The sequence below is a fragment of the Pseudomonas sp. 34 E 7 genome (assembly GCF_900005715.1).
GTDB classification, from domain to species: Bacteria; Pseudomonadota; Gammaproteobacteria; order Pseudomonadales; family Pseudomonadaceae; genus Aquipseudomonas; species Aquipseudomonas orientalis_A.
The window spans coordinates 1-57,671 of sequence record NZ_CVTX01000099.1 but is presented as its reverse complement, the minus strand read 5'-3'; the positions used below and the strand labels follow the sequence as shown (position 1 = coordinate 57,671).

Genomic DNA, 57,671 nt, shown 5'->3' with positions numbered 1-57,671 from the left:
GCTCTTTTAATGGTGCGACTGAACAGATGCATGCCCGCGTATGGGCGCTTGTTGCGTGAGGAGCGTAGCGGGTGTCTTGACTCATCACTCCACCGTGCAGATCCAGCGGTGATTGTGCCGATAGGGCGCGCGGGTGAAGTGCACGTCGGACACCAGATTCAGGCCACGCTCTTTCAGGGCTTGGGTCAGTTGTACGAGTGTTTCTGCCTGGATAGTCATTTCGCTTACCTCGTCAGATTGACTGCGTTCATAATTCTTGACCGAGAGGGCAACTCGCTAATTCAAATTTTCTACAGCGGCGATTGATGCACTCTGAAAGCCATCGTCGCAACGCTCTGTAGTCCATTGCTTATCTGAACCCGTGGGGCTGCACTTTTTTCCATTCTCCTGATCTACCTCTGTCCCAGCCACCCGATTCCTGCGGGTGGCCAACAGCCATAGACCCGGTGCCGATGGATCGAACGTCAATTGCTTTTATCACCCGCTGGCCGCTGTTGCTGGCTGCGCTGTTAGCGTTGTGTACCACTGGCTGCAGCCAGCAACAGGGGCGTGACATCGCCAGGCAGTTCAGCGACGGCAAGCCTGATGAGTTTTTTCAAACCAGCGTGGATCGCATGGCCACCCTGGGCATGCGCGACAATCTGCAAAGCCTTTATCTGCTGATGAGCAAGCTGTACCTGCGCAACCCCAGCCAGTGGCGCCAGTCCGGTTATCCGGATGCGGTGACCGCTGCGCGGACTATTCGTCAGGCGATCGAGAACCGTCAGCCGTTGCCAGCGCTGGGGGAGCGTCGTGACCTGGCGGCCCTGAGTTATTCCTTGAGCCCGGAGTTTCGCGGGGATCGGGTGGGGGCGTTTATCTACGCGATCGGCAGCATGCTGGTGACCGCCCACGGTGGGCGCACGCAGTTTTACGTGACCGACTCCATCAACCCGCAGTTCGTCAGCAATGCCGCACGTAATATCGAGAAAGCCACCTGGCTGCTCGGCCAGCGCCAGGACGCCAATGGCGTGTTGCTGCTGTTTTCCAACGAGATATCAGAGGAGGGCAGCAACCTCAGTTTCGCCGTCGAGTTCGGCAAGATTGTCGCGCGCCTCGACCTGCTGACCCAGATACTCGATGAGCGCTACCGACGCATTGGCCTCAACTACGCGCAAAGTCTGCTGCTGATGAATTTCTTGCCTGTGCAGTGACACGCCGGCGCCAACGAACGATTAATCGGTACGGTGCGTCCCTTTCCTCTGTAGGAAGTTGCCTATCCTGCCCTCGACCGCTTGAAACCTGCCCCCGGTCGGCCCTAGCCTCGGACTTTTCTTAAACATGAGGGCCTACCTTGGGTAAGCGAAAAACGGTTTGGCCTACTGATCGCGAAATCCGCCTGCGATTTATCCTGTTTGCCGTCATCGACGCCGCGAGTGCCCAGGGGGTCGCTTCGGAGGTGCTGATACCCGCGCACAAACTGCTGCGCGACGCGCCGACGGAGGCGCAGCTATGCGACACGCTGGCCGACATATTGGCCACCGATCAGATGTACGGTTTCAGGTTTCCCGTCGGCTCAGACGCTGACGATCTGATGCAGACGCTGGAGTGGTCGGGCAAGCAGGGCAGCGATTGATCACTGGGTTTTCATTTAAATAATCCTGGTCCGATACGGTTGTGGGAAAAATCCGTGACTTGAATCGCGCGTGACTTGGCGGGTGTGGGAGCCTTCCCATGACTGCTCGCGTGCCGGCATTGCCGTGCACGCTCCCGTATTTCAAGGACCTGCCCATGCTGTTGCGCCAACCACCGCTGCTGTTCGCCGCCCTGACCCTCAGTTCCCTGGTACAGGCCGAAGACCTGCAGTTGGCGCCGGTCGAAGTCACCGCGTCCGAAGCCAGCGCCGGCGAGATCGCCCAGGCACAGCTCAACAGCGTGCCCGGCGGTACTAACTTCATCGACATGGACAGCGTGCAGCAGGGGCGGGTGAGCACCAACGAGGATGTCTTCAAGTATCAGGCCGGGGTGTACGCCAAGGCGGCGAATAACGAAGGGGTCAAGTTGTCCATTCGCGGTTCGGGTTTGAACCGTAGCCCGGGTTCCCATGCCTCCGGGCTGTATGAAATGTTCGACGGCCTGCCGCTGACCGGCCCCGGCGGCACCCCCTATGAACTCAAGGACCCGTTATGGCAGAGCCGGGTGCAGGTGCTGCGCGGCGCCAACGGTTTCGATCAGGGCGCGTTGGCCCTGGGCGGCGCCGTCAACTATGTGACCCGCACCGGTTATGAGGCGCCCAAACTGCAAGTGCGCTATGAGGCGGGCAGCCGGGGTTACGCCCAGCGCGAAATCAGTTCCGGCCAGGTGCTCGGTGATGCCGATTACTACATCAGCCTCACCGATTCGCAGTCCGACGGTTACCAGCAGCAAAGTGCCGGGACGGGCAAGGGCATCGCGGCCAACTTCGGCTATCGCTTCAACCCCAACCTGGAAACGCGCTTCTATCTGCGCTACCGCGAAACCACCAATGACACGCCGGGCAAGCTCACCCGCGAGCAGATCAGCCATGACCCGCGCGCCGCCAACAGCCTCAACGCCGCCCGCGATTCCAAACGCTTGCAACCGGGTTCCACCTGGCTTGCCAACAAGACCACGTTGCAGCTGGATGATACGTCCCGCGTCGAGGTCGGGCTGGCCTATCACGACTACCCGATGGACCTGCGCGAAGGCACCAATCGCCTGAAAGTCGCTTACACCGACATCAGTGGCACGCTCAATTACATCCGCCAGGACAGCCTGTTCGGCCATGACAGCACCACCACCCTCGGCCTGCGCACCACCCAGGCGATGCCCAACAATGGCGCCTCGGAGTACGTGCGCGTCCCGGCCGGTAACACGGTGGGCTACGCGCCCGGCACCAAGACCCGTGACTACACCTACCTGGGCTCCGACACGGTGTTGCATATCGGCAACGAGCTGGAGCTGGTCCCCGACCTGTGGCTGACCACTGGCGTGGCCGCGATTTATACGCGCCGCGAAACCCAGGTCACCTATCCGGACGGCCAGGCACCGACGCGTCAGCACGATTGGGACTACGCGCCACGCATCGGCCTGCGCTATGACTTTACCCCGCAATTGCAGGTGTATGGCAACCTGAGCCGTTCGGTCGAGCCGCCGCACGCCTGGTCGATGATCTGGGGTTCCAATAAATATTTCGCTAAAGAAAGCGGTGCGGCCAACGGCTTGCAGCGCGAAGGCGTGAAGTTGCGCAATCAGACCGCCACCACCCTGGAGATCGGCGGGCGCGGCGAGGCCTGGCTTGGCCAATGGGACCTGGCGCTCTACCGCTCCGAAGTGCGCCACGAACTGTTGACCGTGGAAACCCAGGCCCAGACCTCGACCGCCAGTGCCATTGTCGCCGAAGCCAATGCCAGTCCCACCGTGCATCAAGGCGTGGAACTGAGCCTGCTCAGCCCGCTGTGGGACGGCGGCCGCAATGGCCAGCTTGCGCTGCGCCAGGCCTATACCTTCAATGACTTCCACTACCGCGATGATGATCGTTTCGGCGACAACACCTTGCCCGGCATCCCCAGGCACTATTACCAGGCGCAACTGCGCTACAGCCACCCGAGCGGTTTCTACACCAGCCTCAACACCGAGCATGCCTCGCGGGTGGCGGTGGACTACGCCAACTCCTATTACGCTGCGGCCTACACCACCCTTGGCGCCACGTTCGGCTACGACGCGCCCAGGCAGGACTGGCAAGCCTGGGTCGATCTGCGCAACCTGACCAACCGGCGTTATGCCAACACCGTGACGCCGGGTTACGACGACAAAGGCATGGACGTAGCCCGTTCCACACCCGCCGATGGGCGTGGTGTTTACACCGGCGTGTCGTGGCGTTGGCGCTGAATCAACCTTCGTGCTGGCGCAGGCGCTTATAGAGGGTATTTCGGCTCACGCCCAGCTCCCGCGCCAGGTGGGAAATGTTGCCGCCAGCGGCGGCCAGGCGTTGGTTGAGGTCAAGGTTGTCATCCAGGCGTTCGCGGCTGGACAGCGGCGCCGCCTGTTTCAAGTCGGAAAAAAAGTCATCGGGCAGGTGCTCCGGGCGGATCGGCTGTTCTTCGGCCATCGCCAACGCCACCTGCAACACACTGCTCACCTGACGCAAATTGCCCGGCCACGGGTGCTGGTCGAACAGCTTGAGCACCTCGGCACTCAGCCCGGCCCACTGGGTGGGCTCGCGGTGTTGCTGCCACAGTTGCTGGAACAGCGCCTGCTTGTCGCTGCGCTCGCGCAACGGCGGCAGCTCCAGGGTCAGGCCGCCGATGCGGTAATACAAATCCTCACGAAAGCGCCCGGCTTGTACCAGCTCCCGTAGAGCGCGGTTGGTCGCCGAGATGATGCGCAAGTCCACCGCGAACACCTCGCTGCTGCCCACCGGTTGCACGCACCGCTCCTGCAGCACACGCAGCAGGCGGGCCTGGGTGGGTAACGGCATATCGCCGATTTCATCGAGAAACAGGGTGCCCTTGTCGGCCTTGCGGATCAGGCCGATGCTGCCTTTTTGATTGGCGCCGGTGAACGCGCCTTTTTCATAGCCAAACAGTTCCGATTCCACCAGCTCAGCCGGAATCGCCGCACAGTTCACGGCGATCAATGCCTGGCGGCTGCGGGAGCTGGCCTGATGCAGGGCTTTGACGAACACCTCTTTGCCCACGCCGGTTTCGCCGTGGATCAACAACGGAATGTCTTTTTCCAGCAGACGCTCGGCCTGGCGCACGGCTTTCTCCACGCGCGCATCGCCAAAGTGCAGGGTGTTGAGGCTGACGGCGGTGGGCTTCGACGGCGCAGGCTGATTGAACACCCGCGCCTGTACCGGCGTCTGCCTGGGCCGCTTGAGCAGGCACTGGAAACGATTGCGTCCCGGCGCCTGCAGGGAAAACGGCAGCCCCTGCGGCTGATTCAACAACTCCAGCAGCGATACCTTGAACAAGCTGTCGATCATCACCCGCGACAAACTGATGCCCAGCAGGTTGTCTGCGCGGCGGTTGGCCGACAGCACCTGGCCGCTTTCATCGAAGATCAGCAGGCCCGCCCACTGGCTGTCGAGGTTGCTCAGCCCGGTGTTGAACGTCAGCTGGAAATGCTCGCCGCGAAACAGGTTGAGGATCAGCCGGTTCTCCACGGTCTGGCTCATCATCTTGACCATGCCCAGGGTGTGGGAGGGCGGCAGGTAGCTGTCGCTGGACACATCCAGCACCGCAATGATCTCGCGTTGGGCGTCGAAAATCGGCGCCGCCGAACCGGTCATGAAGCGGTTGGCCTTGAGGAAGTGTTCGTCGTGTTCGATATGCACCGCCTGGGCGCAGGCCAGGGCGGTGCCGATGGCATTGGTGCCGCTGGCGCGCTCCATCCAGCTGGCGCCTGCGCTGAAACCACGGGCCAGCCCGGGTTCGATAAACCGCTGGGTGCCCCACGACGTCAGGACCTGGCCCTGGTTGTCGGCGAGCATGATCAGGCAGTTGGAATTGCTCAGGATGTTTTCGTAGTAGGGCAGCACCTCCTGGTGGGTGGTCTGCACCAGTGAATGCTGGCTCTCCAGCAACTGCCGAATGCCCTCGGCGGGCAACTGATCGAAGCTGGGGACGCTTTGGTGATCCAGTCCGAACGCGCGGCAACGGCGCCAGGAGTCCTGGATGATGGTGTCGTGAGCCAGTGGTTCGGCCATGGGTGACCTTCTTTTTATTGTTATAGGGCTTACACAATTCAACTATTGGAATGGTTTCAAGTGTGGGAGGGGGCTTGCCCCCGATAGCGGTGGGTCAGTCAGCACTTCCGTTACTGATGTACCGCCATCGGGGGCAAGCCCCCTCCCACATTTAATCTTCATCGCCCATAAAGTGTTGTTCACAACTGTTCATTGTCAACTGCAAATCTGTTCAATTGTTCAGCCTAAACTGTTCATTTTATTCACGCTTGAACATGCCTCTGAGCCCATTCCCTTGTGAATCAATCACCTGCCATCCTTGGCACGAAACTCGCTCTGACAACTGGCCAGATTCATTCCAATAATAAAAAGGTCGTGTCATGTCATTGACCCTGGAACATGTCTCCCGCGTTGTTGAAGGTCAAACCTGGATCGACGACGCCACCCTGCGTTTCGAACCCGGTTCCTTCAACGTATTGCTCGGTCGCACGCTGTCCGGCAAGACCAGTCTGATGCGCCTGATGGCCGGGCTGGACAAGCCCGACAGCGGCCGCATCCTGATGAACGGTGTGGATGTCACGCAAAAGCCGGTACGCCTGCGCAACGTGTCGATGGTCTATCAGCAGTTCATCAACTACCCGACCATGACCGTGTTCGAGAACATCGCCTCGCCCTTGCGCCAGGCCGGTGTGTCCAATGAGCTGATCCAGAGCAAGGTGCTGGAAACGGCGCGGATGCTGCGCATCGAGAAATTCCTGCAACGCCATCCGCTGGAACTGTCCGGCGGCCAGCAGCAGCGTACGGCCATGGCCCGGGCCCTGGTCAAGGACGCCGAGTTGATCCTGTTCGATGAGCCGTTGGTCAACCTGGACTACAAGTTGCGCGAAGAACTGCGCCAGGAAATGCGCGAACTGTTCAAGGCGCGCCACACCATCGCCATTTACGCCACCACCGAACCCAACGAAGCCCTGGCGCTGGGCGGTACCACCACCATTCTTCACGAGGGCCGGGTGATCCAGAGCGGCAAGGCCGCCGAGGTCTATCACCAGCCGCAGACCGTACTGGCGGCCGAGCTGTTTTCCGAGCCGCCGATCAACCTGATGCCGGGGCGCATCAGTGGCAATGAAGTGAGCTTCGCCAACTTCGTGCACTTTCCGCTGAATGTCGACCTGCGTCCCATCGGCGAAGGCGAATTCCGTTTCGGCGTGCGCCCCAGCCATATCAGCCTGGTACCCAGCAACGACGATGACCTGGAACTGGCGGTGACCGTGGAAGTCGCCGAAATCAGCGGTTCGGAAACCTTCCTGCACGTGCGCAGCGAACATTTCCTGCTGGTGCTGCACTTGCCTGGGGTGCATGAGTACGACGTCGACGCGCCGATCCGCGTGTATATCCCCACCCATAAACTGTTTGTGTTCGATGGTCAGGGTCGTTTGGTCCAGGCCCCCGGGCGCCGTATTGCGAGGGTTGCCTGATGGCCGAGATCCATTTGCGCAACCTGGCGCACAGCTACAGTCCGACGCCGAATGGGCCGGAAGACTACGCCATTCGGGAAATGAATCACGTGTGGGAGCAGGGCGGTGCCTACGCCTTGCTCGGGCCGTCGGGCTGCGGCAAGTCGACCCTGCTCAATATCATCTCCGGCTTGCTCAGCCCGTCCGAGGGTCAGGTGTTGTTCGACACCCAGGTGGTCAACGACCTCACCCCGGAGAAGCGCAACATCGCCCAGGTGTTCCAGTTCCCGGTGGTGTACGACACCATGACGGTGTTCGACAACCTGGCGTTTCCGCTGCGCAACCAAGGCATGGCCGAGGCGAAAATTCACAGCAAGGTGCAGGAAATCGCCGAGGTCCTCGACCTGCAGAACCTGCTGAGCAAAAAAGCCCGCAACCTGACCGCTGACGAAAAACAGAAAGTCTCCATGGGCCGTGGCCTGGTGCGCGACGACGTCTCGGCAATCCTGTTCGATGAGCCGCTGACGGTGATCGACCCGCACCTGAAGTGGAAACTGCGGCGCAAGCTCAAGCAGATCCACGAGCAGTTCAATATCACCATGGTCTACGTCACCCACGACCAGTTGGAAGCCTCCACCTTCGCCGACAAGATCGCGGTGATGTACGGCGGGCAGATCGTGCAGTTCGGCACCCCGCGCGAATTGTTCGAGCGCCCCAGCCACACCTTTGTCGGCTATTTCATCGGCAGCCCCGGGATGAATCTGATCGAGGTGCAGGCCGAGGCGGGCGGAGTGCGCTTTGCCGGCACCCACCTGCCATTGTCCGAAGCCTTGCAGCGACGTCTCGAGGCCACCGATTACAAAAAGCTGCAGGTGGGTATTCGTCCGGAGTTCATCCACGTGTGGGACGAGCCCAACCCTGACGCGCTGCAGGCCGACGTCACCCACGTGGAAGACCTGGGCACCTACAAGATCATGACCCTCAACCTCGACGGCGCCACGCTCAAAGTGCGCCTGGCCGAAGACAAACCAGTGCCCGAAGGCCGCGCCTGCATCAGCTTCCCCGCGCAATGGCTGATGCTCTACGCCGATGATTACCTGCTGGAGGTGCTGCCATGAACAAGGTGCAGAACAACAAGGCCTGGTGGCTGGTGCTGCCGGTGTTCCTGCTGGTGGCGTTCAGTGCCGTGATCCCGATGATGACGGTGGTCAACTACTCGGTGCAGGATATTTTTGACCAGTCCAGCCGCTACTTCGTCGGCGCCGACTGGTACAAACAGGTGCTGCTCGACCCACGCCTGCATGACTCGCTGCTGCGCCAGTTCATCTACTCGGCCTGTGTGCTGCTGATCGAAATTCCCTTGGGTATCGCCATCGCCCTGACCATGCCGACCAAGGGGCGCTGGTCGTCGCTGGTGCTGATCGTGCTGGCGATCCCCTTGCTGATCCCGTGGAACGTGGTCGGCACCATCTGGCAGATCTTCGGGCGCGCCGATATCGGCCTGCTCGGTTACAGCCTCAATGCCCTGGGCATCAGCTACAACTACGCGGCCAACACGGCGGACGCCTGGGTCACCGTGCTGGTGATGGATGTGTGGCACTGGACATCCCTGGTGGCGCTGCTGTGCTACTCGGGGCTGCGCGCAATTCCGGACGTGTACTACCAGGCGGCGCGCATCGATCGCGCATCGGCCTGGGCGGTGTTCCGACATATCCAGCTGCCGAAGATGAAAAGCGTGCTGTTGATTGCGGTGATGCTGCGCTTCATGGACAGCTTCATGATCTACACCGAGCCGTTCGTACTCACCGGTGGCGGGCCGGGTAATGCCACCACGTTCCTGAGTCAGACCTTGACCCAGATGGCCGTGGGCCAATTCGATCTCGGCCCGGCGGCGGCGTTTTCCCTGGTGTACTTCCTGATCATCCTGTTGGTGTCCTGGCTGTTCTACACCGCCATGACCCACTCCGACGCCAACCGCTGAGGCCGCCAACATGAGCAAGCGCAAACTTATTCCGCTACTGGTTTACATCCTGTTCCTGCTGGTGCCGATCTACTGGCTGCTGAACATGTCCTTCAAGAGCAACACCGAAATCCTCGGCGGGCTGACCCTGTTTCCGCAGGATTTCACCCTGGCCAACTACAAGGTGATCTTCACCGACCCCAGCTGGTACACCGGCTACCTCAACTCGCTGTACTACGTGAGCCTGAACACGGTGATCTCCCTGAGCGTGGCGTTGCCGGCAGCCTACGCGTTTTCGCGCTACCGTTTCCTCGGCGACAAGCACCTGTTCTTCTGGCTGTTGACCAACCGCATGGCGCCGCCGGCGGTATTTTTGCTGCCGTTTTTCCAGCTGTATTCGTCCATCGGCCTGTTCGATACCCATATCGCAGTGGCGCTGGCGCATTGTTTGTTCAACGTGCCGCTGGCGGTGTGGATTCTTGAGGGTTTCATGTCCGGCGTGCCCAAGGAAATCGACGAAACCGCCTACATCGATGGCTACTCGTTTCCCAAGTTCTTCGTGAAGATTTTCATCCCGCTGATCGGCTCCGGCATCGGTGTGACGGCGTTTTTCTGCTTCATGTTTTCCTGGGTCGAACTGTTGCTGGCGCGCACGCTGACCTCGGTCAATGCCAAGCCCATCGCGGCGGTGATGACCCGCACGGTGTCGGCCTCGGGTATCGATTGGGGCGTGCTGGCGGCGGCGGGGGTGTTGACCATCCTGCCGGGCATGCTGGTGATTTGGTTTGTTCGTAACCACGTGGCCAAGGGCTTCGCCCTGGGCCGGGTCTAGAGGAATCAATGATGGAATGGATGGCCTGGACCACCCCCACAGCTCTGTTCTTTGGCGGCATCGCGCTGATTCTGGCAGGCATGACCACCTGGGAGTTGCGCTCGCCGAGTATCCCTCGGCGCGGTTTTCTGCCGATCAGCACCACCCGTGGTGATCGCTTGTTTATCGGTCTTCTCGGCAGCGCCTACCTGCATTTGCTGGTCATCGGCGTTACCGACTGGAGCATCTGGGTGGCGTCCGCGCTCTCCCTGGTATGGCTGTTGAGTGTGATGCGTTGGGGCTAGGTAGGCACCACCCTGTAGGAGCGAGCTTGCTCGCGAAAATCGTCAACGATAACGCAGTGCTCCTGGTAGCCCGCGGTGTTTGTGAGTTTTTCGCGAGCAAGCTCGCTCCTGCAAGAGAGGGGTGTCTGCGAGTCCCGTGTGAAATTAACCTGGAGGTCTCTATGTTGAATAAAAACAATAAGCTGCGACATAGCATTTCATTGGCCGCCGTACTGGCCCTCAGTGGTTTGAGCGCTTCGGCCTGGGCGGATGCGTATGAAGATGCGGCGAAAAAATGGATCGGCAGCGAGTTCAAACCGTCCACGCTCACCGAAGCCCAGCAGCTTGAGGAATTGAAGTGGTTTATCAAGGCCGCCGAACCCTTCCGTGGGATGAAGATCAACGTGGTGTCGGAAACCCTCACCACCCACGAATATGAATCCAAGGTGCTGGCCAAGGCCTTCAGCGAAATCACCGGGATCAAGCTGACCCACGACCTGCTGCAGGAAGGCGACGTGGTGGAGAAGCTGCAAACCCAGATGCAATCGGACAAGAATATCTATGACGGCTGGGTCAACGACTCGGACCTGATCGGCACGCACTTTCGCTACGGCAAGACCGAATCCATCACCGACCTGATGGCCAACGAAGGCAAGGACTTTACCTCGCCAACCCTGGACCTCAAGGACTTCATTGGCCTGTCTTTCACCACTGCGCCGGACGGCAAGATCTACCAGCTGCCCGACCAGCAGTTCGCCAATCTTTACTGGTTTCGCGCCGACTGGTTCGAACGCCCGGAGCTGAAAGCCAAGTTCAAGGAAAAATACGGCTACGAGCTCGGCGTGCCGGTGAATTGGTCCGCCTATGAAGACATCGCCAAATTCTTCAGCGAAGACGTCAAGGAGATCGACGGCAAGCGCGTCTATGGGCACATGGACTACGGCAAGAAAGACCCGTCCCTGGGCTGGCGTTTCACCGATGCCTGGTTCTCCATGGCCGGTGGCGGCGACAAGGGTTTGCCTAACGGCCTGCCGGTCGACGAGTGGGGCATTCGCGTGGAGGACTGCCACCCGGTGGGTTCCAGCGTGACTCGCGGGGGCGACACCAACGGCCCGGCGGCGGTGTTCGCCACGCAGAAATATGTGGACTGGATGAAGGCCTATGCGCCACCGGAAGCGGCGGGCATGACCTTCTCCGAATCCGGCCCGGTGCCGTCCCAGGGCAACATCGCCCAGCAGATCTTCTGGTACACCGCGTTTACTGCCGACATGGTCAAGCCGGGCCTGCCGGTGGTGAACGCCGACGGTACGCCGAAATGGCGCATGGCGCCGTCGCCGGTCGGGCCGTACTGGGAGAAGGGCATGAAGAAGGGCTATCAGGACGTGGGTTCCTGGACCTTCCTCAAGTCCACGCCGGAGAAACAGAAACTCGCGGCCTGGCTCTACGCGCAGTTCGTCACCTCCAAAACCGTGTCCTTGAAGAAAACCATCGTCGGCCTCACGCCGATTCGTGAGTCCGATATCAACTCCCAGGCCATGACCGACATGGCCCCCAAACTCGGCGGGCTGGTGGAGTTCTACCGCAGCCCGGCGCGCACCGAGTGGTCGCCGACCGGCACCAACGTGCCGGACTATCCACGTCTGGCGCAACTGTGGTGGAGCAACATCGCCGCCGCCGCCAGCGGCGAGAAAACCCCGCAACAGGCGCTGGACAACCTGGCCAAGGAGCAGGACGCGATCATGACGCGCCTGGAACGCTCCAAGGTGCAACCGGTGTGCGGCCCGAAAATGAACCCCGAGCGTGACGCGCAATACTGGTTCGACCAGCCGGGCGCGCCAAAACCGAAACTGGCCAACGAGAAGCCCAAAGGCGAGACCGTGAACTACAACGACCTGCTCAAACAGTGGGAGGCGGCGCGTAAATAACAACGCAGCAACCCAGGATGTAAAAAATGTGGGAGGGGGCTTGCCCCCTCCCTCATTTTCACCGCTCGGATAAGCTGGCCTGCATTTCATCTGGTGGTCCGAGACAGCATGCCGGGTTGCGACTAGACTGCTGAGCATTCATACAGGAGGTCATCTGATGGGTGTTCCACTTTCCCCAATTGTTTCGGAGTTTGAAACCGAAGAACAGGCGAGTAGCCATGATCGCTGGTTTCGTAAAAAGGTCGAAAAAAGCCTGAGCAGTCCCGGCCCTGGTGTCGCGCATGATGAGGTCATGGCGAGGGTTGAAGCGATCATTCAGGAAGCGGAGCGTAAACAGAGGGCGAATGCCTGATGCTGTCCGTTGTTTGGCTTGATGAAGCCATCAGCGACCTGATTGATATCGTGACCTTTATCGCAGCACACAACCCTGGCGCCGCCCGACGCCTCAAAACCCGCCTTGAAGGTGCGCCGTTACCGCTGACGGAACATCCGTACTTGTATCCGAACGGTCGAGTTCCAGGGACTCGCGAGATCGTCGTTCACCCTAATTACGTGCTGGTTTACCGAGTCACCGCAGAGCGCATTGAGATCGTCAGCGTATTGCACGCCCGGGAAGAGTATCCCTGATTTTCTGCGCCTCAAATCTTATCGGTAGGAAAAGCCACTAACCCAGGCATCACGACCGCTTATCCCCCCTTCAACAACCTCATTTGAATTTTCCGCACCTCCCAAGGCTCTGCATTTTATAGGCGCGTGGTTCAAGCGCTTTTGCGGGGCCGCCTTGCAGGCTGGCCCGTTGTAACGGACTTTGCGGAAACTGCCACCATGACACTCCTCACAGCGCTGTCGGGCCAACCGGCCTCTGTCACGGACTCGGCCCAGGGCCGCCATCAACGGGTCTACCAACAGCTGTATGGTGAATCTGCGGATGCCACGCAAGTGGCGCGTGACTACCTGCAGGATCAATTGGCGCAGGTGGAAGCGACCGTCAGCGACCTGCCGGAGGTGCCCGAGCAGTTGCCGGCCTGGGTGGAACAGCGCTGCGCCGCCGTGGCCCAGGCCTACGCCGAGTACCTGGAGCAACGCCAGCAAGGCCGGCCGCGCCGCTACTTCCACAGCAAGGCGCACGCGCTGTATGTGCTGCAACGCGTGGCCCCGACCAAACAGGTCGACGGTGCGTGGCTCTACGGCCTGCTGCGCTATTGGCAGGATCAGCGCTTCGACGGCCTGCTGACCACTTACCTTGAAGAGTTGGGCGACGGCGAAGCCGCACAGAACCATGTGGTGATCTATCGCAAGCTGCTCAGCGAGCATGATGCCGACAGCGAGGCGGGGCTCGAGGACGGCCACTATCTGCAAGGCGCGTTACAACTGGCCCTGGGCCTGTGCGCCGAAGAGTTCCTGCCGGAAATCATCGGCTACAACCTGGGCTATGAGCAGTTGCCGCTGCACCTGCTGATCACTGCCTACGAACTGAGCGAGCTGGGCATCGATCCCTATTACTTCACCCTTCACGTGACCATCGACAACGCCAGCAGCGGCCACGCCAGCAAAGCCGCGCAGTCGGTACTCAGCCTGCTGCCGCTGGGTGAGGGCAGGGAAGACTTCTACCGTCGTGTCGCCGCCGGCTATCGCCTCAATGACCTTGGCCCAGGCACTACTGTGGTCATCGAGGGTTTTGATCTGCAGGATGAAGTGATGGCCATGCTCGAACGCAAGCGCAGCTTTGGCCAGCATATGCATTCGGACTACTGCCGCTTCGAAGGCAAGACCGTCAATCAGTGGCTGGCCAAGCCCGGGCAGATGGGGGAATTCCTCAGGGCGATGGAGGAAAAGGGTTGGATCAAACGCAACCAGGACCCCGCCGAAAGCCGTTTCTGGCAGTTGATCGAAGGCGCGGGCGCGGCGATGTTCGGGGTGTTCAGCGGCTATGAAAAACAGGTGCTGCATGACTGGATCGCCGGTGACTGGATCGGCACCCAGCGTGTGGCCCCGGTACGACCGGGGCGCGGCAGCCGTTTCAGCCGCGAACAGCACCGCCCGGCTGATCCGGATACCCAGGCCCTCGTCGAATCACTGTGGAGCCTGCCCGATGAGCAGCAACTGGGCGCGCTGATCCCGTGGATGTCGGCGAGGCGCCACTGCAGCCCTGCCGGGTTGTATGCCACCCGCCGTTTTATCCAACTGCGCGCGCGTCTGCGCTAAGGAAATCTGTCCATGTCTGCACAACAACTGGCTGATCGTGCCCTGCTCAACCTTGGCCGAGGCTTGAAGGAGAGCGGTTACCGTTTTATCACCCCGACACCACTGACCCACGAGCGCGTGTTCCGGCGCTTGTCGACCCCGCTGGCGATGAACCTGCGCGATGTGTTCGGCTGGTCCATGCCGTTCGACAACGACCTGCTGCCCGAGGCCTTTCGTGAAGAGCTGCAGCAGGCCGGAGTGATTGAAAAACACGACGCGCTGTGGCGCAGCAGCGTGCGCTGGTCGAGCCTGGGTGACCTGTTGTTTGCCCATTCGCCTTATCCCACGGTCGCGGCGGACGCAGTGTTTTTCGGCCCTGACAGCTATCGATTCGCCCAGGTAATCGAAGCCCATTTGCAGCAGCGCTTCGAGCCGCTCAAGCGCGCGGTGGACATTGGCTGCGGGGCGGGGGTCGGTGCGCTGGTCGTCGCCCATGCGCGGCACGACGCCGAGGTGCTCGCGGTGGACATCAACCCGCGCGCCCTGCGCCTGACTGCGGTGAATGCCGAGCTGGCCGGCCTCGCGAATGTAAGTGTCTACCAGAGTGACGTGCTGACCAGCGTCGAAGGCGAATTCGACCTGATCGTCGCCAACCCGCCGTACATGAATGACGACCGCCAGCGCGCCTATCGCCATGGCGGTGGTGCGTTGGGCGAGCAGTTGTCGGTGCGCATCGCCGGCGAATCCCTCGGGCGCCTGGCCGTTGGCGGTAGCCTGCTGCTGTATACCGGCGTGGCGATGGTGGCCGGCGGCGATCCGTTCCTGGACGCGGTCAAGCCGTTGCTGGCCAGCGATGCCTATGGTTGGACCTACCGTGAGCTGGACCCGGACGTCTTCGGCGAAGAACTCGACAAGCCAGGGTATGAGCGCGTCGAGCGGATCGCCGTGGTGGCGCTCACGGTCACGCGCCTGCGCTGAACGACCATTTATCGCTTACCGCCACACGGTGATGGAACACCCGGCGCGGGGCGTGCCCTTAACTAGTAAGTCCCTATCACAGGAGTGCAGCCCATGCGCGCGATGACCTACCAAGGCGCCCATAAAGTCCAGGTCGATACCGTCCCTGACCCGATCATTGAGCAACCCGACGACATCATCTTGCGCGTCACCGCCACCGCGATCTGCGGCTCGGACCTGCACCTGTACCGGGGCAAGATCCCCACGGTGGAGCATGGCGATATCTTCGGGCATGAGTTCATGGGCATCGTCGAGGAAACCGGCCCGGCGGTTACGGCGGTGCAGCGCGGTGACCGCGTGGTGATCCCCTTCGTGATCGCCTGTGGCGACTGTTTTTTCTGTCAGTTGCAGCAGTACGCCGCCTGCGAAACCACCAACGACGGGCGTGGCGCAATCCTGAATAAAAAGGCGATCCCATCGGGTGCCGCGTTGTTCGGCTACAGCCGCCTGTACGGCGGCATCCCCGGTGGCCAAGCGGAGCTGGTGCGGGTGCCCAAGGCCAATGCCGGGCCGTTCAAGGTGCCTGGGTTGCTGGCGGATGAAAAGGTGTTGTTTCTCTCCGACATCCTGCCCACGGCCTGGCAGGCGGTGACCAATGCCGGTATCGGCAAAGGCGCAAGCGTGGCGATCTATGGCGCCGGCCCCGTGGGTCTGCTCAGCGCGGCGTGCGCGCAGATGCTCGGTGCAGAGCAAATTTTCATGGTCGACGATCATCCCTATCGCCTGGCCTACGCACAAAAGATGTATGGCGTGATCCCGATCAACTTTGAAGAGGACGACGACCCGGCCGACACCATCATCCGCCAGACCGCCGGCATGCGCGGCGTCGACGGCGTGGTGGATGCGGTGGGTTTTGAAGCCAAGGGCAGCACCACCGAAACCATCCTCACCACCTTGAAGATCGAAGGCAGCAGCGGCAAGGCCCTGCGCCAGTGCATCGCGGCCGTGCGCCGTGGCGGGGTGGTCAGCGTGGCCGGGGTGTATGCCGGCTTTATCCATGGCTTCATGTTTGGCGATGCGTTCGACAAGGGCCTGACCTTCAAGATGGGCCAGACCCACGTGCAGCGCTACTTGCCGGAATTACTTGAGCACATTGAACTCGGGCATTTGAATCCCGAGGCAATCGTTACCCATCGACTGTCTCTGGAACAGGCCGCGCGGGGCTATGAACTGTTTGATAAAGCCGAGGAGGAATGCCGCAAGGTGATTCTGCTGCCGGGGATGAGCGAACGGCCGCTGACCGAGCCGCTGGAAGAACTGTCTCCCGAGCTCCGCATGCAAGGCGTCCCCGGCTTTTAATCTGCTAATACAAAACCAATGTGGGAGGGGGCTTGCCCCCGATAGCAGTGTGTCAGGCAAGCAATGCTTAGCTGGCCCACCGCCATCGGGGGCAAGCCCCCTCCCACATTTGAAGTGCGTTCAATTCGATGCTTGTGGCTGAATGTGCAATTGGCCGTCCACATCCTTGACCAACCCACTGGCCAACAGCAGTGGCGCCACGCGCTTGTGCAACTGCGGCTCGACAAACTCCTTTACCGTCTCCAGCGCCAACACACCACTGAGCGGCAGCTCGGCCTTGGTGTACGACAACCAGGCCTTTTTCAGCACCATCAGCACATCACTGCCCGCTGTCGAAGCAAAGCGACGGTGCATCGGCTTGCCGTCGAAGTTGAACGTGTGCTGGAAGCCGTAGCCGGTTTCATCGCCACCGCTGGCGGTGCAGCGTATGCAGGTGCAGGGGCCGTCGCCAAACGCGTCGCGCAGGTAGGCGTTGAAGTCCACCACGGGTTTGAGTGACAGGCGCTTATCGACCTCGAACAGGTCCCCGGTCATTTTTTCGTCAGTGTTCAACGTCCATTCCTCGCAAGTCGGTAGCGGTGTTCCAAAGCGCGGCACAATACCAGCCGAGCGCGCGTTTGGGGATTTTTTGCAGTGGGCGGGCCAATCCTCAACGGAAAAACTCCCCCGGCGTGGCGTCGAATTGCTGGCGAAACGCGTTGATGAACGCCGACGTCGATTCATAACCACAGCCCAGCGCCACGTCCGTTACCCGCTCGCCTTGCTCCAGGGCGGGCAGGGCGCTCAGCAGGCGCAGGCGCTGGCGCCACGCGCGGAAGGTCAGCCCGGTGTCACTCAGAAACAAGCGGCTGAGGGTTTTTTCGCTGATCCCCAGCTTGCGGCTCCAATCCCCCAGGGTGGTCTGCTGCTCCGGATGCAGGTGCAGGCTGCGGTAGATCTGCCGCAAGCGGGCGTCATGGGGCAGGGGTAGCATCAAGTCCACCTGGGGCGCGGCGGCGAGTTGGTCGAGTATCACCTGGGCCAGGCGGCCATCGGGGCCATCTTCGGCATAGTCCGCCGGCCGTTCGCTGAAGCTGCGGATCAACTCGCGCAACAGGCTGCTCACCTCCAGCACGTGACAGTGCCCGGCCGCCCACGCCGTGACGCTGCAATCCAGGTACAGGCTGCGCATCTCGGTGTGGGGCGCGCTGTAGACGCGGTGCGGCATGCCCGCCGGAATCCACACCGCACGCTGGGGCGGTGCGACGAAGCGGCCGGCACTGGTCTGGATCTCCAGCACCCCGGAAATGGCGTAGGACAACTGCACCCACGGATGGCTGTGCCGCCGCGTCAGCGCACGATCAGGCAACGATTCGGTGCGCCCATACACCGCTCGCGGCAGGCTGGACAGCCCGGGAATCGTGCGTCGGACGGTTTTGTGCTGTCCTTTAGGCGGCATTTACTGGCTCATTGGCGTTAGTCGGTAATAGGACGTTACGTTAGAGTCGCCCCATGCGCTTGGCAACCCCTGGAAGATTTGCTTATGACCCGTCCGCGTTTCCTGCCCGATAACTTCACCCTGGCCCTGATCGCCACGGTGATCCTCGCCTCCCTGCTGCCGGCCAGCGGCCAGACCGCCGTGGCCTTCGGCTGGGTCACCAACCTTGCTATCGCGCTGCTGTTTTTCCTGCACGGCGCCAAACTGTCGCGCCAGGCCATCGTCGCCGGGGCGGGGCACTGGCGTTTGCATCTGCTGGTGTTCAGCCTGACTTTCGTGCTGTTCCCGCTGCTGGGCCTGGCGCTCAAGCCGCTGCTGTCGCCGCTGATCGGCAACGACCTGTATATGGGCATGCTCTACCTCTGCGCGCTGCCGGCCACCGTGCAATCGGCGATTGCCTTCACCTCCCTGGCGCGCGGCAATATTCCGGCGGCCATCTGCAGCGCGGCGGCCTCGAGCCTGTTCGGCATCTTTCTCACGCCCTTGCTGGTGACCCTGCTGCTCAATGTGCACGGTGATGGCGGCTCCACCGTCGACGCGATCCTGAAGATCAGCGTGCAGTTACTGCTGCCGTTCGTCGCCGGCCAGATCGCCCGGCGCTGGATCGGTGACTGGGTTGGCCGCAACAAGTCCTGGCTCAAGTTCGTCGACCAGGGCTCGATCCTGCTGGTGGTCTACGGCGCTTTCAGTGAGGCGGTCAACGAAGGCATCTGGCACCAGATTCCGCTGTGGGAGCTGGGCGGCCTGGTGCTGGCGTGCTGCGTGTTGCTGGCGCTGGTGCTGGTGGCCTCCGCGCTGCTGGGCAAGGCGTTCGGCTTCAGCCAGGAAGACCGCATCACCATCCTGTTCTGCGGCTCGAAGAAAAGCCTGGCCACCGGCGTGCCGATGGCCCAGGTGTTGTTCGCCGGGGCGAGCATGGGTGTGCTGATCCTGCCGCTGATGCTGTTTCATCAGATCCAGTTGATGGTGTGCGCGGCCTTGGCCCAGCGCTATGCCAGGCGCCCGGAAAGCATTCCCGAGTTGATGACGCAGGTGGATCCGTGAGCCGGGGCTGATCAGGCCGATTCAACCCGGCGTTCAGGCAGCCGCGCTGACCCGTCATGCGATAACCGGGCAGGATCAGGGCCAACAGCGCCGCGAGAAACCTATAGAATGCTCAACGGCCCCGCGTGTCCTGCGCGGCCGTTTGATCACTGCCAGAGTACCTCGCCCCGCAATGAGCCTTTCAGCCGCAACCCCCCAAGCCAATTGGCAACCGGTCATCGCCCTGGCGTTGGCCGCCTTCGTGTTCAATACCACCGAATTCGTGCCGGTCGGCCTGCTCAGCGCCATCGGCGCCAGCTTTGACATGCCCGTGGCCAGCGTCGGCCTGATGCTTACTATCTATGCGTGGATCGTGTCGCTGACGTCGCTGCCGGTGATGCTGCTCACGCGTAACGTCGAACGGCGCAAATTGCTTATCGTGCTGTTCGGCCTGTTTATCGTCAGTCATATCCTGTCCAGCGTGGCCACCAGTTTCGGCCTGTTGATGGTCAGCCGGATCGGCATCGCCCTGGCCCATGCGCTGTTCTGGTCGATCACCGCCTCCCTGGCGGTGCGCCTGGCACCCCAGGGCAAGCAAGTGCAGGCCCTGGGCCTGCTCGCCACCGGTACGTCCCTGGCGATGGTGCTCGGTATTCCCCTGGGCCGCCTGCTGGGCGAGGCCATGGGCTGGCGCACCACCTTCCTGGTGATTGCCGCGTTCGCCGCCGCGCTGGTGTTCTGGCTGTGGCGCACCTTGCCGCCGTTGCCGAGCCAGAACTCCGGCTCCCTGCGCAGCCTGCCGCTGCTGTTCAAGCGCCCGGCACTGGTGGCGCTCTACGTGCTCACCGCGATGACCGTCACCGCCCAGTTCACCGCCTACAGCTACATCGAACCCTTCGTCGAAGGCGTTGCCGGCCTGGGTGGCAGTGCGGTCACCCTGATCCTGCTGGTGTTCGGCGGTGCCGGCATCATCGGCTCGCTGCTGTTCAGCCTGGTGCATCGCTTCAACCCGCACGTCTTCGTGGTCAGCAGCGTGTTCCTGCTTGCGGCCTGCCTGGCACTGATGTTGCCGTTGAGCGGCGCCGAGTCCTATCTGGTGGGCCTGAGTGTGTTCTGGGGCATGGCGATCATGGGCTTCGGCCTGGCGATGCAGTCCAAAGTGCTGGTGCTGGCACCCGACGCCACCGACGTGGCCATGGCGATGTTTTCCGGCATCTACAACATCGGCATCGGCGGCGGTGCGTTGATGGGCAGTTGGGTCGGCAGCCACTTCGGCTTCGCCTGGATCGGCGCGGCGGGCGGGTTGCTGGCGGGGCTGGCACTGGTGGGGTATTGCCTGGCGATTCGGCGGTTTGGGACGGGGGTGGTGCAGGGCTGAATCGACGGTTATCCATCTGATACACCTGGGTCCAAATGTGGGAGGGGGCTTGTCCTGATGCCGATCAGTTGGCGAAGATCCCTTGTGGGAGGGGGGCTTGCCCCCGATGGCGGCCTCTGGGCCGACCAGGATGTTGGATTGGACCGAGTACATATCCGTTTCTGCGGTGATGGCTGCTTAGGGTTCCGCTTTTACAGCGGCTCACTTTTGAAAAGCGCAAAAGTAAGCAAAACGCTCTTGCCCCACCACTCGGCACCTCGCCTGGGCTCGCTGTGCCAGCGTGGTTTAACGGGGCGCCCAGATCAAAAGCAAAAGCGCGGCGGCCTTAGAGCCGACCGGTATTTTGTGTCGACCCCGATCCAAATGTGGGAGGGGGCTTGCCCCCGATGGCGGTGTGTCAGTCACTGATGCACTTGCTGACTCTCCCTAGTCGGGCAAGCCCCTCCCACACAAAACCAACAGCGTATCCACCGGTGCTACAGATTTGGATAGTTTGCCCAGACACCGGACATCGCTGATCCGGCGCCTGACTAAAACCGGACAATTCCTACAGGAGCCATCAATGCCCATTGCTACCGTCTCGCGGGACCGCCCACCTCCCGTGGTGACGGCATGAACAGCAATGGAGTCGATTGTGCAAAAGCGTTTGATCGCCGAGTTTATCGGTACTTTCTGGCTGACGTTCGGCGGCTGTGGCAGCGCCATTCTGGCGGCGGCCTTTCCTGGGTTGGGCATTGGTTTCGTGGGTGTTGCGCTGGCGTTTGGTCTCACTGTACTGACCATGGCCTACGCGGTCGGGGGTGTCTCCGGTGGGCACTTCAACCCGGCGGTGACTATTGGCCTATGGGCAGGGCGGCGGATCGCTGCCGGTGATGTGCTGCCGTACATCTCGGCGCAGGTTGCTGGGGCGATTGCTGCCGCGGCGGCGCTGTACCTGATTGCCAACGGGCAGCCTGGTTTCACTGTGGGTGGTTTTGCCGCCAACGGTTACGGCCCCCTGAGCCCAGGCCTCTTTGACCTGAAGGCCGCACTGTTGGCTGAACTGATCGCCACGTTCTTCTTCGTATTCATCATTATGCGTGTGACTGCACCGGGGGCTGCTCCGGGCTTTGCGCCAATTGCCGTTGGCCTGGCGCTGACCTTGATTCACTTGGTGCTGATCCCGGTGACCAATACGTCGGTCAACCCGGCACGCAGCACCGGGCCAGCATTATTTGCCGCAGGTGAGTACCTTTCGCAGCTCTGGGTGTTCTGGCTGGCGCCGATTGTTGGCGGGGTTTTGGGGGCGTTGGCAGCTCGCACATTGGGCGAGCAAAAGCCGGCTTGATGCCTTATACGGTGGCGAGTGGGTTGCTCTCCACTGTAGGAGCGAGCTTGCTCGCGAAGAACTCACAGACACCGCGTTCATCCAGGATGCACGTGTTATCGTTGACGTTTTTCGCGAGCAAGCTCGCTCCTACAGTGCAAGGCAAGCTCCCTCGCCACAGGCCCGTGCAACGCCGAAGTTGTATCGGTAACGGTGGCGAGTGGGGGCATCACAGCGCAGCCAGTGCAGTCATCGATGCATTCAGACAGGCGACACAGGCCAACTGTGGGAGGGGGCTTGCCCCCGATGACGGTGGGTCAGATACGGATTAATTGGCTGGCCCACCGCATCGGGGGCAAGCCCCCTCCCACATGGGTTATGGGTTGCTGGCTGGGCCGGTTTGCAGGCAATCCAGTGCGCGGTCGGCGAGGGTGCGGGCCATGTCGATCAAGTGCGCGGTCGAACAGGCCATGTCGCGCCGGGTGCCTTTGAGGCCTTCGGCGGTTTCGGTGGCCGTGGTGGCGGCGCAGCGTAGCAGCGAGGAAATGTTGGCGATGGCGTCTTCGAAGCTCAGGTCTTCGTGGGCAACAAAAACAGGATAGGGTGGATCGGGGACGATTTTGCTCATGGATATAGCTCCTACTCGGTTGGGGCGCCATCCGGTGCCGTTTCCACACGGCAGATTGGGTGGCAGCCATACGCGGGGTGGAAACCGGGGAGTAGGACCCAGTCAGACCGAAGTCTGCCCGCGTACAGCCGCCATTGAGCGTTTGCATACGATCATGACGCCTACTCATTCCCGGGTTTCCACACCCGATCGCTGATATGCAGCGACGAAGCGAAGGCTAGCCAGTGAATTGAGCAGGCGCAAGGCCGAAGGATTGTCTAGGAAACGTCCTGCAAATTAAAGGGATATGGCTTGCTGGCCTTTAACAATGCATGTCGAGCAGGCGATGCAGGTGTGGGAAACGACGATCAAAAGTGGCTCTCACACCACCGGATCAGTATTGGCCCTCAACCAACCCGGAACCATTCCCCATTTCCCTTGTCCCCGCTTCCCATGTCACCCCCCGCCCCGCAAATCCCTTAATTTTCCAAGCCTGCCGGAAGCCTCTCCAGGCCCCCGGCTGCGCCCGTTGTTTTTTCAGGGCGCAGAGCAGCCGATTCAAGCGGCACAACGGAATACGGACATTCTTTTCAACCGTGACTTATCAGGCGGGTTTCCCCATGCAGTTCAGCGAATTACTGGCAGCGATTTCCACCCATGCGATCCGTCTGCAGACGGAAGAGGGCGACCTGATCGTCCTGGGCGATGACGACGCGCTGGATGACGCGCTGTGGGACCAACTGATCGCGCATAAACCCCAACTGCTTGAGTGGGTCGCGGCGCATGGCGGCGACTGGTCGAGCCCGGCTTATGGCATCACCCCGGACATGCTGCCCCTGGTCACGCTCGACCAGCCGGCCATCGACCGCATCGTCGCGGCGATCCCCGGCGGGGCGGCGAATGTGCAGGATATCTACCCCCTGGCGCCGCTTCAGGAAGGCATGCTCTACCACCATCTTCGTGCACAGCAGGGCGACCCCTACGTGCTGCACGCGCAGTTCGTGTTCGACAGCCGCGCGCGTCTGCACAGCTTCGCCCAGGCGTTGCAATGGGTGATTGATCGCCACGATATCCTGCGCACGTCGATGGCCTGGGAGCGCCTCGACGAGCCGTTGCAGGTGGTGTGGCGCAAGGCAACCCTGGCCTGTGAAGAGGCGCATCTGGACGGCGCCGACCGCCTGGCCCAACTGCTCGCACGCTACGATGCGCGCACCTATCGCATGGACCTGGGCCAGGCGCCGTTGCTGCGCCTGGTGTTCGCCGACGACCCGGCCAACGAACGCGTGGTGGCGATGCTGCTGTTTCATCACACCATCCTCGATCACACCGCCCTCGATGGGGTGCGCGAGGAAATCCAGTTGTACCTCGCCGGCAAGCAGGCGCAGGCCGCGCCGCCGGTAGCGTTTCGCAGCTATATCGCCCAGGTGCGCCAGGGTGTGAGCGAGCAGGCCCACGAAGCCTTCTTCCGCGACATGCTCGCCGACATCGACGAGCCGACGTTGCCCTTCGGCCTGCGGGACGTGCAGGGCGATGGCCTTGGCATCGACGAAGCGCGCCTGCCGGTTGAGCATGCCCTCAGCCTGCGCCTGCGCAGCCTGGCACGTCCGTTGGGCGTGGGTGTGGCAAGCCTGATGCACCTGGCGCTGGCCCGGGTGCTGGGGGTGGTCTCCGGCCGGGAGTCGGTGGTGTTCGGCACCGTGATGCTCGGCCGCATGGGCGCGGGCGAGGGCGGTGAGCGCGCGTTGGGCATGTTCATCAATACCTTGCCGCTGCGCGTGGATGTCGGCGAGCAAGGCGTGCGCGCCGCGATCAAAGCCACCCACGAGCGCCTCACCACCTTGCTTGAGCACGAGCACGCCTCCCTGGCGCTGGCCCAGCGTTGCAGCGGCGTAGCGGCGCCTGCACCGCTGTTCAGTGCGATGCTCAATTACCGTCACAGCGCCGCCAGCGACATGCACGCGGTGATCGACGTGGCCGAAGGCATCCAGGTGCTCGGCGCCGAAGAGCGCACCAACTACCCGCTGACGGTCAACGTCGATGACCTGGGTGAAGACTTTGCGCTGACGGTGATGGTCGATGCGTCCATCAGCGCGCAACGCGTGGCCGGCTACCTGCACACGGCGCTGGAAAGTCTGGCCGATGCGCTTGAACAGCGACCGGATATGCCGCTCAGCGGCCTGAACATCCTGCCTGACTCCGAACGCCATACCCTGCTGCACCGCCTCAACCAAAGCTCCGTAAACCAAAGCCCCGCGCACTACGCCGACACCGTCCTGATCCACCAGCAAGTCGAAGCCCACGCCGCCACCCGCCCCGACGCGATTGCCGTGCGTTTCGAACAACGCTGCCTGACCTACCGTGAACTCAACGAACGCGCCAACCAGGTCGCCCATGCGCTGCTGGCCCAGGGCGTGCGCCCCGACGCGCGCGTGGCGATCTGCGTGGAGCGCGGCCCGCAGATGATCATCGGCCTGCTCGGCATCCTCAAGGCCGGTGCCGGTTATGTGCCCATCGACCCGGAGTACCCGCAGGAACGCATCGCCTACACCCTGGGCGACAGCGCGCCGGTGGCGGTGCTGGTGCAAGCCGGCACCCGGCACTTGGTGGGCAACCTGGCGCAGATCGACCTCGACGCCCTGCACCAGCAGGCCACGGTCAATCCGTGCCTGCACCTGAGCCCGGCCAACCTGGCCTATGTCATCTACACCTCCGGTTCCACCGGCCAGCCCAAGGGCGTGATGATCGAACACCGCCAGGTGGCGCGCCTGTTCAGCGCCACCCAGCACTGGTTCGGCTTCAACCAGCACGACGTGTGGGCGCTGTTCCATTCCTTCGCGTTCGACTTTTCCGTGTGGGAAATCTGGGGTGCGCTGATGCACGGCGGCCAGTTGCTGATCGTGCCGCAACTGGTCAGCCGTTCACCGGATGAGTGCTACGCGCTGCTCTGCGAAGCCTCGGTCAGCATCCTCAACCAGACGCCGAGTGCGTTCCGCCAGTTGATCGCGGCCCAGGGCAACAGCGACCAGGCGCATTCGTTGCGCCAGGTGATTTTCGGCGGCGAGGCGCTGGAACCGGGCATGCTCAAGCCCTGGTATGCACGGGCGGTGAATGCCGGTACGCAACTGGTGAACATGTACGGCATCACCGAAACCACCGTGCACGTGACCTACCGCGCGCTGGAAGCGGCCGATGCGCAGTTGGTCGGCGTAAGCCCGATTGGCGTGCGCATTCCGGACTTGCAGTTGTACATCCTTGACGCACAGCGCGAGCCGCTGCCGTTCGGTGTGGTCGGTGAGCTGTATGTGGGCGGCGCCGGGGTGGCGCGCGGTTATCTGAACCGTGACGTGCTCAACGCCGAACGCTTCCTGCACGACCCGGCCACCGGCCTGCGCATGTACAAGACCGGCGACCTTGGCCGCTTGTCGGCCGACGGCAGCGTCGAGTACCTGGGGCGCAACGACGACCAAGTGAAGATCCGCGGTTTCCGTATCGAACTGGGTGAAATCCAGGCCCACCTGGCCACCGCCAACGGCGTGCGCGACGCCGTGGTGATTGCCCGGGAGGACACCCCCGGCGACAAACGCCTGGTGGCCTACGTAATTGCCGACGGCGCGCCCACTGCGGCCGCCTTGCGCGACCATTTGCTGCAGAGCCTGGCCGATTACATGGTGCCCGCTGCCTTTGTGCTGCTGGAGCGGTTCCCGCTGACCACCAACGGCAAACTCGACCGCAAGGCCTTGCCCGCACCTGATACCGACGCGTTGGCCCGGCGCGGTTATGCACCGCCCCAGGGCGTGGTGGAAACCACCATCGCCACGCTCTGGCAGGACTTGCTCAAGGTCGACCGCGTGGGGCGCGAGGATAATTTCTTCGAGCTCGGCGGCCACTCGCTGTTGGCGGTCAAGCTGATCGAGCGCATGCGCCAGGTAGACTTGAGCGCCGATGTGCGCGTGCTGTTCGGCCAGCCGACCTTGGCGGCACTGGCGGCGGCGGTCGGCGGGCACCACGAAGTGCAGGTGCCGGCCAATCTCATTGAAGAACACAGCGCGGCCATCACCCCGGACATGCTGCCCCTGGTCGACCTCGACCAGGCCGCCATCGACCACATCATCCAGGCGATACCCGGCGGCATCGCCAATGTGCAGGACATCTATGGCCTGGCGCCGTTGCAGGCCGGGATTCTCTACCATCACCTGGCAACCGCAGAGGGCGACCCCTACGTGTTGCAGGTGCAGTTCAGTTTCGCTGACCAGACGGCGGTGGACGGGTTTGTCCAGGCGCTGCACAGCGTGATCGAGCGCAACGACATCCTGCGCACCGCGATCCTCTGGGAAGGCCTGGATGAACCGGTGCAGGTGGTGCTGCGCCAGGCACCCCTGGCGGTCGAGCGGGTCGAGGCCACGGGCGACGATGCCCTGGCGTCTCTGCAACAGCGCTTCGACCCTCGTCACTATCGCCTGGACCTGTCACGCGCGTCGCTGATGCGCCTGGCGTACAGCGAGGAAGCGGGGCGCCTGGTCGGCATCCTGCTGTTGCACCATATCCTGCTCGACCACACCGCCCTGCACGTGCTGGTGCAAGAGATGAGTGCCAGCCTGTGCGGCCGCAGCGCGCAGTTGCCCGACGCGGTGCAGTACCGCAACTACGTGGCCCAGGCGCGCCTGGGTGTGAGTCAGGCGCAGCACGAAGCTTTCTTCAGCGAGATGCTCGGCGATATCGACGAGCCGACCCTGGCCTTCGGCTTGCAGGATGTGAATGGCGACGGCAGCGGCATCGTCGAAGCCCATCTGCCGCTGGAGTCGGGGCTGAGCCTGGCCCTGCGCGAACAGGCGCGGCAGTTGGGCGTGAGTGCCGCGAGCCTGGTGCACCTGGCCTGGGCGCAGGTGCTGAGCCAGGTGTCCGGCCAGCGCGACGTGGTGTTCGGCACCGTGTTGCTGGGGCGCATGCAGGGCGGCGAGGGCGCCGATCGGGCGCTGGGGATGTTCATCAACACCTTGCCGCTGCGGGTCAGCCTCGGCGCCACGGGCGTGCAGGCCGGTGTGCGCGCCACCCACGCACGCCTGGCGCAATTGCTCGGGCACGAACATGCCTCGTTGTCGCTGGCCCAGCGCTGCAGTGGCGTGCCGGCGTCGTTGCCGCTGTTCAGTACCTTGCTCAACTATCGCCACAGCGCACCGGATGAAGCGCCGGGTGACAGCCCGTTCGCCGCGTCCGGCATCCAGATACTCAGCTCCGAAGAGCGCAGCAACTACCCGCTGGTGCTCAACGTCGATGATCTGGGCGCAGGCTTTGCCCTCACCGTGCAAGGCATCGCCACGCTGGACGTGCAGCGCGTGGCGGACTACATGCTGACCGCGCTGCGCCACCTGGTGACGGCCCTGCAACAGGCGCCGACCACCGCGCTGCAAACGCTGTCGATCATACCGCCGGCTGAGCGCCGCCAATTGCTGGTGGAGTTCAACGCCAGTCGCCGCGATTACCCTGCGCATCTGAGCGTTGCACAGCTGTTCGAAGCCCAGGCGCTGGCACGGCCTGAAGCGGTGGCGGTGGTGCAGGGCAAGCTGTCCCTGAGTTACCGCGACCTCAATCGCCGCGCCAATCGCCTGGCCCACTACCTGATCGGCCAGGGCGTGCAACCTGGCGAGCCGGTGGCCCTGGCGCTGCCGCGCGGCATCGACCTGGTGGTCAGCCAAGTCGCCGTGCTCAAGTGCGCGGCGGTGTACGTGCCGCTGGACGTCAATGCGCCGGCCGAACGCCAGGCCTTCATGGTGCAGGACAGCGGCGCCCGCCTGGTGCTGGACGACCTGGCCGGGCTGAACCTCGACGGGCTGTCGGCCGACAATCCCGAGCGGGAACAGTCCGCCGACAGCGTGGCCTACATCATGTACACCTCCGGTTCCACCGGCACGCCCAAAGGCGTACTGGTACCCCAGCGCGGCATTACCCGGCTGGTGATCAATAACGGCTACGCCGACTTCAATGCCCAGGACCGCGTGGCCTTTGCGTCGAACCCGGCGTTCGATGCGAGCACCATGGACGTGTGGGGCGCGCTGCTCAACGGTGGGCAGGTGCAGGTAATCGACCACGCTACCTTGCTCGACCCGCAGGCATTCGGCGCCGAGCTGGCGGGTGCCACGGTGCTGTTCGTCACCACCGCGCTGTTCAACCAGTATGTGCAACTGATCCCCGAGGCACTGGCCGGCTTGCGCATTTTGCTGTGCGGCGGCGAGCGCGCCGACCCGGCCGCCTTCCGCAGCCTGCTGGCCCAGGCACCGGCACTGCGCCTGGTGCATTGCTATGGCCCGACCGAAACCACCACCTACGCCACTACCTACGAAGTGCGCGCACTTGCCGATGACGTGGAGAGCGTGCCGGTGGGGCGGCCCATTGCCAATACGCAGATCTATGTGCTGGACGCGCAGTTGCAGCCGGTGCCCCTGGGCATCACTGGCGAAATCTGTATTGGCGGCGATGGCGTGGCCAAGGGCTATTTGAACCGCCCGGACCTGAGCGCCGAAAAGTTCGTGCACGACCCGTTTTCCGAACAGCCCCACGCCTTGATGTACCGCACGGGTGATCTTGGGCGTTGGTCGGTGGACGGCTTGCTCGAATGCCTTGGGCGTAACGACGACCAAGTGAAAATCCGTGGTTTCCGTATCGAGCTGGGCGAGATCGAGGCGCGTCTGGCGAGCTGCGCGGGCATCCGCGACGTCGCCGTGCTGGCCCGTGAGGACGTGCCGGGGGACAAGCGCCTGGTGGCCTATTTCACTTGGGCCGACGCCGCGCTGGGCATCGATGAGGTACACGCCCACCTGCAAGGCCTGCTTCCCGACTACATGTTGCCCTCGGCCTATATGCCGCTGGCCCATTTACCCTTGACCAACAACGGCAAGCTCGACCGCAAGGCCTTGCCCGCGCCAGACCCGCAGGCCCTGCTCAGCCGTGCCTACGAGGCCCCCCAGGGCGAGGTGGAAACCCTGCTGGCGCAGATCTGGCAGGACGTGCTCAAGCTCGAGCGCGTCGGTCGGCATGATCATTTCTTTGAACTGGGCGGGCATTCGTTGCTGGCCGTCAGCCTGATCGAGCGCATGCGCCGCGTCGGCCTGAGCGCCGATGTGCGGGTGCTGTTCAGCCAGCCTAGCCTCGCGGCATTGGCGGCGGCGGTGGGCAGCGGGCGCGAAATCGTGGTGCCGGCCAATGGCATCCCGGCAGGCTGCACGCACATCACCCCGTCGATGCTCAGCCTGGTGCAACTCGACGCGGCCGCCATCGAACGCATCGTGGCCAACGTGCCGGGCGGTGCGGCGAACGTGCAGGATATCTACCCGCTGGCGCCGTTGCAGGAAGGCATCCTCTATCACCATATCAGCGCTGAACAGGGCGACCCGTACCTGCTGCAATCGCGCATGGCGTTCGACAGCCTTGAGCGCTTGCACGCTTTCATGGGCGCGCTGCAACAGGTGGTGGCGCGCCACGACATCCTGCGCACCGGGGTGGTCTGGGAAGGCCTGGACAGCCCGGTGCAAGTGGTGTGGCGCCAGGCGCAGCTGGTGGTGCAGGCCGTCAGCCTGGACCCGGCCGACGGCGGCATCATCGAACAACTGCATGCGCGCTTCGATGCGCGGCACTACCGGCTGGACATCACCCAGGCGCCGCTGCTGCGCATGGTCTACGCCCAGGACCCGGCCAATCAGCGTGTCGCGGCGATCCTGCTGTTCCACCACCTGGCCCTGGACCATACCGCCATGGAAGTGGTGGGCCAGGAGATGCGTGCCTTCATGCTGGATCAGGCCGATGACTTGCCCGAAGCCGCGCCGTTTCGCAACTATGTGGCCCAGGCGCGCCTGGGGGTCAGCGTGGCCGAGCATGAGCAGTTCTTCCGCGGCATGCTCGCCGATGTCGACGAGCCGACGCTGCCGTTCGGCTTGCACGATGTGCAGGGCGACGGCCGCACCATCGAAGAAGCCGAACGGCAGCTGCCGGCCGAGCTGGCGCAGCGGGTGCGCGAGCAGGCACGCCACCTGGGTGTCAGCGCCGCGAGCCTGATGCACCTGGCCTGGGCGCAGGTGCTGGGGCTGGTGTCCGGGCGCGACGACGTGGTGTTCGGCACCGTCCTGATGGGGCGCATGCAGGCCGGCGATGGTGCGGATCGTGCGCTGGGCATGTTCATCAACACCTTGCCGCTGCGGGTCGATGTGGCGGCCGCTGCCGCCGACGCGGTCAAGGCCACCCATGCACGCTTGAGCGCCTTGCTCGGGCATGAACATGCCTCCCTGGCCCTGGCCCAGCGTTGCAGTGGGGTGGCGACGGCCACGCCGCTGTTCAGCGCCTTGCTCAATTACCGCCACAGCAGCCCCGGCGAAATGGCCCGCGACGGTCAGGGGATCTGGGAGGGCGTACAACTGCTCGGCGGCGAAGAGCGCAGCAACTATCCGCTGACCCTGAGTGTAGATGACCTGGGCGAAGGCTTTGCCCTGGCCGTGCTGGCGTTGCCGCAGATCGGCGCCCAGCGCCTGTGCGACTACATGCACAACGCCGTGGCGCAGCTGGTCGACGCCCTGGAAAACGCACCGGACACCCGCTTGCACCACCTGCCGATTCTGCCGACGGCGGAACGCGACACGCTGCTGCGCGAATTCAACGCCACCGCCCATGACTTCCCGCGCGGGCACACCCTGCACGGCGCCTTTGAAGTCCAGGCCGAGCGTCAGCCCGAGGCTGTTGCGGTGATGCAGGACGGTGTGGCGCTGACCTATCAGCAGCTCAATCAACGCGCCAACCAACTGGCCCATCACCTGCTCGGGCTTGGCGTGCAGCCGGATGACCGCGTGGCGATCTGCTGTCGTCGCGGCCCGCAGATGCTGGTGGGCCTGCTCGGCATTCTCAAGGCCGGCGCGGGCTATGTGCCGATCGACCCGGCGTACCCGGCCGAGCGGATCGCCTACCTGTTGCAGGACAGCGCACCGGTGGCGGTGCTCTCGCAAGCCTGCACCCGCGACCTGCTCGGCGGCGTCGCCAGTGTCGACCTGCACGGCCTCGGCTTGCAGCAATACCCTGTGAGCAATCCGCAACTGGGCGCACTGACCCCGGCGCACCTGGCCTACGTCATCTACACCTCCGGTTCCACCGGCCAGCCCAAGGGCGTGATGGTGGAGCATCACCACGTGGAAAACCTCGTGCATTGGCACTGCGAGGCCTTCGGCCTGCGGGCTGCCAGCCATACCAGCAGCGTCGCCGGTTTCGGTTTCGATGCGCTGGCCTGGGAAGTCTGGCCGGCGCTGTGCGTGGGCGCGACCCTGCACCTGCCGCCCGCCGAGGTGGGCAATGAAAACATCGACGAACTGTTGGCCTGGTGGCTGGCGCAGCCGCTGGACGTGAGCTTTCTGCCCACCCCGGTGGCCGAGTACGCCTTCAGCCTGAACCTGCAACACCCGACCTTGCGCATGCTGCTGATCGGTGGCGACCGCCTGCGCCAGTTCAGCCAGGAACGACGGTTTGCCCTGATCAATAACTACGGCCCCACCGAAGCCACGGTGGTCGCCACTTCCGGGCGTGTGCGTGCCGGGCAGCCTTTGCATATCGGCCGGCCTGTGGCCAATGCCACCAGCTACGTGCTGGATGCGCACCTGCGTCCGGTGCCGGTGGGCGTAGCCGGTGAGCTGTATGTGGGGGGCCGCGGCGTGGCGCGCGGTTACCTGAATCGCCCGGACCTGACCGCCGAGCGCTTCCTGCAAGACCCGTTCAACCCCGGGCGCATGTACCGCACCGGCGACCTGGTGCGCTGGCTGCCCGATGGCAACCTGGAATACCTGGGGCGCAACGATGACCAGGTCAAACTACGCGGCGTGCGGGTTGAACTGGGCGAAATCGAAAGCCGCCTGGCCGCGCTCGACGGCGTCGCGGAAGCGGTAGTGCTGGTGCGCGAAGGCCGCTTGATCGCCTGGTTCACCGAACGCCAGGCGCTGTCGATCGACACGCTGCGCGCGCAACTGCAGGCGCAACTGCCCGAGGCCCTGGTGCCGGTGGCCTACGTGAAACTTGCGGCCTTACCCCTGACCGCCAACGGCAAGCTGGACCGCAAGGCTTTGCCGGCCCCCGATCAAGCCGCGCTGCTGACCCGTGACTACGAAGCGCCCCAGGGCGAAGTGGAAACCCGCCTGGCGCGGATCTGGGCCGACGTGCTGCAGGTGGAGCAGGTGGGGCGCCATGACCACTTCTTCGAACTGGGCGGGCATTCATTGCTGGCCGTCAGCCTGATCGAGCGCATGCGCCAGGTCGGCCTGAGCGCCGATGTGCGCGTGCTGTTCAGCCAGCCGACCCTGGCCGCGCTGGCCGCCGCCGTGGGCAGTGGTCGCGAAGTGCAGGTGCCGGCCAACCGTATTCCCGACGGCTGCCAACGCATCACGGCGGACATGCTGTCGCTGGTGACGCTGGAGCAATCGACGCTGGATCAGGTGATCGACCAAGTGCCCGGCGGCGCCGCCAATGTGCAGGATATCTATCCGCTGGCGCCGTTGCAGGAAGGCATTTTCTACCATCACATCAGCGCCGAGCGGGGCGACCCGTACCTGCTGCAATCGCACCTGGCGTTTGACAGCCTTGAGCGCCTGGACGCCTTTGCCCAGGCGCTGCAGCAGGTGATCGATCGCCACGATATCCTGCGCACCGCAGTGGTCTGGGAGGGCCTGGTGCAACCGCTGCAAGTGGTGTGGCGCAAGGCTGAACTGGCCGTGCAATGCGTATCGCTGCAAGGCAACGTCATCGAGCAGTTGCACCAGCGTTTCGACCCGCGCCATTACCGGCTGCCGATGTCCCAGGCCCCGCTGATCCGCCTGGTGTATGCCGAGGACCCCGGTCAGCAGCGGGTCGTTGCGATTTTGCTGTTCCACCATATTGCCCTTGATCACACGGCACTCGACAGCGTACGTCAGGAGATGCAAGCCAGTTTGCTCGGGCAGCCCCGGATCGCTGAAGCAGCCATTCCTTACCGCAACTATGTGGCTCAGGCGCGTCTGGGCGTCGAAGAGCACGAACATGAAGCGTTCTTTGGCCAGATGCTGGGAGACATCGACGAGCCGACGCTCCCGTTCGGCTTGCAGGACGTCCAAGGTGACGGCAGTGCAATCGAAGAGGTGCAGCAGAGCCTGGCCCCGGCCTTCAGCCAGCGTCTGAGGGCGCAGGCCCGCCTCTTGGGTGTCAGCGCCGCCAGTCTGTTTCATCTGGCGTGGGCCCGGGTGCTGGCCAGCACCAGCAGCCAGCACCGCGTGGTCTTCGGCACGGTACTGCTCGGCCGTATGCAGGGGGGCAAAGGTAGCGACCGTGCACTGGGGATGTTCATCAACACCTTGCCATTGCGCGTGGATATTGATGAGACCGGTGTACGCGCGGCCGTCAAGCGCACCCATGAGCGCCTGACGGCACTGCTCGGCCATGAACATGCCTCCCTGGCTCTGGCCCAGCGTTGCAGTGGCGTCGCCGCGCCGTTGCCGTTGTTCAGTGCAGTGCTCAATTACCGCCACAGCGCCAGCCAGGAGGCGACGGTGTCGCAGGCATGGCAAGGGATTCACACCCTGGCCAGTGAAGAACGCACCAATTACCCCTTGACCTTGAACGTCGATGACCAGCGCGATGGTTTCCGCCTGACCGTCATGACCCCCGCGCACATTGGAGCGCAACGCGTCTGCGGTTATATGCAGACGGCGTTGCTTGGGCTGGTCGAGGCGCTGGAACAGGCGCCGCACCTGCCGATCAGCCGCGTGTCGATCCTGGGGCAGCAGGAGCGCGAGACACTGTTGCACGGCTTCAACGCGACCGCAGTCGATTACAACCTTGACCAGACCTTGCACGGCTTGTTCGAGGCGCAGGTCTTACGCACGCCGGATGCCGAGGCCGTGAAAGCGGGGGATCAACGCCTGAGCTATCGGCAACTCAACGAGCGGGCCAACCGTCTGGCTCATCACCTGCGTGAACTGGGCGTACGGCCCGAGTCGCGGGTTGGGGTGTGCCTGGAGCGTGGCCTGGACATGGTCATCGGCTTGTTCGCCATCCTCAAGGCCGGCGGCGGTTATGTTCCGCTCGACCCGGCCTATCCCCACGAGCGCCTCGCCTACATGCTGCACGACAGCGCACCGGTGGTGGTGCTGGCCCACGGCGCAACCCGCGCCTTGCTCGGTGATATACCCACCCTTGATCTGGACTGCGACACCTGGCAGCACCAGCCGAGCACCAATCCCAGCGTGCCGGAGCTTACCGCCCGGCATCAGGCTTATGTGATCTACACCTCCGGCTCCACCGGCCAACCCAAGGGGGTCATTAATGAACATGCCGGGGTGGTCAACCGCCTGCTGTGGATGCAGAACGCGTATGGCCTCAACGCGCAGGATGCGGTGTTGCAAAAAACGCCCTTCAGCTTCGACGTGTCGGTGTGGGAGTTCTTCTGGCCGCTGATGACCGGCGCCCGCCTGGTCATGGCACGTCCGGGCGGCCACAAGGACCCGGCGTATCTGTGTGAAGTGATTGAGGCGCAGCGCATCACCACGCTGCACTTTGTGCCGTCGATGCTCGACGTATTCCTGGCCCACGGCGATGTCAGCCAGGCCGCCGGGCTGGTGCGCGTGATCTGCAGCGGTGAAGCGCTGCCGGGCAGCCTGGTGCGACGCTTCAAGCAGCAACTGCCGGGCATCGGGTTGTACAACCTGTATGGCCCGACCGAAGCCGCAGTGGATGTGACCGCATGGAACTGCGCACGCAGCGACGTGCCGGACAACACGCCGATCGGCAAGCCGATTGCCAACACACGCATGTACGTGCTGGACGCCCAATTGCAGCCGGTGCCGCTGGGGGTGGTCGGTGAGCTGTTCATCGGTGGCGTGCAGGTGGCGCGGGGGTATCTCAACCGTGCGCAACTGACCGCCGAACGCTTCCTTGAGGACCCGTTCAGCGCGGGTCGGATGTACCGCACGGGCGACCTTGGCCGCTACCTGCCGGACGGCAATCTCGAGTACCTGGGCCGCAACGATGACCAGGTGAAAATTCGCGGCCTGCGCATCGAATTGGGGGAAATCCAGGCGCGACTGATCGAGCATCCAGCGGTGAAAGATGCCGTGGTCGTGGCCTGCGAAGATCGCCTGGTCGCCTACTACACCGGCGCGGCCACCGCCATCGACGCCCTGCGCAGCCAGCTCTTGCAGCACCTGCCGGACTTCATGGTGCCCGCGTTGTTCATGCACCTCGACGCGCTGCCCCTGAGCCCCAATGGCAAGCTCGACCGCAAGGCGCTGCCGGCCCCGGGCACGGCGTCGTTGAGTGTGCGTGAGTACGAAGCGCCCGAAGGCGACTGCGAAATACTGCTGGCCCGACTCTGGGCCGAGCTGCTGAAGGTGGAGCGAGTAGGGCGCCATGACAATTTCTTTGAACTGGGCGGGCATTCGCTGCTCGCCGTGAGCTTGATCGGGCGCTTGCGCCAGGAAGGCATGGAAGCCGATGTGCGAGGGCTGTTCGAGCAACCGACCCTGGCCGGCTACGCCGCAATGACCGAACGAATGGAGATCGTCCTGTGAACATCCAACAACTGCTGGCAACCCTGAAAACGAAGGATGTGCAACTGGCGCTCAAAGGCGAGCAACTGTCCGTACAAGGCAACAAGCAAGCCTTGAGCGACCCGGCGATCCTCGCTGCGTTGCGCGAACACAAGCCGGCCCTGATCGAACGGATCAAGGCGGGTGAATACTCGGCCGGCAAAGCCGGTGAGGTGCAAGTACCGGCCAACGGCATCGCCCCGGGCGCCGAGCGCATCACCCCGGCCATGTTGACGCTGTCCACCCTGAGCCAGGACGAGATCGAGCGGATCGTCGCCACCGTCGAGGGCGGCGTGGCGAATATCCAGGACATCTACCCGCTGGCGCCGTTGCAGGAAGGCATTCTCTACCACCACGCGAGCACGGAGCAGGGTGACCCGTACATCATGCAGTCGCAGTTCGCCTTCGACAGCCTGGCGCGCTTCGAGCAGTTTGCCAACGCCTTGCAGAGCGTCGTGGATCGGCACGATATCCTGCGTACCGGGGTGGTTTGGGAAAGCCTCGAACAGCCCTCGCAAGTGGTCTGGCGCCAGGCCCGGCTACCGGTGCAAGCCCTTGAGCTGGATCCGGCTGAGGGCGATATCGCAGAGCAGTTGCGCCAGCTGTTCGATGTTCGCCATTACCGCCTGGACGTGACCCAGGCGCCTCTGCTGCGCCTGGTGCGCACCTGGGACGAACCCGGCCAGCGCGTGGTGGCAATGCTGCTGTTTCATCATATGGCCCTGGACCACAGCGCGCTGGACGTGGTGCGCCATGAACTGCAGGCGCTGTTGCAAGGCCGTGGCGAACAATTGGGCCAGCCCATCCCGTTTCGCAATTACGTGGCGCAGGCGCGACTGGGCGTCAGCGAGCAGGAGCACGAGGCGTTTTTCCGTCAGATGCTCAGCGATATCTGCGAGCCGACCTTGCCTTTCGGTCTGCAGGATGTGCAGGGCGACGGCCGCGATATCGTCGAAGCGGACCTGCCGCTGTCGGCAGCGCTCAATCAACGTGTACGCGAGCAGGCACGCCATCTGGGCGTAAGCGCGGCGAGCGTGTTCCATATGGCCTGGGCCCAAGTGCTGAGTGTGTTGGCAGGCAAGCAAAGCGTGGTGTTCGGTACGGTGTTGATGGGGCGCATGCAGGGCGGTCAGCAGACCGACAGAGCGCTGGGGATTTTCATCAATACGTTGCCGTTTCGTGTGGACGTCGGTCATGCGGATGTGCGCACCGGCATCAGGGACACCCATGCACGGCTGACGACGTTGCTGCGCCATGAGCATGCCCCTTTGGCCTTGGCGCAGCGCTGCAGTGGAGTGACTGCGCCCACGCCACTGTTCAGTGCGTTGCTCAATTACCGGCACAGTGGTTCCGGCAATCAGGCCGAGGCGGTGGCGGCATGGAACGGCATCGAAATGTTGAGCTCGCAGGAGCGTACCAACTACCCGCTGACGCTGAGCGTGGATGACCTGGGCGATAGCTTCATCTTGCGGTTGCTCGCCTGCACCCAGGTCGACCCGCACCGCGTCTGCGCCTACCTGCAAACCGCACTGGAAAACCTGGTAAGCGCCCTGGAGCAGGCGCCGCACACCGCGCTCAACCAGTTGCCGGTGGTGCCGCTGGCCGAGCAGCGCCTGTTGCTCGAGCAGTTCAACGCAACCCAGGCGGTGTTCCCCCAGGGCAGCACCTTGCACGCGCGCATCGAAGCCCAGGCCGCGCTGACCCCGGATGCCATCGCGGCGGTGTGCCTGCACCGCACGCTGAGCTACGCCGAACTCAATCAGCAAGCCAACCTGCTGGCCCATCATCTGCTGGCGCTGGGGGTCAAGCCCGATGACCGCGTGGCCATCGTCGCACGCCGTGGCCTGGACACCCTGGCCGGGTTGCTGGCGATTCTCAAGGCCGGCGCCTGCTACGTGCCGGTGGACCCATCCCACCCGGCCGAGCGCCTGAACTACCTGCTCAGCGACAGCGCCCCGGTGGCCGTGCTGACCCAGCACGCGTTGCTCGAGCGCCTGCCGGAGCTGGAGGTGCCGGTGATCAACCTGGACCGCTACACCTGGCACCACCACGCGGCGAGCAATCCCGAGGTGGCCATGACAGCGTCGAACCTGGCCTATGTGATCTACACCTCCGGCTCCACCGGCCTGCCCAAAGGGGTGATGGTGGAGCATCACACCGTGGCCAACCTGGTGGACTGGCATTGCAGCGCCTTCGACCTGCGCGCCGGGCGGCATACCGCCAGCGTGGCCGGTTTCGGCTTTGATGCGATGGCCTGGGAAGTGTGGCCGGCGCTGTGCGCGGGCGCCACCCTGCACCTGCCGCCGGCCCACGACGGCGCTGAAGACATCGACGCGCTGCTCGCCTGGTGGTGCGCGCAACCGCTGGACGTGTGCTTCCTGCCGACACCGGTGGCCGAGTACGCCTTCAGCCAGAACATCGAACACCCGACCCTGCGCACACTGCTGATCGGCGGCGATCGCCTGCGCCATTTCGGGCGTGCGCAGCGCTTCGAGCTGATCAACAACTATGGCCCCACCGAAGCCACGGTGGTCGCCACCGCCGGCAAGATCGAGGCGGGCCAGCCGTTGCATATCGGCAAGCCTATCGCCAATGCCAGGGTCTATCTGCTGGACGAACAGCTGCGCCCGGTGCCGTTGGGCGTGGCGGGTGAACTGTACGTGGGCGGCAAGGGCGTGGCGCGCGGCTACCTCAATCGCCCGGAGCTGACCGCTGAGCGCTTCCTGCGCGACCCGTTCAGCAGCGGGCGCATGTACCGCACCGGCGACCTGGCGCGCTGGCTGCCCGACGGTAACCTGGAGTATTTGGGGCGCAACGATGACCAGGTGAAAATCCGTGGCATGCGCATCGAACTGGGCGAAATCGAAACCCGGCTCAACCAACTGCCGGGCATCCTGGAGGCGGTGGTGCTGGTGCGTGAAGAGCGGCTGGTGGCGTATTTCACCGAAAGCCCGCAACTGGATGCGCTGGCCGTCGCTGATATCCGCGCGCACCTGGTGGCCCATCTGCCGGACTACATGGTGCCGGTGGCGTTCATGAAGCTCGACACGCTGCCCCTGACCGCCAACGGCAAGCTCGACCGCCAGGCGCTGCCGGCGCCGGATATGGCTGCGGTGTTCAGCCGTGAATACGAGGCGCCGCTGGGCGAGATCGAAAGCGTGCTCGCGCAGATCTGGGCCGACGTGTTGCAAGTGGAGCGGGTTGGGCGGCGCGATCACTTCTTCGAGCTGGGCGGGCATTCGCTGCTGGCCATGCGCATGGTGTCCCAGGTGCGCCAGCGCCTGGGGGTGGAGCTGGTGCTGGGCGACTTGTTCGCCAACGCCGAACTGGCGGCCGTTGCTCACGTGCTGGCCCAGGCGGGTCGCAGCACCTTGCCGGATATTCTGCCGGCCAATCGTGGCGAGGATGTGCCGCTGTCGTTCGCCCAGCAGCGCCTGTGGTTTCTGGCCAACATGGACGGCGGCAACAGTGCCTACAACATCCCCATAGGCCTGGCCCTGCGTGGGCAATTGCACGTGCAGGCGCTGCAAGAGGCGTTGGCCTGCATCGTCAGGCGCCATCACACCCTGCGCAGCCGTTTTGTCCAGGTGGGCGATGACACCCAGGTGCTGACCGTGCCCGCCGACGATGCCATGCCGCTGCAGTCGCTGGACCTGCGCGGTCATCCCGAGCCGCAACAGGCCCTTGAAGCGCTGATCCGCCACGAGGCCTCGGCCACGTTTGACCTGGAGCGCGGCCCGCTGCTGCGTGGGCACCTGGTGATGATGGCCGACGATCATCATGTGCTGCTGCTGACGTTGCACCACATTGTCTCCGACGGCTGGTCCATGGGCGTGCTGACCCGCGAACTGATGGCGCTGTACCAGGCGTTCATCCACGGGCAGCCCGACCCGCTGCCGCCGTTGACGATCCAGTACGGTGATTTCGCCATTTGGCAACGTTTGTGGCTCAGCGGTGAAGTGCTGCACCGCCAGAGCGATTACTGGCAGCACGTGCTGGCGGATGCGCCGGCCTTGCTCACGCTGCCCACTGATCGTCCACGTCCGGCGCAGCAAGACTATGCCGGCAGCAGCGTCGAGGTGCATGTGGACGAGCGCCTGACAGCCGCGCTGAAAGCGTTGAGTCAACGCCATGGCGTCACGCTTTACATGACCCTGTTGAGCGCCTGGGCAGCGCTGCTGGCTCGGTTGTCCGGCCAGCATGACCTGGTGATTGGCTCGCCGGTGGCAAACCGGACGCGCAGTGAAGTGGAAGGGCTGATCGGCCTGTTCGTCAATACCCTGGCCCTGCGCATCGATACCTCGGGTGAACCGAGCACCGAAGTGCTGCTGGCGCGGGTCAAGGCGGTGTCGCTGGCGGCCCAGTCCCATCAGGATCTGCCGTTCGAACAGGTGGTGGAGATTACCCAGCCGGTGCGCAGCCTGGCCCACACGCCGCTGTTTCAGACACTGCTGGCCTGGCAGGACGCCAGCGCGCCCACCCTGACGTTGGGCGATCTGGTGATTGAAGGCGTTGCTCAAGAGAGCCTGTTTGCCAAGTTTGAGCTGACCCTGGACCTGGGTGAAGACCAAGGCAGGATCCGTGGTGCGCTGCAATACGCTGTCGCGCTGTTCGATGAGGCGACGGTGCAGCGCTACGTCGGCTATTTCACCCGCCTGTTGCAGGCCATGGTCGCCGACGACCGTGCGGTGCTGGCCCATGTGCCGCTGATGGAGGAACCTGAGTGCCAGCGGGTGCTGGTGGACTTCAATGCGACATCGATGCCCAACAACGTCGAGCAGACCGTGCACGGGCTCGTCGCCGCTCAGGCCGAGCGCACGCCCAATGCCATTGCGGCCAAGGCCGGCGAGCGCCACCTGACCTATGCCGAACTCGACAGTCACGCCAGCCATCTGGCAAATCACCTGCGCGGCCTGGGCATCAAGCCCGACGACCGCGTAGCCATCGTCGCCCGTCGCGGCCTCGACACCCTGGTCGGGTTGCTGGGGATCCTCAAGTCCGGCGCGTGCTATGTACCGGTCGATCCAGCGCATCCCGCCGAGCGCCTGGCCTATCTGCTCTGCGACTGCGCGCCCGTGGCAGTGCTGAGCCAGCGCGCGCTGCTGCCAACGCTGCCTGCCCTTGAGGTGCCGGTAATCGAGCTGGATGGCGCTGACTGGCTTATCCCTGCGCAACTTCATCCCGAAGTCGCTGCCGGCCCGTCCAATCTGGCCTATGTGATTTACACCTCCGGCTCCACCGGCTTGCCCAAAGGTGTGATGGTGGAACACCACAGTGTGGTGAACCTGGTGGACTGGCACTGTCGTGCTTTTGATCTGCATGCCGGGGACCATACGGCCAGTGTCGCCGGCTTCGGATTCGATGCGATGGCCTGGGAAGTCTGGCCGGCGCTGTGTGTCGGCGCGACCCTGCACGTGCCGCCGGCCCATGACGGCGTCGAGGATGTCGACGCGCTGCTCGCCTGGTGGTGCGCGCAACCGCTGGACGTGTGCTTCCTGCCGACGCCGGTCGCCGAGTACGCCTTCAGCCAGCAGATCGAACATCCGACGCTGCGCACCTTGCTGATCGGTGGCGACCGTTTGCGCCAGTTCACGCGCCCGCTGCGTTACGCATTGGTCAATAACTACGGGCCCACCGAAGCCACAGTGGTCGCCACCTCCGGCCGGATCGAGGTCGGCCAGCCGCTGCATATCGGCAAGCCTGTCGCCAATGCCACGGTCTACCTGCTCGACGAACAGCAGCGTCCGGTACCGCTGGGTGTAGCCGGGGAATTGTATGTCGGCGGCCAAGGCGTGGCGCGCGGTTACCTGAACCGCTCGGAACTGACCGCCGAACGCTTCCTGCATGACCCGTTCAATGCGGGGCGCATGTACCGCACCGGTGACTTGGCGCGTTGGTTGCCCGACGGCACCCTGGAGTACCTGGGCCGCAACGACGATCAGGTGAAAATCCGTGGTGTGCGCATCGAACTGGGCGAAATCGAAACCCAACTCAACCAGTTGCCGGGTATCCAGGATGTCGTGGTGCTGGTCTGTGACGAGCGGCTGGTGGCGTATTTCACCGCGCATCCGTCGACGGGTTCCTTGGCTGGCGCTGATATCCGTGCGCACCTGGTCGCGCGTCTGCCGGGCTACATGGTCCCGGCCGCGTACATGCGGCTCGATGCGCTCCCGCTGACGGCCAACGGCAAGCTCGATCGCAAGGCCCTGCCAAAGCCGGACCTGTCGGCCCTGTTTATCCGTGAGTACATTGCGCCCGAGGGCGAGCTTGAAAGCGTGCTCGCGCAGATTTGGGCCGATGTGTTGCAGGTGGCGCAAGTAGGCCGGCGCGACAACTTTTTCGAACTCGGCGGTCACTCGCTGCTGGCCATGCGCATGGTGTCCCAGGTGCGTCAGCGCCTGGGCATAGAGCTGCTGCTGAGCGATTTTTTCGCCAATGCCGAACTCAGCGCCGTCGCCGCCGTGCTGGCCCAGTCCGGTCGCAGCACCTTGCCGGATATCCTGCCGGCCAATCGCGAAGAACACGCTCCGTTGTCGTTCGCCCAGCAACGCCTGTGGTTCCTGGCGCTGATGGAAGGCGCCAATACCGCCTATAACATTCCCATCGGCTTGCGACTGCGCGGGCAATTGCATGTGCAGGCGCTGCAACGTGCCTTGGCACGTATTGTTGCGCGACATGAAACCCTGCGCAGCCGCTTTGCCCAGCACGGCGACGACGCGCGGGTACTGATTGCACCGCCTGAAGAGGTGTTGGCGCTGCAATTGCAGAACCTGCGGCATCACTCGCATCCTCAGCAGGCTTTGGATGCATTGATCCACGGCGAAGCCTCGGCACCGTTCGACCTGGAACAAGGTCCGCTGATACGTGGACGCCTGGTGGCAATGGCCGACGATCACCATGTGCTGCTGCTGACCCTGCACCACATCGTCTCTGATGGCTGGTCCATGGGCGTGCTCACCCGGGAACTGATGGCGCTGTACCAGGCCTTCAGCCATGGCCTGCCCGACCCGTTGCCGCCACTGCCGATCCAGTACGTTGATTTTGCCGTCTGGCAACGGCGCTGGCTGAGTGGCGAAGTCCTCAACCACCAAAGCGCCTACTGGCAGCAAACCCTGGCCGGCGCGCCGCCGCTGCTGTCCCTGCCTACCGATCGGCCCCGCCCGGCGCAGCAGAGCTATGCCGGCGATACGGTCCAGGTGCGCCTGGATGAGCGTCTGACCGCCGGGCTCAAGGCGTTGAGCCAGAGGCACGGGGTGACGCTGTACATGACAGTGATGAGCGCCTGGGCGTCACTGCTTGCACGGTTGTCCGGTCAGCACGACCTGGTGATCGGCTCGCCGGTAGCCAACCGGGCCCGCAGTGAAGTGGAAGGACTGATTGGCTTGTTCGTCAACACGCTTGCCGTGCGCATCGACACCTGCGGCGAGCTGAGCACCGAGGCACTGTTGGCGCGGGTCAAGGCGGTGACGCTGGCCGCTCAGTCTCACCAGGACCTGCCGTTCGAAAAAGTCGTGGAGATCCTCCGGCCGCTGCGCAGCCTGGCACATAGCCCGATCTTCCAGGTGCTGCTGACCTGGCAGGACAGCAGTGCACCGGCGCTGGCCCTCGGCGACCTGACGCTGGAGGCGATCGTCGAGAACAGCCACTTTGCCAAGTTCGATCTGGCGCTGAGCCTGGGCGAAGTCGACGGCTGCATTCTGGGCACGTTGGAATACGCGGTGGCCTTGTTCGATGAGGCGACGGTGCAGCGTTACGTCGGCTACCTGATTGGTCTGTTGCAGGCGATGGTCGAAGACGACCAGGCGGTGCTGGAGCATACGCCGTTGCTGGGGGCGCGCGAGCGTCAGCAGGTGCTGTTTGATTTCAACGCTACGGCAGTCGACTACAACCTCGACCAGACCCTGCATGGCCTGTTCGAAGCGCAGGTTGAACGCACGCCGGATGCGATTGCGCTCAAGGCCGGCACGCAGCAATTGACCTATGCCGAACTCAATAGCCGCGCCAACCAATTGGCCCATCATCTGCTGGCGCTCGGTGTGCAGCCGGATGCCCGCGTAGCCATCTGCGCAGAGCGTGGCCTGGACATGGTTATCGCCCTGTATGCGGTGCTCAAGGCCGGCGCGGCCTATGTGCCGCTGGATCCGGCGTATCCCCAGGAGCGGATCGCCTACATGCTGCAAGACAGTGCACCGCAGGTGGTGCTTGCCCAGGTCGCTACGCGTGGTTTGCTGGGCGAGGTGGCGGTGCTTGAATTGGACCAGCCGTGCTGGCAGCACCAGCCGGACGATAACCCTGCGGTACGCGGTGCAAGCGCTTACGTGATCTACACCTCAGGCTCCACCGGGCAGCCCAAGGGGGTGATCAACGATCACGGTGGGGTGGTCAACCGCCTGCTGTGGATGCAGGACGAATACGGACTGACCTGCGACGACGCAGTTCTGCAGAAAACCCCGTTCAGCTTCGACGTATCGGTGTGGGAATTCTTCTGGCCGTTGTCCATCGGTGCTCGGCTGGTGATGGCGCGTCCGGGCGGTCACAAGGACCCCGCTTACCTGTGCGAGGTCATCGAAGGTGAAGCGATCACGACGTTGCACTTTGTGCCGTCAATGCTCGATGTCTTCCTTGCCTATGGCGATGTCAGCCAGGTAGCGGGCCTGCAACGCGTGATGTGCAGTGGTGAAGCGCTGCCAGGCAGCCTGGTGCGGCGCTTCAAGCAGCAACTGCCGGGCGTCAACCTGTATAACCTGTACGGTCCGACTGAAGCGGCGGTGGACGTGACGGCGTGGTCCTGCCTGCCTTGCGACGTGCCGGAAAACACGCCCATCGGCAAACCGATCGCCAATACCCGCATGTACGTGCTGGACACGCAGATGCAGCCGGTGCCCCTGGGTGTGGTGGGCGAGCTGTTCATTGGCGGCGTGCAAGTGGCGCGGGGCTATTTGAACCGTCCTGAACTGACGGCCGAGCGCTTCCTTGATGACCCGTTTACCCAGGGACGCTTGTACCGTACCGGTGACCTCGGCCGTTATCTGCCCGACGGCACACTCCAATACCTGGGGCGCAATGACGACCAGGTGAAAATCCATGGATTGCGGATAGAACTGCGGGAAATCCAGGCGCGACTGACCGAGCATCCCGCGGTCAACGAAGCGGTGGTGGTGGCCCGTGAGCAACGCCTGATCGCTTACTACACCGCCGACGCGTGCGACATCGATGAGCTGCGCAGTCATTTGGCGCAACAGCTTCCGGCGTTCATGGTGCCCGCTGTGTTTGTGCGCCTGGACGCGTTGCCGCTGAGCCCCAACGGCAAGCTCGATCGCAAGGCGCTGCCGGCGCCGGACGTGGAGTCGGTGAGCGTGCGCGACTACGAAGCGCCCCAGGGCGATACCGAAATCGCCTTGGCCAGCGTGTGGGCCGAGTTGCTGGGGGTGGAGCGTATAGGGCGGCAGGATAACTTCTTCGAGCTGGGCGGGCATTCATTGATGGCCGTGAGTCTGATGGGGCGCCTGCGCCAGCTCGGATTGTCGGCGGACATGAACGTGCTGTTCAGCCAGCCGACGTTGACGGCCCTGGCGGCGACCCTGGGTGGCAGCCGGGAAGTGGCCGTACCCGCCAATGGCATCGCCGCCGATTGCGACGCCATCACACCGTCCATGCTGACGCTGGCGCGCCTGGATCAGCCGGCCATCGACCGTGTTGTCGCCGCCATCCCCGGCGGGGCCGCCAATGTGCAGGATATCTACCCGCTGGCCCCGTTGCAGCAGGGAATTCTGTACCACCACCGCGCGGTTCAGGAGGACGACGTGTATGTGCTGCAGGCGCAATTTGCCTTCGACAGCACGGCACGCTTGCACGCATTTGCCGAGGCATTGCAGGCGGTGATCCGGCGTCATGACATCCTGCGTTCCTCGTTCCATTGGGACGGCTTGCAAGAGCCGATGCAAGTAGTGTGGCGTGAGGCGTCCCTGCACGTTGAGAAAGGGCCGTTGCCGCAGCGCCTGGACCTGGCTCAGGCACCGGTGATGCGCCTGGTCTACACCGAGGAACCGCAGCGCGTGGTGGCCACCTTGCTGTTTCACCACTTGGTGATGGACCACGTGACCCTGGGCATCCTCAAGCATGACATGCAGGCCTTCCTGGGGGGCAAAGGCGATACGCTGAGCGCACCGGTGCCTTATCGCAATTACGTTGCCCAGACCCGCCTGGGCATCACCGACGAAGAGCATGAGGCGTTCTTTCGCGACATGCTCGCCCAAGTCGATGAGCCGACCTGCCTGTGCGAGCTGGGCCCGGTTGAACAGGTGCAAAGCCTGCTCGATCATGCGCTGAGCCAGCGCCTGCGTACCCAGGCGCGTCGGGCCGGCGTGAGCGCCGCCAGCGTCATGCACCTGGCCTGGGCCCTGGTCATGGGCAAGGTGGCCGTGCGCGAGTCGGTCGTGTTCGGCACCGTGATGCTGGGCCGCCTGCAGGGCGGGGAGGGGGCCGAACGGGCCATGGGGGTCTTTATCAATACCTTGCCGCTGCGCGTCGACCTGGGTGAACACTCGGTGCGGGGTGCGCTGCGCGACACCCATGCGCGCCTGGCGCAGTTGCTCCAGCACGAACACGCGCCCCTGGCGCTGGCGCAGCGTTGCAGCAGCGTGCCTGCAGGCACGTCGTTGTTCAACGTACTGTTCAACTATCGTCACAGTGCCGAGGTACACGGCACGCCAAATGACGATGCCGCAAAGGCATGGCAGGGCATCTATTTGCTCGAGGGCGAGGAGCGCTCCAGCTACGGCCTGTCGATGAGTGTGGACGACCTGGGCGACCGTTTCAGTCTGAGCGCAGCGGGTCAGGGTGCGCGGCGTCTTTGCGGCTACCTGGCCACGGCGCTTGAGCAAATGGTGACGGCGTTGGAGGACACTGTCGACAGCGCCATCAGCGCTGTGTCGATCCTGCCGGCCGACGAGCGCCGACAATTGCTTGAGGACTTCAACGCTACCGCCCGCCAATTCCCCCGCGCACACACGGTGCAACGCTTGTTCGAGGCCCAGGCCGGGGCCCGTCCCGGTGCGCTGGCGGTGGTGCATGGCGAGCAGCGCGTGAGCTACGTTGACCTCAACCTTCGCGCCAACCGCTTGGCCCATCACCTGCTCGGCCTTGGCGTGCGCACCGGGGACAGCGTAGCGATTCTGCTGCCACGCGGCGTGGACTTGATAGTCGGCCAGTTGGCCGTGTTGAAATGCGCCGCCGCCTACGTGCCGCTGGATATCAATGCACCCGCCGAGCGCCAGGGTTTCATGCTGCAGGACAGCGGCGCGGTGCGGCTGCTGACCCGCAGTGATATAGCCGTTGACTACCCGGCTCAACGCCTGGACCTCGATACCCTGACCCTGGATGCGCAACCTGACCACAACCCCGACCTGTCGCAATCGTCGGACAGCGTGGCCTACGTCATGTACACCTCCGGCTCCACCGGCACGCCGAAGGGCGTAGTGGTGCCTCATCGTGGCATCACCCGGCTGGTCATCAACAACGGCTATGCGGATTTCAACGCGGGTGATCGTGTGGCATTCGCCTCCAACCCGGCCTTTGACGCCAGCACGATGGATGTGTGGGGGCCGCTGCTCAACGGCGGGCAGGTGCAGGTCATCGATCATTCCATATTGCTCGATCCGGTGGCGTTTGGCGCTGCGTTGGAGGGGGCGACGATACTGTTCGTCACCACGGCGCTGTTCAATCAGTACGTGCAACTGATACCCGATGCGCTGGCGGGGTTGCGCATCCTCCTGTGCGGCGGCGAGCGCGCTGATCCGGCAGCGTTCCGCAGCTTGTTGGCGCGCGCACCGGCACTGCGTCTGGTGCATTGCTACGGGCCGACGGAAACCACCACTTACGCGACCACCCATGAGGTGCGCGCACTCGCCGACCACACGGACAGCGTGCCGATCGGTCGACCGATTTCCAATACTCAGGTCTATGTCCTGGATGCGCAGTTGCAGCCGGTGCCGTTGGGCGTGACCGGTGAAATCTGTATCGGTGGCGACGGCGTGGCCCTGGGGTATTTGAATCGTGCGCAATTGAGCGCCGAACAGTTTGTGCACGACCCCTTCAAGCCCGAGGCCCTGATGTACCGCACCGGCGACCTGGGTCGCTGGAACGCGGACGGCTTGCTGGAGTGCGTGGGGCGCAACGACGACCAAGTGAAAATTCGCGGTTTTCGTATCGAACTGGGCGAGATTGAAGCACGCCTGGCGACCCACGCCGCCATTCAGGAGGCGGTGGTGCTGGCCCGTGAAGACGCACCGGGCGACAAACGCCTGGCGGCCTATTTCACCTGGGCGGCAGAGCCTGTTGGCATCGATAGCCTGCGTGCCCATCTGCAGGAACAACTCCCGGACTACATGGTGCCGTCAGCCTATATGCCACTGGAGCGGTTACCCCTGACGGCCAATGGCAAGATCGACCGCAAGGCCTTGCCGGTCCCCGCGCTGCAAGCGCCGGCTGACCGCGTGTTCGAACCGCCTCGCGATGCTTTGGAGCACAGGCTGGGTCAGCTATGGGCCGACGTACTCAAGCTTGAGCAGGTCGGCCGCGATGACAGTTTCTTCGAACTGGGCGGTCATTCCTTGCTTGCCATTCGCCTGGTCGGCCTGATGGAGGAGGCGGGTCTGCAGGTGAGCCTGGCCGAGCTCTTTGAGCACGTCAGCGTGGCGAACGTGGCCTCGATGTTGCGCGAGCGTGACGAGCAGGCAACGCGCTGCACCACGGTGGTAACCGTGCGCAGCAGCGGTGCCCAGCCGGCCTTGTTCCTGGTGCACGAGTTCAGCGGCATGGACGTGTATTTCCCGGCGCTGGGTCAGCACCTGCCGGGTGATTACCCGATCTATGGTCTGCCGGGCCTGGCGCTGGGCGAGGCTCACCTGAACACCATGGAGGGCTTGGCGGCGCGCATGGTCGGCCTGATTCGCGAGATCCAGCCGCACGGACCCTACCGTGTGGCGGGATGGTCGTTCGGCGGGGTGCTTGCCTATGAAGTGGCCATGCAACTGTTGGGGCTGGACGAAAGCGTCGCGTTCCTTGGCTTGATCGACACCTTCGTGCCGCGCATGACCGATCAGGGCAAGGCACGCTGGGAAGGGCCGCAGGCGCTCAAGCGGCATCTGCTGCTGCAGTGCACGGCCCATTGGACCGTACAAGGAGGCACGCATGAAGTGGCGAGATTGGCGCAACTGGAAGCAGACACTCAACAGCTGGACCTTGCGGGCCTGCTGCAATGTTGTCGCGATGAAGGTTTGTTATACCCGCAAATGGCGGCGGCCGCGGACGCCGACTTGATCAGTTTCATCGAGCGCGAAGTCGGGCATGGGCATGCGCTGGCGCATTACAGCCTGTTCCCGCTGCCGATTCCGGTGCATCTGTTCAGCGCCCAGGAACGGCCGACCGAACTGTCGCGGCGCAGTGAGTCGTTGGGCTGGGAGGACGCGCTGGCATCCGGTCAACTGCGCCAGATTGAAGTGCCCGGCAATCACCAGAGCATGATGCAGGCTCCGCATATCCGCAGCCTGGGCGCGGCGATGGCCCAAGCGTTGGCTGAGTCTTTACCGGTGATGGAGGCGACGCATCAGCCCTTGCTGCGTATCCAGGGCGGCAAGGCCGGGCATGCACCGCTGTTCTGCGTGCCCGGTGCGGGCGACAGCGTGACCGGCTTCGTCGGCTTGAGCGAGGCGCTGGGGCGGGACTGGCCGTTGTATGGCCTGCAGCCGCGCGGGCTGGACGGTGAAGCGGTGCCCCACAGCCAGGTGGAAGCGGCGGCGCAGTGTTACCTCGCGGCGCTGATTCATGAGTGCCCGGCGGGGCCGGTGCATCTGGTCGGGCATTCGTTTGGCGGCTGGGTCGCGCTGGAAATGGCGCTGCGCTTGCAGGCGATGGGCCGCGAGGTGGCGTCGTTGACGGTGATCGACAGTGAGTCGCCGGGGGGTAATGGTGTGGTGGGGCGGCCGTATACGTCGACGGCGGCGTTGTTGCGGTTGATCGAGGCGATGCAGTTGGCGGCCGGGAGATCCCTGGGGATCGATCCGCTGGATTTTGCCGCGAGTGATGAGGTGGCGCAGCGCCAGGCGTTGCATGCGGGGATGGTTGGGGTTGGGTTGTTGCCGGCGCGGTCTGCCGGGGATGCGATGGTTGGCCCTGCGCGGACTTATGCGGCGGCGTTGCGTACGGTGTATCGGCCGCAGGCGCGGTATGACGGGGTGGTGCGTTTGGTGCTGGCGCGTGACCCGGCGCTGGATGCGGCGGGTAATCAGCGTGAGCAGGGGTTGATGATTGAGGGGTGGCGGGGGCAGGGGCGTGGGTTGCAGGTTTGGTATGGCGGGGGGAATCATTTCACTTTGCTTAAGGCGCCGAATGTGTCGGCGTTGGCCAGGTGGTGGGTTGAGGGGGTTGTGGTTGGGGAGGTGGTGTCTTGATGGCCGCCCAATGTGGGAAGGGGTTTGGTCCTGATACACCTCGGTTCAAATGTGGGAGGGGGCTTGCCCCCGATGGCGGCCTCTGGGCCGACCAGGATGTTGGACTAGACCGAGTACATATCCGTTTCTGCGGACACGGCTGCTATGGGTTCCGCTCTTACAGCGGCTCACTTTTGAAAAGCGCAAAAGTAAGCAAAACGCTCTTGCCCCACCACTCGGCACCTCGCTCATGCTCGGTGTGCCCGAACGAAGGCTTGAATCCGTGGGCCGCCGCAATGGGCCATCCATGGCCCAGTGCGGCTAACCCGGCGTCCTGCCGGGTTACCCACGGATTCAAGCCTGCGTTCGGCCAGCGTGGTTTGACGGGGCGCCTGAGATCAAGATCAAAAGCCAGATCAAGATCAGGAGCGACTCGCTGCGCATCGTGGTTAGGGTTTGGATTTCCTTGCTCAATCAAAAAGCTCAACTTTATGGTCATTTATGCAAACGTCTAAGTTACGCAAAATCGGGATATTCGCCGTGCTGGCGGTTGCCATCGGCTTGATCATTTACACCGTCAAGGCGCCTGCCGATGCGCCTCAATACCTCACGGCCACTGTCGAGCGCGGTGATATTGAAAACGCCGTTCTCGCCACCGGCTTGTTGGAGGGCGTCAAGCAGGTCGATGTGGGCGCGCAGGTTTCCGGTCAGTTGAAGTCGCTCAAGGTCAAGGTCGGTGACAAGGTCAAGAAAGGCCAGTGGCTGGCTGAAATCGATCCGCTGATCCTGCAGAACACGCTGCGCAAGGCCCAGGTCGATGAGGAGAATCTGCAGGCTCAACGCCGCGCCACGGCGGCGCAGGTCAAGCAGGCCAGGTCGGTGTATGAGCGCTATAAGGGCTTGCAGGCCGATGAGTCGGTGTCGCGCCAGGATTTCGAGGACGCCGAGTCGACCTTTCAGGTGCAGCAGGCCAATCTGTTGTCTCTGGATGCGCAGATCAAGAGCGCGCACATTCAGATCGACACGGCCAAGGTCAACCTGGCTTATACCCGTATCAATGCGCCCATTGACGGCGATGTGGTGGGTATCGTTACCCAGGAAGGCCAGACGGTCATTGCCAACCAGCTGGCGCCGGTGCTGCTCAAGCTGGCCGACCTGGATACCATGACGGTCAAGGCCCAGGTGTCGGAAGCGGATGTGATTCACATCAGCCCCGGCCAGCAGGTGTATTTCACTATTCTCGGTGAGGCCGACAAGCGCTACTACGCCAAGCTGCGTGGCACTGAACCGGCGCCGCAGAATTTCCTCGAAACTCAGACCGCCGGTGCGCCCAAGCAGAATACGGCGGTGTTTTATAACGCGCTGTTCGATGTGCCCAACCCCGACCACCGCTTGCGCATCGCCATGACCGCCCAGGTGCGTATCGTGCTCGACACCGCCGAGGCTGCGCTGATGATGCCGGTGGCGGCGCTGGGCGCGCGCAATGCCGAGGGCGGCTATGCAGTGCGGGTGCTCGACGCCAAGGGCAGGGCGCAGGTGCGTGAGGTGAAGACCGGTATCAACAACAACGTCAAGGTGCAGGTCCTCGACGGCCTGGTCGAGGGCGACAAGGTGGTGATTGGCGACGCCTCGCCTGCCGTGGCGGGGAATTGAGCCATGACTCAACCTCTGCTGGAGCTCAAGGGCATCACCCGCAGTTTCATGGCCGGCGAGCGCGAATTCATCGCGCTCAAGGGCATTGATCTGACCATTCACGCCGGGGAAATGCTGGCGATCATCGGCGCCTCGGGGTCGGGTAAATCGACATTGATGAACATCCTCGGCGGCCTGGATTACGCCACCGCCGGCAGCTACAAAATCAACGGCATCGAAACCCGTTCCCTGGGCGATGAGCAACTGGCGGAACTGCGCCGCGATTACTTCGGGTTTATCTTCCAGCGCTACCACCTGCTGGCGCACTTGAGTGCCTTGCACAACGTGGAAATGCCGGCGATCTATGCCGGCATCCCGGAAGGCCAGCGCCACAGCCGCGCGCGGGAGTTGCTCGCGCGCCTGGGCCTGTCGGGGCATATCACCCATCGGCCGAGCCAGTTGTCCGGTGGGCAGCAGCAGCGCGTGAGTATCGCCCGGGCCTTGATGAATGGCGGCGAGGTGATCCTGGCCGACGAACCCACCGGGGCCCTCGACACCCACAGCGGCAAGGAGGTGATGCGCATCCTCGCCGAGCTGCACGCGGCCGGGCACACGGTGATCATCGTCACCCACGACCCCAAGGTGGCGGCCAATGCCCAGCGTATCGTCGAGGTGTGCGACGGCGAGATCGTCAGCGACAAGGCCAACGACAGTGCCGGCCTGGAGCTGCCCGAAGAAGCGCCGCTCGAGCCCCGGCGCAGCGGCGCGCGGCGCCTGGTGGCGAGCCTGGGGTTGTTCAAGGAAGCGTTCAACATGGCCTGGGTCGCGCTGATTTCCCATCGCATGCGCACCTTGCTGACCATGCTCGGTATCGTCATCGGCATCACCTCGGTGGTGTCGATCTCGGCCATCGGCGAGGGCGCCAAACGTTATGTGCTCAAGGACATCCAGGCCATCGGCAGCAACACCATCGATATCTTTTCCGGCACCAGTTTCGGTGACAGCCGCGCCTCGGCCATCGAGACCCTGATGCCGTCAGATGTGGACGCGTTGAACCAGCTGTATTACGTCGACAGCGCCACCCCGGTGGTGGGGCGCAACCTGTTGCTGCGCTTTGGCAATATCGACGTGGACGCGCAGGTCAACGGCGTCAGCGACCGCTACTTCAAGGTCAAGGGCGTGAAGCTCGAAGCCGGTATCGCCTTCAGCGAAAGTGATGCACGGCGTCAGGCGCAGGTGGTGGTGATCGACCACAACACCCGGCATCGCCTGTTCGGGCCGACCGTTGACCCCCTGGGTCAGGTGATCCTGGTGGGCAACCTGCCGTGCACGGTGATCGGGGTGACGGCGGACAACAAGAACCTGTTCGCCGCCAGCAAGGTGCTGAACGTGTGGGTGCCGTATGAGACGGCGGCGGGGCGCCTGTTGGGGCAGCGCCACCTGGACAGCATCACCGTGCGCATCAAGGACGGCCAGCCGAGCAAGGTGGTGGAAGACAACGTCAATAAGCTCATGCTGCAACGCCACGGCACCAAGGATTTCTTCACCAACAACCTCGACAGCATCATGCAGACGGTGCAGAAAACCAGCCGTTCGCTGGCGCTGCTGTTGTCATTGATCGCGGTGATTTCGTTGTTGGTGGGTGGTATCGGCGTGATGAATATCATGCTGGTGTCGGTCACCGAACGCACCCGCGAGATTGGCATTCGCATGGCCGTAGGGGCACGGCAATCGGATATTCGCCAGCAGTTTCTGGTGGAGGCGGTGATGGTGTGCCTGATCGGCGGGATTATCGGTATCTCGCTGTCCTATGCCATCGGCTATTTGTTTTCGCTGTTTGTGAAGGAGTGGGAAATGGTGTTTTCCCTGGGCTCGATCATCACCGCATTTGCCTGCTCCACGCTGATCGGCATCGTGTTCGGCTTCGTGCCGGCGCGCAATGCGGCGCGGCTGGACCCGATCGAGGCATTGGCTCGAGATTGATGGAGATCAAATGTGGGAGGGGGCTTGCCCCCGATGGCAGTGTGTCAGTCAATGCATAAGCAAGCTGACCCACCGCTATCGGGGGCAAGCCCCCTCCCACATTTTGACCGATGTCAGCTCAGAGGTTGGTGGTACGAATGCCAGCGCGCAATGCGGCGCGGCTGGACCCCATCGAGGCGCTGGCTCGGGACTGATCCGTTCAGGCCGCCGGAGATCAAATGTGGGAGGGGGCTTGCCCCCGATGGCAGTGTGTCAGTCCATGCATAAGCAAGCTGACACACCGCTATCGGGAGCAAGCCCCCTCCCACCTTTTGACCGATGTCGGCTTAGAGAATGGTGCTGTCTTCGGTGGCATACATCCACCGCAACAACGAATGCCGTCCGCTGATGCCCAGTTTGATCGCCGCGCGCTTGAGGTAGCTCTCGATGGTGTTGACCTTCAGCGCCAACTGTTCGGCCAACTCCGGCGCGGTGCGCCCGGCCAGCAGGCCTACGCACACTTCCAGTTCACGGTTGGACAGGGTCAACCCCGATTGCACGAGGCGCTCCTGAATGCGCCGCCGCAAGGTCTCGATGCCCTGGTTCTGTGGTTCCTGCGGCGTATTGCCTGGGGGGCATGGCTGGATCGCGCTGATGTGGTTTTCCACCATGGGCAGCAGCAGCGTGGAGAAATCCTCCAGCATGCTGCGCTCTTGCGCCGAGAAGGTTTCGGACTGGTGCGAGCGGTACACCGACAGCACATACCGCACATCGTCCTTACGGCGGGTGAGGTGCAGCTGGGCGGCCGGTTGCTCTTCGCCCAGCGCCACTGCCGAGTCGGTATAGACCGGGCTGATCCTGCGGCGAGTGTGGCCAGCGGCACTCACTCGCAGTTGCGTGATATGGGTGGCGTCCACTGCCAGTTGGGTGAGGATCAGGTCATGCAGCATACGTGGGAAGTGGCGACTGCCGGTGCTGGCGATGACCTTGCCTATATGTGGGAACAGGTGTGAGTTCATCAATTCGTCCATGAGTTTCGAGTGCAGGTATTCGGTCTTATAGCGACGGGGATTAAGAGACTAGCCAATGCGAATAACCTGCAGTGATAGTGCTGCCCGCCGAGACGTATGCTAGTACAGCCTGACCAAAGGGTGGGGATTCAATCATTAAAAAAGCAGATTAAAAGCGCATAACGACCTTTGCGCCTGATTTCGTGGCCGGCACAAGGATGTCGCCTACAGCTTCAGTGGTCGATGCCCAAGCCAGTTTCCGCAGGCGGCTATCCAGGAGGGCGAAGCAACGGGCAGCTTGTCGAGCTGAGGGCGCTCAAGATGGAACTCCAGCCAGATAGGAGTGTGCGTATGAATACGGTTGCCTCTCGTCCCAGTGATGCGTTGCGGCTCATCGAAGCCTTCCGGCACCGAGATGATCGCGGCGGTGACATCCGCCATAACGGTTTGCCTTCCAAGTCTGCCGAAGACGCGGCCTTGCACCTCTGGCGAAAGAGCCCGGGGTGGCTGGACAAGAACGGCGATGGCCGCCATGACGTGACCTACGAATTTCGTACCCCGCCCGTTGACAAGGACGCAAGGCAGTTCAACAAAACCGGTTTCACCCACGTTCTTGAAAACCAGCGCCAACAGACGCGGGCCAGCCTGCAGAGCATTGCCGATGTTGCCAACCTCAGGTTTACCGAAGGGCCGAGAGCCGCAGGCAGCGAAGGCCACATCACCCTCGCCAATTTCGGTCAGAGAATCGATGACAAGGGTCTGCCCTACAACGATACGAGCTATGCCGTGCTGCCTTCGCCAGGCGTTGCCAGCAGCGGTGATGTCTGGTTTGCCGTCAACAAAGGCGACCGGTCGGTGGTTGACGCCGCATTGGGAAATGCGGGCCGCCATACCATCGTCCACGAACTGGGGCATGCCTTGGGGCTCGACCACTCCGGCGACTACGACAGGATACTCAAACAAGAGCAGGTGGGTTATCACGAGGACTCGCAGAGTCACAGCGCCATGAGTTATCGGGGCGAGCGTACCGGCTATATGAATCATGCAGGCATGCGCTCTTCGGCGCCGCAGCTTGACGATATCAGTGCCTATCAACGCAAGTACGGCGCCAACCACGACACCCGTAAAGACAACACCACCTACGGCTTCAATGCCAATGCGGACCGAGACTTCCTGAGCGTCAACACCGCCAAGGATAAAATGGTAGCGGCCATTTGGGACGGTGGCGGCAATGACACCCTGGACTTCTCCGGTTACACGCAGGTCCAGCGCATCAGCCTGCGGGAGGGGACCTTTTCTGACGTCGGCGGCCTCAAGGGGAATGTTTCGATTGCCTATGGCGTGACGATCGAAAATGCCATCGGCGGCTCCGGCAACGATTTGCTGGTGGGTAACGAGGTGGCCAACGAACTCAGAGGGGGAGAGGGCGATGATTGGTTATATGGAGCAGGGGGGGCCGACACGCTGTGGGGCGGCAAGGGCAAGGACCGGTTTGCCTATGGGCGCATCAGCGACTCGACCCAGGCCGCGCCCGACCGGATCATGGACTTTGTCAGCGGCGAAGACAGGGTCGATGTGTCGGGTGTCAGGGCTTCGCTGGGGGTTGCGCAACTGAGCTTCGTCGACGCATTTTCCGGCGCCATCGGTGAAGCCATCGTGACTTACAACCCCGTGCTGAAAATGAGTTCCCTGGAAATCAGCGCTACGCCGAGTGAGGCGAACTTCGTGCTTGTCGTAGAGGGCCATGTGCGGCGCAGTGATATCGTCAGTTAAGGCTTTTCAGACTTGCGCAACCCGATGGCGCAGCAGCGCTTCAAATACCCGCTGCGCCCGTGGCTCATCACTGTGAGCCACATTGAAGCGCATCAAGTCACGGTGAGCCGGGTCGTAGCCAAACAGCAAGCCGGGCGCCAGCACCATGCTGCGCTTCAGGGCTTGCTGGGCCAGCAGTTCGCCGTTGACCCCCGGCGGCAGGCGCGCCCAGATGAACATGCCGCCTTCGAAAGCCATCGGCAGTTCGCAGCCGCAGCGCTTGAGCCATTGCTCGACGCGCCCGCCGGCTTCCATCAGGCGCTGGACCATGCGCTTGCGGTGCTTGGCATAACTGCCTTCGCTGAGCATGCGGTACACGATCTGCTCGAACAGCTCCGAGGTCACGCCGCCGCTCATCAACTTCATGTTGGTCAGGTTGGCGGCCAGTTGTGGCGCGGCCACCACGTAGCTGACGCGGGTATTGGCGCTGAGGATCTTCGAGAATCCCGACAGGTAGGTGACCTGGTCCAGCCCGGCGACGGCGGCCAGGCGTGGCGGTGGGTTGGGGTGCAGGTCGCCGTAGAGGTCATCCTCGACGATATGGCAGTGGTACTGCTGGGTCAGTTGCAGCAGGCGAAACGCCTGGCTGGGGCTGAAGGAATGGCCCGTCGGGTTATGCAGCACGCTGGTGGTCAGGTACAGGCTGGGCCGGTGTTCGGCCAGCAGATGTTCGAGGGCGGTGAAGTCGAAGCCGTCGGGGCGGCGTTCGAGCGTCACCACCTTGACGCCATGCAGGGCCAGGTTGGCGTGGAAGTTGAAGTAGCACGGCGCGTCCAGCAGCACTGTGTCGCCGGGCCGTACCAGCAGACGCATGAGCATGTCCAGGCCCTGCACGGTG

General features: G+C 63.3%; 30 protein-coding genes. 22 read left to right on the top strand and 8 right to left on the bottom strand.

Going from position 1 to position 57,671, the window contains the following annotated elements:
* Positions 1 to 84 precede the first annotated feature (84 nt).
* Positions 85 to 219: a hypothetical protein gene (locus BFP96_RS31135; RefSeq protein ID WP_256095189.1), complete on the bottom strand. Its 135-nt coding sequence runs from the start codon at positions 217 to 219 to the stop codon at positions 85 to 87.
* 233 nt (positions 220 to 452) lie between these two features.
* On the opposite strand from BFP96_RS31135, the gene BFP96_RS07155 reads away from it, so the two are divergent.
* The 3 genes from BFP96_RS07155 to BFP96_RS07145 all read left to right on the top strand — a co-directional run bounded on the left by BFP96_RS07155 (position 453) and on the right by BFP96_RS07145 (position 3,888).
* Positions 453 to 1,193, top strand: a complete 741-nt coding sequence (locus tag BFP96_RS07155; protein WP_065892825.1) for a hypothetical protein — start codon at positions 453 to 455, stop codon at positions 1,191 to 1,193.
* Between the two features lie 140 nt (positions 1,194 to 1,333).
* Positions 1,334 to 1,615, top strand: coding sequence for a hypothetical protein (locus BFP96_RS07150; protein ID WP_065935913.1), 282 nt, complete (start codon positions 1,334 to 1,336; stop codon positions 1,613 to 1,615).
* A gap of 155 nt (positions 1,616 to 1,770) precedes the next feature.
* Entirely contained in the window at positions 1,771 to 3,888 is a 2,118-nt protein-coding gene (locus tag BFP96_RS07145) for a TonB-dependent receptor family protein (protein ID WP_065935912.1), read from the top strand.
* Position 3,889: 1 nt separating this feature from the next.
* Here BFP96_RS07145 and BFP96_RS07140 read toward each other — a convergent pair whose 3' ends face one another.
* The gene (locus BFP96_RS07140; protein ID WP_065935911.1) at positions 3,890 to 5,707 is read right to left on the bottom strand and encodes a sigma-54-dependent Fis family transcriptional regulator; all 1,818 of its coding nucleotides are present in this window, start codon (positions 5,705 to 5,707) and stop codon (positions 3,890 to 3,892) included.
* Between the two features lie 359 nt (positions 5,708 to 6,066).
* Here BFP96_RS07140 and BFP96_RS07135 point away from each other — a divergent pair, with 359 nt between their 5' ends.
* From BFP96_RS07135 to BFP96_RS07085, 11 genes are all read left to right on the top strand, one after another.
* The gene (locus tag BFP96_RS07135; protein WP_065885009.1) at positions 6,067 to 7,161 is read left to right on the top strand and encodes an ABC transporter ATP-binding protein; all 1,095 of its coding nucleotides are present in this window, start codon (positions 6,067 to 6,069) and stop codon (positions 7,159 to 7,161) included.
* Positions 7,161 to 8,258, top strand: coding sequence for an ABC transporter ATP-binding protein (locus tag BFP96_RS07130; RefSeq protein ID WP_065933879.1), 1,098 nt, complete (start codon positions 7,161 to 7,163; stop codon positions 8,256 to 8,258). The genes BFP96_RS07135 and BFP96_RS07130 overlap by 1 nt, the downstream gene beginning before the upstream one ends.
* Positions 8,255 to 9,121, top strand: a complete 867-nt coding sequence (locus BFP96_RS07125; RefSeq protein ID WP_003174635.1) for a carbohydrate ABC transporter permease — start codon at positions 8,255 to 8,257, stop codon at positions 9,119 to 9,121. Before BFP96_RS07130 ends, BFP96_RS07125 begins: the two co-directional genes overlap by 4 nt.
* A gap of 10 nt (positions 9,122 to 9,131) precedes the next feature.
* Entirely contained in the window at positions 9,132 to 9,932 is an 801-nt protein-coding gene (locus tag BFP96_RS07120) for a carbohydrate ABC transporter permease (RefSeq protein ID WP_003192012.1), read from the top strand.
* Positions 9,933 to 9,943: 11 nt separating this feature from the next.
* Complete coding sequence (locus BFP96_RS07115; protein WP_003232363.1) at positions 9,944 to 10,216, top strand: DUF2160 domain-containing protein; 273 nt, start codon at positions 9,944 to 9,946, stop codon at positions 10,214 to 10,216.
* Positions 10,217 to 10,377: 161 nt separating this feature from the next.
* Positions 10,378 to 12,120, top strand: a complete 1,743-nt coding sequence (locus tag BFP96_RS07110) for an ABC transporter substrate-binding protein (RefSeq protein ID WP_065885013.1) — start codon at positions 10,378 to 10,380, stop codon at positions 12,118 to 12,120.
* Positions 12,121 to 12,277: 157 nt separating this feature from the next.
* Positions 12,278 to 12,472, top strand: coding sequence for a type II toxin-antitoxin system RelB family antitoxin (locus BFP96_RS07105; protein WP_065892829.1), 195 nt, complete (start codon positions 12,278 to 12,280; stop codon positions 12,470 to 12,472).
* Complete coding sequence (locus tag BFP96_RS07100; RefSeq protein ID WP_065892830.1) at positions 12,472 to 12,747, top strand: type II toxin-antitoxin system RelE/ParE family toxin; 276 nt, start codon at positions 12,472 to 12,474, stop codon at positions 12,745 to 12,747. Before BFP96_RS07105 ends, BFP96_RS07100 begins: the two co-directional genes overlap by 1 nt.
* Positions 12,748 to 12,945: 198 nt before the next feature.
* On the top strand, positions 12,946 to 14,325 hold the full coding sequence (locus tag BFP96_RS07095; protein ID WP_065935910.1) for an iron-containing redox enzyme family protein: 1,380 nt from the start codon (positions 12,946 to 12,948) through the stop codon (positions 14,323 to 14,325).
* A gap of 12 nt (positions 14,326 to 14,337) precedes the next feature.
* Positions 14,338 to 15,282 carry a methyltransferase gene (locus tag BFP96_RS07090; RefSeq protein WP_065935909.1) on the top strand — a complete coding sequence of 315 codons (945 nt, stop codon included), beginning with the start codon at positions 14,338 to 14,340 and terminating at the stop codon, positions 15,280 to 15,282.
* Positions 15,283 to 15,375: 93 nt separating this feature from the next.
* Positions 15,376 to 16,620: a zinc-dependent alcohol dehydrogenase gene (locus BFP96_RS07085; RefSeq protein WP_065895961.1), complete on the top strand. Its 1,245-nt coding sequence runs from the start codon at positions 15,376 to 15,378 to the stop codon at positions 16,618 to 16,620.
* Positions 16,621 to 16,740: 120 nt separating this feature from the next.
* Here BFP96_RS07085 and BFP96_RS07080 read toward each other — a convergent pair whose 3' ends face one another.
* Both BFP96_RS07080 and BFP96_RS07075 read right to left on the bottom strand, forming a co-directional pair.
* Positions 16,741 to 17,172 (bottom strand): hypothetical protein, encoded by a 432-nt coding sequence (locus BFP96_RS07080; RefSeq protein WP_065892834.1) that lies wholly within the window; start codon positions 17,170 to 17,172, stop codon positions 16,741 to 16,743.
* Positions 17,173 to 17,269: 97 nt separating this feature from the next.
* On the bottom strand, positions 17,270 to 18,058 hold the full coding sequence (locus tag BFP96_RS07075; protein ID WP_065892835.1) for an AraC family transcriptional regulator: 789 nt from the start codon (positions 18,056 to 18,058) through the stop codon (positions 17,270 to 17,272).
* Positions 18,059 to 18,142: 84 nt separating this feature from the next.
* Between BFP96_RS07075 and BFP96_RS07070 the strand changes: the two genes are divergently transcribed.
* From BFP96_RS07070 to aqpZ, 3 genes are all read left to right on the top strand, one after another.
* Positions 18,143 to 19,141, top strand: a complete 999-nt coding sequence (locus BFP96_RS07070; protein WP_065885021.1) for a bile acid:sodium symporter family protein — start codon at positions 18,143 to 18,145, stop codon at positions 19,139 to 19,141.
* Between the two features lie 172 nt (positions 19,142 to 19,313).
* On the top strand, positions 19,314 to 20,498 hold the full coding sequence (locus BFP96_RS07065; protein ID WP_065892836.1) for a sugar transporter: 1,185 nt from the start codon (positions 19,314 to 19,316) through the stop codon (positions 20,496 to 20,498).
* A gap of 622 nt (positions 20,499 to 21,120) precedes the next feature.
* Positions 21,121 to 21,825, top strand: a complete 705-nt coding sequence (gene aqpZ / locus BFP96_RS07060) for an aquaporin Z (protein WP_065892968.1) — start codon at positions 21,121 to 21,123, stop codon at positions 21,823 to 21,825.
* Positions 21,826 to 22,180: 355 nt separating this feature from the next.
* On the opposite strand, the gene BFP96_RS07055 is transcribed toward aqpZ, so the two are convergent.
* Entirely contained in the window at positions 22,181 to 22,432 is a 252-nt protein-coding gene (locus BFP96_RS07055) for a DUF6124 family protein (RefSeq protein WP_065935908.1), read from the bottom strand.
* 599 nt (positions 22,433 to 23,031) lie between these two features.
* Between BFP96_RS07055 and BFP96_RS07050 the strand changes: the two genes are divergently transcribed.
* Both BFP96_RS07050 and BFP96_RS07045 read left to right on the top strand, forming a co-directional pair.
* Positions 23,032 to 35,970, top strand: coding sequence for a non-ribosomal peptide synthetase (locus tag BFP96_RS07050; RefSeq protein WP_065935907.1), 12,939 nt, complete (start codon positions 23,032 to 23,034; stop codon positions 35,968 to 35,970).
* Positions 35,967 to 50,438 carry a non-ribosomal peptide synthetase gene (locus BFP96_RS07045; protein ID WP_065935906.1) on the top strand — a complete coding sequence of 4,824 codons (14,472 nt, stop codon included), beginning with the start codon at positions 35,967 to 35,969 and terminating at the stop codon, positions 50,436 to 50,438. Before BFP96_RS07050 ends, BFP96_RS07045 begins: the two co-directional genes overlap by 4 nt.
* A 157-nt stretch (positions 50,439 to 50,595) precedes the next feature.
* On the opposite strand, the gene BFP96_RS30840 is transcribed toward BFP96_RS07045, so the two are convergent.
* Positions 50,596 to 50,916 (bottom strand): hypothetical protein, encoded by a 321-nt coding sequence (locus BFP96_RS30840; RefSeq protein ID WP_065892976.1) that lies wholly within the window; start codon positions 50,914 to 50,916, stop codon positions 50,596 to 50,598.
* Positions 50,917 to 50,918: 2 nt separating this feature from the next.
* On the opposite strand from BFP96_RS30840, the gene macA reads away from it, so the two are divergent.
* Entirely contained in the window at positions 50,919 to 52,070 is a 1,152-nt protein-coding gene (macA, locus tag BFP96_RS07035; protein WP_065935905.1) for a macrolide transporter subunit MacA, read from the top strand.
* A 3-nt stretch (positions 52,071 to 52,073) separates the two neighbouring features.
* Positions 52,074 to 54,032 carry a MacB family efflux pump subunit gene (locus BFP96_RS07030; protein WP_065892977.1) on the top strand — a complete coding sequence of 653 codons (1,959 nt, stop codon included), beginning with the start codon at positions 52,074 to 52,076 and terminating at the stop codon, positions 54,030 to 54,032.
* 326 nt (positions 54,033 to 54,358) lie between these two features.
* Here BFP96_RS07030 and BFP96_RS07025 read toward each other — a convergent pair whose 3' ends face one another.
* Positions 54,359 to 55,030, bottom strand: coding sequence for a LuxR C-terminal-related transcriptional regulator (locus tag BFP96_RS07025; RefSeq protein WP_122463985.1), 672 nt, complete (start codon positions 55,028 to 55,030; stop codon positions 54,359 to 54,361).
* A 342-nt stretch (positions 55,031 to 55,372) separates the two neighbouring features.
* Between BFP96_RS07025 and BFP96_RS07020 the strand changes: the two genes are divergently transcribed.
* On the top strand, positions 55,373 to 56,794 hold the full coding sequence (locus tag BFP96_RS07020; RefSeq protein ID WP_065895981.1) for a M10 family metallopeptidase C-terminal domain-containing protein: 1,422 nt from the start codon (positions 55,373 to 55,375) through the stop codon (positions 56,792 to 56,794).
* Between the two features lie 6 nt (positions 56,795 to 56,800).
* On the opposite strand, the gene BFP96_RS07015 is transcribed toward BFP96_RS07020, so the two are convergent.
* Positions 56,801 to 57,671: aminotransferase-like domain-containing protein (locus BFP96_RS07015; RefSeq protein ID WP_139113358.1), on the bottom strand; the 871-nt coding region annotated here is incomplete at its 5' end.

Bases quoted from the DNA above. Each gene is read 5' to 3' on its own strand.
- BFP96_RS07140 (WP_065935911.1), bottom strand. From the start codon at position 5,707: ATGGCCGAACCACTGGCTCACGACACCATCATCCAGGACTCCTGGCGC.
- BFP96_RS07055 (WP_065935908.1), bottom strand. From the start codon at position 22,432: ATGAGCAAAATCGTCCCCGATCCACCCTATCCTGTTTTTGTTGCCCAC.
- BFP96_RS07025 (WP_122463985.1), bottom strand. From the start codon at position 55,030: ATGAACTCACACCTGTTCCCACATATAGGCAAGGTCATCGCCAGCACC.
- BFP96_RS31135 (WP_256095189.1), bottom strand. From the start codon at position 219: ATGACTATCCAGGCAGAAACACTCGTACAACTGACCCAAGCCCTGAAA.
- macA (WP_065935905.1), top strand. From the start codon at position 50,919: ATGCAAACGTCTAAGTTACGCAAAATCGGGATATTCGCCGTGCTGGCG.
- BFP96_RS07085 (WP_065895961.1), top strand. From the start codon at position 15,376: ATGCGCGCGATGACCTACCAAGGCGCCCATAAAGTCCAGGTCGATACC.
- BFP96_RS07145 (WP_065935912.1), top strand. From the start codon at position 1,771: ATGCTGTTGCGCCAACCACCGCTGCTGTTCGCCGCCCTGACCCTCAGT.
- BFP96_RS07125 (WP_003174635.1), top strand. From the start codon at position 8,255: ATGAACAAGGTGCAGAACAACAAGGCCTGGTGGCTGGTGCTGCCGGTG.
- BFP96_RS07135 (WP_065885009.1), top strand. From the start codon at position 6,067: ATGTCATTGACCCTGGAACATGTCTCCCGCGTTGTTGAAGGTCAAACC.
- BFP96_RS07075 (WP_065892835.1), bottom strand. From the start codon at position 18,058: ATGCCGCCTAAAGGACAGCACAAAACCGTCCGACGCACGATTCCCGGG.
- BFP96_RS07115 (WP_003232363.1), top strand. From the start codon at position 9,944: ATGGAATGGATGGCCTGGACCACCCCCACAGCTCTGTTCTTTGGCGGC.
- BFP96_RS07065 (WP_065892836.1), top strand. From the start codon at position 19,314: ATGAGCCTTTCAGCCGCAACCCCCCAAGCCAATTGGCAACCGGTCATC.
- BFP96_RS07110 (WP_065885013.1), top strand. From the start codon at position 10,378: ATGTTGAATAAAAACAATAAGCTGCGACATAGCATTTCATTGGCCGCC.
- BFP96_RS07130 (WP_065933879.1), top strand. From the start codon at position 7,161: ATGGCCGAGATCCATTTGCGCAACCTGGCGCACAGCTACAGTCCGACG.
- BFP96_RS07105 (WP_065892829.1), top strand. From the start codon at position 12,278: ATGGGTGTTCCACTTTCCCCAATTGTTTCGGAGTTTGAAACCGAAGAA.
- BFP96_RS07155 (WP_065892825.1), top strand. From the start codon at position 453: ATGGATCGAACGTCAATTGCTTTTATCACCCGCTGGCCGCTGTTGCTG.
- BFP96_RS07030 (WP_065892977.1), top strand. From the start codon at position 52,074: ATGACTCAACCTCTGCTGGAGCTCAAGGGCATCACCCGCAGTTTCATG.
- BFP96_RS07090 (WP_065935909.1), top strand. From the start codon at position 14,338: ATGTCTGCACAACAACTGGCTGATCGTGCCCTGCTCAACCTTGGCCGA.
- BFP96_RS07020 (WP_065895981.1), top strand. From the start codon at position 55,373: ATGAATACGGTTGCCTCTCGTCCCAGTGATGCGTTGCGGCTCATCGAA.
- BFP96_RS07095 (WP_065935910.1), top strand. From the start codon at position 12,946: ATGACACTCCTCACAGCGCTGTCGGGCCAACCGGCCTCTGTCACGGAC.
- BFP96_RS07120 (WP_003192012.1), top strand. From the start codon at position 9,132: ATGAGCAAGCGCAAACTTATTCCGCTACTGGTTTACATCCTGTTCCTG.
- BFP96_RS30840 (WP_065892976.1), bottom strand. From the start codon at position 50,916: ATGACCATAAAGTTGAGCTTTTTGATTGAGCAAGGAAATCCAAACCCT.
- BFP96_RS07100 (WP_065892830.1), top strand. From the start codon at position 12,472: ATGCTGTCCGTTGTTTGGCTTGATGAAGCCATCAGCGACCTGATTGAT.
- aqpZ (WP_065892968.1), top strand. From the start codon at position 21,121: ATGGAGTCGATTGTGCAAAAGCGTTTGATCGCCGAGTTTATCGGTACT.
- BFP96_RS07070 (WP_065885021.1), top strand. From the start codon at position 18,143: ATGACCCGTCCGCGTTTCCTGCCCGATAACTTCACCCTGGCCCTGATC.
- BFP96_RS07050 (WP_065935907.1), top strand. From the start codon at position 23,032: ATGCAGTTCAGCGAATTACTGGCAGCGATTTCCACCCATGCGATCCGT.